Origin of the sequence: Streptomyces sp. NBC_00158 (assembly GCF_045160885.1) — a bacterium.
Lineage (GTDB): Bacteria > Actinomycetota > Actinomycetes > Streptomycetales > Streptomycetaceae > Streptomyces.
On sequence record NZ_CP108161.1, the window covers coordinates 7,022,583 to 7,078,845 of the forward strand.

49 protein-coding genes and 2 pseudogenes (2 of these 51 only partly in view) are annotated in these 56,263 nt (G+C 72.8%); 21 read left to right on the forward strand and 30 right to left on the reverse strand.

Annotated features, from left to right (window positions below; translation table 11 throughout):
- Both OG553_RS32130 and OG553_RS32135 read right to left on the reverse strand, forming a co-directional pair.
- Positions 1–310, reverse strand: partial view of an MFS transporter gene (locus tag OG553_RS32130; RefSeq protein WP_405982351.1) — the 5' portion only. It extends 1,031 nt beyond the left edge of the window; 310 of the gene's 1,341 nt are visible here — the first part of the coding sequence; it begins with the start codon at positions 308–310; its stop codon lies beyond the left edge, outside the window.
- Positions 307–921 (reverse strand): TetR/AcrR family transcriptional regulator, encoded by a 615-nt coding sequence (locus OG553_RS32135; RefSeq protein WP_405982352.1) that lies wholly within the window; start codon positions 919–921, stop codon positions 307–309. The genes OG553_RS32130 and OG553_RS32135 overlap by 4 nt, the downstream gene beginning before the upstream one ends.
- Positions 922–1,041: 120 nt before the next feature.
- Here OG553_RS32135 and OG553_RS32140 point away from each other — a divergent pair, with 120 nt between their 5' ends.
- The 4 genes from OG553_RS32140 to OG553_RS32155 all read left to right on the forward strand — a co-directional run bounded on the left by OG553_RS32140 (position 1,042) and on the right by OG553_RS32155 (position 5,699).
- Complete coding sequence (locus tag OG553_RS32140; protein ID WP_405982353.1) at positions 1,042–1,395, forward strand: PRC-barrel domain-containing protein; 354 nt, start codon at positions 1,042–1,044, stop codon at positions 1,393–1,395.
- Positions 1,396–1,405: 10 nt separating this feature from the next.
- The gene (locus tag OG553_RS32145) at positions 1,406–2,320 is read left to right on the forward strand and encodes an oxidoreductase (RefSeq protein ID WP_405982354.1); all 915 of its coding nucleotides are present in this window, start codon (positions 1,406–1,408) and stop codon (positions 2,318–2,320) included.
- A 55-nt stretch (positions 2,321–2,375) separates the two neighbouring features.
- A complete protein-coding gene (locus tag OG553_RS32150; protein WP_405982355.1) occupies positions 2,376–4,433 on the forward strand; it encodes a prolyl oligopeptidase family protein in 2,058 nt (685 codons plus the stop codon).
- Between the two features lie 96 nt (positions 4,434–4,529).
- Positions 4,530–5,699: a PP2C family protein-serine/threonine phosphatase gene (locus OG553_RS32155; RefSeq protein WP_405982356.1), complete on the forward strand. Its 1,170-nt coding sequence runs from the start codon at positions 4,530–4,532 to the stop codon at positions 5,697–5,699.
- A 16-nt stretch (positions 5,700–5,715) separates the two neighbouring features.
- Here OG553_RS32155 and OG553_RS32160 read toward each other — a convergent pair whose 3' ends face one another.
- The 3 genes from OG553_RS32160 to OG553_RS32170 all read right to left on the reverse strand — a co-directional run bounded on the left by OG553_RS32160 (position 5,716) and on the right by OG553_RS32170 (position 8,861).
- Positions 5,716–7,785 carry a SpoIIE family protein phosphatase gene (locus tag OG553_RS32160; protein ID WP_405982357.1) on the reverse strand — a complete coding sequence of 690 codons (2,070 nt, stop codon included), beginning with the start codon at positions 7,783–7,785 and terminating at the stop codon, positions 5,716–5,718.
- Between the two features lie 161 nt (positions 7,786–7,946).
- Positions 7,947–8,447, reverse strand: a complete 501-nt coding sequence (locus OG553_RS32165) for a hypothetical protein (RefSeq protein ID WP_405982358.1) — start codon at positions 8,445–8,447, stop codon at positions 7,947–7,949.
- 162 nt (positions 8,448–8,609) lie between these two features.
- Positions 8,610–8,861 carry a hypothetical protein gene (locus tag OG553_RS32170; RefSeq protein WP_405982359.1) on the reverse strand — a complete coding sequence of 84 codons (252 nt, stop codon included), beginning with the start codon at positions 8,859–8,861 and terminating at the stop codon, positions 8,610–8,612.
- 175 nt (positions 8,862–9,036) lie between these two features.
- On the opposite strand from OG553_RS32170, the gene OG553_RS32175 reads away from it, so the two are divergent.
- The 3 genes from OG553_RS32175 (at position 9,037) to OG553_RS32185 (ending at position 10,959) form a co-directional block, all read left to right on the forward strand.
- Positions 9,037–9,678, forward strand: coding sequence for a pyridoxamine 5'-phosphate oxidase family protein (locus tag OG553_RS32175; RefSeq protein ID WP_405982360.1), 642 nt, complete (start codon positions 9,037–9,039; stop codon positions 9,676–9,678).
- A 74-nt stretch (positions 9,679–9,752) separates the two neighbouring features.
- A complete protein-coding gene (locus OG553_RS32180) occupies positions 9,753–10,490 on the forward strand; it encodes an SOS response-associated peptidase (RefSeq protein WP_405982361.1) in 738 nt (245 codons plus the stop codon).
- Positions 10,491–10,533: 43 nt separating this feature from the next.
- On the forward strand, positions 10,534–10,959 hold the full coding sequence (locus tag OG553_RS32185) for a GNAT family N-acetyltransferase (protein WP_405982362.1): 426 nt from the start codon (positions 10,534–10,536) through the stop codon (positions 10,957–10,959).
- 3 nt (positions 10,960–10,962) lie between these two features.
- Here the strand turns inward: OG553_RS32185 and OG553_RS32190 are convergent, their stop codons facing one another.
- From OG553_RS32190 to OG553_RS32200, 3 genes are read right to left on the reverse strand one after another with little or no spacing between them, the layout of a single operon-like run.
- On the reverse strand, positions 10,963–12,108 hold the full coding sequence (locus OG553_RS32190; protein ID WP_405982363.1) for a sulfite oxidase: 1,146 nt from the start codon (positions 12,106–12,108) through the stop codon (positions 10,963–10,965).
- A 4-nt stretch (positions 12,109–12,112) separates the two neighbouring features.
- Entirely contained in the window at positions 12,113–12,742 is a 630-nt protein-coding gene (locus OG553_RS32195; protein WP_405982364.1) for an HAD family hydrolase, read from the reverse strand.
- 4 nt (positions 12,743–12,746) lie between these two features.
- On the reverse strand, positions 12,747–13,502 hold the full coding sequence (locus OG553_RS32200; RefSeq protein ID WP_405982365.1) for a DeoR/GlpR family DNA-binding transcription regulator: 756 nt from the start codon (positions 13,500–13,502) through the stop codon (positions 12,747–12,749).
- 72 nt (positions 13,503–13,574) lie between these two features.
- On the opposite strand from OG553_RS32200, the gene OG553_RS32205 reads away from it, so the two are divergent.
- Positions 13,575–14,831 carry an MFS transporter gene (locus tag OG553_RS32205; protein WP_405982366.1) on the forward strand — a complete coding sequence of 419 codons (1,257 nt, stop codon included), beginning with the start codon at positions 13,575–13,577 and terminating at the stop codon, positions 14,829–14,831.
- Here OG553_RS32205 and OG553_RS32210 read toward each other — a convergent pair.
- Positions 14,807–15,481, reverse strand: a complete 675-nt coding sequence (locus tag OG553_RS32210; RefSeq protein WP_405982367.1) for a TetR/AcrR family transcriptional regulator — start codon at positions 15,479–15,481, stop codon at positions 14,807–14,809. The two genes, OG553_RS32205 and OG553_RS32210, sit on opposite strands and share 25 nt — an antisense overlap.
- Before the next feature lie 124 nt (positions 15,482–15,605).
- Between OG553_RS32210 and OG553_RS32215 the strand changes: the two genes are divergently transcribed.
- The 3 genes from OG553_RS32215 to OG553_RS32225 all read left to right on the forward strand — a co-directional run bounded on the left by OG553_RS32215 (position 15,606) and on the right by OG553_RS32225 (position 19,144).
- Complete coding sequence (locus OG553_RS32215; RefSeq protein ID WP_405982368.1) at positions 15,606–17,753, forward strand: MMPL family transporter; 2,148 nt, start codon at positions 15,606–15,608, stop codon at positions 17,751–17,753.
- Between the two features lie 60 nt (positions 17,754–17,813).
- Positions 17,814–18,608 (forward strand): class I SAM-dependent methyltransferase, encoded by a 795-nt coding sequence (locus tag OG553_RS32220; protein ID WP_405982369.1) that lies wholly within the window; start codon positions 17,814–17,816, stop codon positions 18,606–18,608.
- Between the two features lie 158 nt (positions 18,609–18,766).
- Positions 18,767–19,144, forward strand: a complete 378-nt coding sequence (locus OG553_RS32225; RefSeq protein ID WP_405982370.1) for a hypothetical protein — start codon at positions 18,767–18,769, stop codon at positions 19,142–19,144.
- Positions 19,145–19,204: 60 nt separating this feature from the next.
- Here the strand turns inward: OG553_RS32225 and OG553_RS32230 are convergent, their stop codons facing one another.
- The 5 genes from OG553_RS32230 to OG553_RS32250 form a co-directional block, all read right to left on the reverse strand.
- The gene (locus tag OG553_RS32230) at positions 19,205–19,867 is read right to left on the reverse strand and encodes a methionine ABC transporter permease (RefSeq protein ID WP_405982371.1); all 663 of its coding nucleotides are present in this window, start codon (positions 19,865–19,867) and stop codon (positions 19,205–19,207) included.
- Entirely contained in the window at positions 19,864–20,931 is a 1,068-nt protein-coding gene (locus OG553_RS32235; RefSeq protein ID WP_405982372.1) for a methionine ABC transporter ATP-binding protein, read from the reverse strand. Before OG553_RS32235 ends, OG553_RS32230 begins: the two co-directional genes overlap by 4 nt.
- Complete coding sequence (locus tag OG553_RS32240) at positions 20,928–21,812, reverse strand: MetQ/NlpA family ABC transporter substrate-binding protein (protein ID WP_405982373.1); 885 nt, start codon at positions 21,810–21,812, stop codon at positions 20,928–20,930. Before OG553_RS32240 ends, OG553_RS32235 begins: the two co-directional genes overlap by 4 nt.
- Before the next feature lie 118 nt (positions 21,813–21,930).
- The gene (locus tag OG553_RS32245; RefSeq protein WP_405982374.1) at positions 21,931–22,323 is read right to left on the reverse strand and encodes a GntR family transcriptional regulator; all 393 of its coding nucleotides are present in this window, start codon (positions 22,321–22,323) and stop codon (positions 21,931–21,933) included.
- 79 nt (positions 22,324–22,402) lie between these two features.
- Entirely contained in the window at positions 22,403–22,645 is a 243-nt protein-coding gene (locus tag OG553_RS32250; protein WP_405982375.1) for a hypothetical protein, read from the reverse strand.
- A gap of 236 nt (positions 22,646–22,881) precedes the next feature.
- On the opposite strand from OG553_RS32250, the gene OG553_RS32255 reads away from it, so the two are divergent.
- Positions 22,882–23,241, forward strand: a complete 360-nt coding sequence (locus OG553_RS32255; protein WP_405982376.1) for a hypothetical protein — start codon at positions 22,882–22,884, stop codon at positions 23,239–23,241.
- A gap of 145 nt (positions 23,242–23,386) precedes the next feature.
- On the opposite strand, the gene OG553_RS32260 is transcribed toward OG553_RS32255, so the two are convergent.
- The 4 genes from OG553_RS32260 to OG553_RS32275 all read right to left on the reverse strand — a co-directional run bounded on the left by OG553_RS32260 (position 23,387) and on the right by OG553_RS32275 (position 30,472).
- Positions 23,387–24,316 carry an ABC transporter ATP-binding protein gene (locus OG553_RS32260; protein ID WP_405982377.1) on the reverse strand — a complete coding sequence of 310 codons (930 nt, stop codon included), beginning with the start codon at positions 24,314–24,316 and terminating at the stop codon, positions 23,387–23,389.
- Positions 24,317–24,401: 85 nt separating this feature from the next.
- On the reverse strand, positions 24,402–26,312 hold the full coding sequence (locus tag OG553_RS32265) for a helix-turn-helix domain-containing protein (RefSeq protein WP_405982378.1): 1,911 nt from the start codon (positions 26,310–26,312) through the stop codon (positions 24,402–24,404).
- A gap of 16 nt (positions 26,313–26,328) precedes the next feature.
- Complete coding sequence (locus OG553_RS32270; protein WP_405982379.1) at positions 26,329–27,684, reverse strand: MFS transporter; 1,356 nt, start codon at positions 27,682–27,684, stop codon at positions 26,329–26,331.
- Positions 27,685–28,351: 667 nt separating this feature from the next.
- Positions 28,352–30,472 (reverse strand): SpoIIE family protein phosphatase, encoded by a 2,121-nt coding sequence (locus OG553_RS32275; RefSeq protein ID WP_405982380.1) that lies wholly within the window; start codon positions 30,470–30,472, stop codon positions 28,352–28,354.
- Between the two features lie 311 nt (positions 30,473–30,783).
- Here OG553_RS32275 and OG553_RS32280 point away from each other — a divergent pair, with 311 nt between their 5' ends.
- The 4 genes from OG553_RS32280 to OG553_RS32295 all read left to right on the forward strand — a co-directional run bounded on the left by OG553_RS32280 (position 30,784) and on the right by OG553_RS32295 (position 37,636).
- Positions 30,784–31,458 carry a pyridoxal 5'-phosphate synthase gene (locus OG553_RS32280; RefSeq protein WP_405982381.1) on the forward strand — a complete coding sequence of 225 codons (675 nt, stop codon included), beginning with the start codon at positions 30,784–30,786 and terminating at the stop codon, positions 31,456–31,458.
- 91 nt (positions 31,459–31,549) lie between these two features.
- On the forward strand, positions 31,550–32,185 hold the full coding sequence (locus tag OG553_RS32285) for an SAM-dependent methyltransferase (RefSeq protein WP_405982382.1): 636 nt from the start codon (positions 31,550–31,552) through the stop codon (positions 32,183–32,185).
- A gap of 650 nt (positions 32,186–32,835) precedes the next feature.
- Positions 32,836–34,992 carry a potassium-transporting ATPase subunit KdpB gene (gene kdpB / locus OG553_RS32290; RefSeq protein WP_405982383.1) on the forward strand — a complete coding sequence of 719 codons (2,157 nt, stop codon included), beginning with the start codon at positions 32,836–32,838 and terminating at the stop codon, positions 34,990–34,992.
- Between the two features lie 154 nt (positions 34,993–35,146).
- Positions 35,147–37,636, forward strand: a complete 2,490-nt coding sequence (locus OG553_RS32295) for an ATP-binding protein (RefSeq protein ID WP_405982384.1) — start codon at positions 35,147–35,149, stop codon at positions 37,634–37,636.
- Positions 37,637–37,653: 17 nt separating this feature from the next.
- Here the strand turns inward: OG553_RS32295 and OG553_RS32300 are convergent, their stop codons facing one another.
- The 9 genes from OG553_RS32300 to kdpF (OG553_RS32340) form a co-directional block, all read right to left on the reverse strand.
- The gene (locus OG553_RS32300; RefSeq protein ID WP_405982385.1) at positions 37,654–40,197 is read right to left on the reverse strand and encodes an ATP-binding protein; all 2,544 of its coding nucleotides are present in this window, start codon (positions 40,195–40,197) and stop codon (positions 37,654–37,656) included.
- A gap of 8 nt (positions 40,198–40,205) precedes the next feature.
- Positions 40,206–40,889, reverse strand: coding sequence for a response regulator (locus tag OG553_RS32305; RefSeq protein ID WP_405982386.1), 684 nt, complete (start codon positions 40,887–40,889; stop codon positions 40,206–40,208).
- A 122-nt stretch (positions 40,890–41,011) separates the two neighbouring features.
- The gene (locus OG553_RS32310) at positions 41,012–41,728 is read right to left on the reverse strand and encodes a potassium-transporting ATPase subunit C (RefSeq protein ID WP_405982387.1); all 717 of its coding nucleotides are present in this window, start codon (positions 41,726–41,728) and stop codon (positions 41,012–41,014) included.
- Positions 41,729–41,733: 5 nt separating this feature from the next.
- A complete protein-coding gene (kdpB, locus tag OG553_RS32315; protein WP_405982388.1) occupies positions 41,734–43,836 on the reverse strand; it encodes a potassium-transporting ATPase subunit KdpB in 2,103 nt (700 codons plus the stop codon).
- Positions 43,833–45,497 carry a potassium-transporting ATPase subunit KdpA gene (gene kdpA / locus OG553_RS32320; RefSeq protein ID WP_405982389.1) on the reverse strand — a complete coding sequence of 555 codons (1,665 nt, stop codon included), beginning with the start codon at positions 45,495–45,497 and terminating at the stop codon, positions 43,833–43,835. Before kdpA ends, kdpB (OG553_RS32315) begins: the two co-directional genes overlap by 4 nt.
- A gap of 8 nt (positions 45,498–45,505) precedes the next feature.
- Positions 45,506–45,595: a K(+)-transporting ATPase subunit F gene (kdpF, locus tag OG553_RS32325; protein WP_042817481.1), complete on the reverse strand. Its 90-nt coding sequence runs from the start codon at positions 45,593–45,595 to the stop codon at positions 45,506–45,508.
- Between the two features lie 242 nt (positions 45,596–45,837).
- On the reverse strand, positions 45,838–46,170 hold the full coding sequence (locus tag OG553_RS32330; protein WP_405982390.1) for a hypothetical protein: 333 nt from the start codon (positions 46,168–46,170) through the stop codon (positions 45,838–45,840).
- On the reverse strand, positions 46,140–46,361 hold the full coding sequence (locus OG553_RS32335; RefSeq protein WP_405982391.1) for a hypothetical protein: 222 nt from the start codon (positions 46,359–46,361) through the stop codon (positions 46,140–46,142). Before OG553_RS32335 ends, OG553_RS32330 begins: the two co-directional genes overlap by 31 nt.
- Before the next feature lie 46 nt (positions 46,362–46,407).
- Positions 46,408–46,497, reverse strand: a complete 90-nt coding sequence (gene kdpF, locus OG553_RS32340; RefSeq protein ID WP_405982392.1) for a K(+)-transporting ATPase subunit F — start codon at positions 46,495–46,497, stop codon at positions 46,408–46,410.
- 242 nt (positions 46,498–46,739) lie between these two features.
- On the opposite strand from kdpF (OG553_RS32340), the gene OG553_RS32345 reads away from it, so the two are divergent.
- From OG553_RS32345 to OG553_RS32355, 3 genes and pseudogenes are all read left to right on the forward strand, one after another.
- Positions 46,740–48,650 carry an APC family permease gene (locus OG553_RS32345; RefSeq protein WP_405982393.1) on the forward strand — a complete coding sequence of 637 codons (1,911 nt, stop codon included), beginning with the start codon at positions 46,740–46,742 and terminating at the stop codon, positions 48,648–48,650.
- A gap of 152 nt (positions 48,651–48,802) precedes the next feature.
- Positions 48,803–49,057 (forward strand): annotated as a pseudogene (locus tag OG553_RS32350) (short-chain dehydrogenase); the annotation flags it as partial.
- A gap of 91 nt (positions 49,058–49,148) precedes the next feature.
- Positions 49,149–49,733 (forward strand): GNAT family N-acetyltransferase, encoded by a 585-nt coding sequence (locus OG553_RS32355; protein ID WP_405982394.1) that lies wholly within the window; start codon positions 49,149–49,151, stop codon positions 49,731–49,733.
- A 117-nt stretch (positions 49,734–49,850) separates the two neighbouring features.
- On the opposite strand, the gene OG553_RS32360 is transcribed toward OG553_RS32355, so the two are convergent.
- Positions 49,851–50,411 (reverse strand): hypothetical protein, encoded by a 561-nt coding sequence (locus OG553_RS32360; protein WP_405982395.1) that lies wholly within the window; start codon positions 50,409–50,411, stop codon positions 49,851–49,853.
- Positions 50,412–50,636: 225 nt separating this feature from the next.
- Between OG553_RS32360 and OG553_RS32365 the strand changes: the two genes are divergently transcribed.
- The gene (locus OG553_RS32365) at positions 50,637–50,873 is read left to right on the forward strand and encodes a hypothetical protein (RefSeq protein WP_405982396.1); all 237 of its coding nucleotides are present in this window, start codon (positions 50,637–50,639) and stop codon (positions 50,871–50,873) included.
- 1,204 nt (positions 50,874–52,077) lie between these two features.
- Here the strand turns inward: OG553_RS32365 and OG553_RS32370 are convergent.
- Entirely contained in the window at positions 52,078–52,884 is an 807-nt protein-coding gene (locus OG553_RS32370) for an SDR family NAD(P)-dependent oxidoreductase (RefSeq protein WP_405982397.1), read from the reverse strand.
- Between the two features lie 768 nt (positions 52,885–53,652).
- Positions 53,653–54,318 (reverse strand): annotated as a pseudogene (locus OG553_RS32375) (magnesium and cobalt transport protein CorA); the annotation flags it as partial.
- A 559-nt stretch (positions 54,319–54,877) separates the two neighbouring features.
- Here OG553_RS32375 and OG553_RS32380 point away from each other — a divergent pair.
- Positions 54,878–56,263, forward strand: the 5' portion of a protein-coding gene (locus OG553_RS32380; protein WP_405982398.1) for an amino acid transporter. The gene runs 552 nt beyond the window's last position; 1,386 of the gene's 1,938 nt are visible here — the first part of the coding sequence; it begins with the start codon at positions 54,878–54,880; its stop codon lies beyond the right edge, outside the window.

The window sequence follows — 56,263 nt, forward strand, 5'->3', positions numbered from 1 at the left end:
CCTGCACGGCACGCAGCGCGATCACCCAGCCGACCCCGGGCGCCAGCGCGATCCCCGCCGACGCGGCGGCGAATCCGAGCACGCCCGTCAGCAGCAGCCGGGTGTGCCCGTAGCGGTCCCCGAGGCGCCCGGCGACGACCAGGAACGCGGCGACGGCGAGCAGGTAGGCGGTGGACGTCCACTGCACCTGCGCGACTCCGGCCCCCAGGTCGCGGCGCAGGGCCGGCTGCACCACGACCAGCACCGTGCCGTCGAGGGCGACGAGCATCGCCCCGGCCGCGCTGACCAGCAGCGCGAGTCGCTCCCTCATGCGGGCCCAGCCCCCAGGTGCGCGTCCAGCACGGCGTCCACCAGCGCGTCCAGACGCCGGGCGCCCCCGTCCTCCGCGCCGGTGCCGAGGACCAGGGGCAGGCTGCCGTAGGCCCACAGCTGCGCCACCCCGTGCAGCCCCGCCCACAGCGCGGCCGCCGTCACCTCCGGCTCCGCCGCCCCGCACGCCCCGACGAGCCCGGTCAGCAGGGCGAACAGGGGCAGGGTCTGCTCCCGCAGCCGGGGGCCGCCCGAGGACTCCTGTCCGGTGCTGTCCAGCAGGTCGTGCCGGAACATCAGCTCGAACATGCCGGGCTGCTCCAGCGCGTAGCCCACGTACGCCCGTCCCAGTGCCCGCACGTGCTCCCGCGGCGCGGGCCGCTCGGCACCCGCCGCGAGGAAGCGGGCGCCGAGGTCGCCGAAGCCGCGCCGGGCGATGGCAGACAGGAGCGAGTGGTGGGTGGGGAAGTAGCGGCGGGGCGCCCCGTGGGAGACGCCGGCCCGGCGGGCGATCTCCCGAAGGCCGAGGGAGCCGGTCCCCCCGGCCGTGACCAGCTCCACCCCGACGTCGATCAGCCGCTCGCGCAGCGGCGCATCCGGTTCCGTAGACATAGACAGTGTCTACCATGCCGCGTAGACACTGTCTATCTCTGCCTGTCACTGTCCGAACCTCCGGGTTCCGGCGTCGGCCCGCGGGTAGGCGCCGCCCGGGGGCAACAGGAGGAGGCCGTCATGGGAACCGGAATCTGGGGCTACGGACACCGGGCGGGGTACGCACCCGGCACCGACCTCGTCGGGTACGAGGTCGAGGCCGCCGACGGCTCGATCGGCAAGGTCGACCGGCACACGGACGACGTCTCCCGCTCCTACCTCGTCGTCGACACCGGCCCCTGGATCTTCGGCCGCAAGGTCGTCATCCCCGCCGGCGTGGTCTCCCGCGTCGACACCGGGACCGGGACCGTGCACCTCGGCTGCACCCGCGACCAGGTCAAGGACTCGCCCGACTACGAGAAGAACGGCCGCCACGAGGACGAGCCCACCTTCGTGCGGCTGATCGAGACCCACTACGCCAACCCGCACATGTGATCATCTCCGGATGACAACGGAAACGACCACCGCAGCCGCGTCCGGAACATGGACCCTCGGCGACCTGAAGGTCAACCGCATCGGCTTCGGGGCCATGCGCCTGCCGCAGAACGGCGCGGCGCTCCAGGCGGCCGCCGCCTCCGGCGACCGCGACCGGGCGATAGCGGTCCTGCGCCGCGCAGTGGAACTCGGCGTGAACCACATCGACACCGCCGCCTTCTACTTCTCCCCGCTCCGCTCCGCCAACGAGCTCATCAACAGCGCCCTCGGCGGCCCCTACCCCGACGACCTCGTCATCGCCACCAAGGTCGGCCCCGCCCGGGACGCCTCCGGGGAGTGGGTCCCCCACGCCGGCCCCGGACAGCTGCGCGGCCAGGTCGAGGAGAACCTGCGCCAGCTCGACCGCGACCACCTCGACGTCGTCAACCTCCGCGTCCTCGGCACCGACTCCCTCGCCGAGCGCTTCGGCGTCCTCGCCGAACTGCGCGAGGCCGGCCTCATCCGTCACCTCGGCGTCTCCAACGTCACCCCCGAACAGCTCGCCGAGGCCCGCTCCATCGCACCGGTCGTCTGCGTGCAGAACATGTACGGCATCGGAGTGCGGCCCGAGCACGACGCGTTCGTACGCTCCTGCGGGGAGCAGGGCATCGCCTTCGTGCCCTTCTACGCCATCGCCGCCGCCGGCCGCGAGGGCGGCGCGACCGGCGGGGAGAGCGGGGAACTGCTCACGGTCGCCCGCGCCCACGGCGCCAGCCCCGCGCAGGTCCGCCTCGCCTGGACGCTGCACCGCGGCCCCCACGTCCTGGCCATCCCCGGCACCGGCAACCCCGGCCACCTCGCCGACAACGTCGCCGCGGGCGACCTGCGCCTCACCGAGGAGGACCTGGCCCTGCTGGAGCGCGTCCACCACGCGCCCGCGGAGTAGGGCGGCACCGGCGGGCGGGCGGCCCCCGCCCGCCCGCGTCCGGCACAATCGGCGGATGAGCGAACAGACCCCCGCCGGCGCCGCCGGCCCGCACGACCACGACCCCTACCTGTGGCTGGAGGACGTGGAAGGAGAGGACGCGCTCTCCTGGGTCCGTGAGCGCAACGCCGAGACCGTCGCCGCGCTGACCACGGACCCCGGCTTCAAGGTGCTGGAGCGCGAGGTGCGCGAGGTCCTCGACGACGACCGCCGCATCCCGTACGTGACCCGGCGCGGCCGCCACCTCTACAACTTCTGGCAGGACGCCGCCCGGCTGCGCGGCGTCTGGCGGCGCACCACCCTGGAGGAGTACCGCACCGGGAACCCGGCCTGGGAGACCCTCCTCGACCTCGACGCCCTCGCCGACGCCGAGGGCGAGAAGTGGGCCTGGGCCGGCAGCGCCGTACTCGGCCCCGAGTACCGCCACGCCCTGGTCATGCTCTCCCGCGACGGCGCCGACGCCTGCGTGGTCCGCGAGTTCGACCTGCACACCCTGGAGTTCGTCCAGGACGGTTTCGCCGTCGACGAGGCCAAGACCCGGGTCGACTGGATCGACGCCGACCACCTCTGGATCGGCACCGACTTCGGCCCCGGCTCCATGTCCTCCTCCGGCTACCCCCTCCAGGTCCGCCGCTGGCGCCGCGGCACCCCCCTCGCCGAAGCCGAGAAGGTCTACGAAGCCGGTCCCGGGGACCTGTCCGCCAGCGGCTGGCACGACGACAGCCCCGGCTTCGAACGGGACTTCGTGACCCGGCAGATCGACTTCTGGAACGGCGAGCTGTACCTGCTCCCCGAGGAGCCCGCCGCCGCCCCCGAGAAGATCGACGTACCGGACGACGCCGGCGCCGGGATCCACCGCCGCTGGCTGACCGTCCAGCCGCGCACCCCCTGGCTCGGCCACCCCGCCGGCAGCCTGCTCGTCTTCGACTTCGAGGACTTCCGCGCGGGCGGCCGCGAGGCGGAGGTCCTGTTCACCCCCGACGAGCACACCTCCCTCGCCGGCTACAGCTGGACCCGCAACCACCTCCTGCTGAGCACCCGCGTCGACGTCTCCTCCCGCCTGGAACTCCTCACCCCCGGTCCGGACGGCTGGACCCGCGCACCCCTGGACGGCGTACCCCCGCTGTCCACGGCCTCGGCCTGGGGCACCGACCCCGACGAGAGCGACGAGTACTTCCTCGACGTCACCGGCTTCCTCCAGCCCTCCACCCTCTCCCGCGGCGAGGCCGGAACCACCGGGACCGAGGTGCTGGGGCAGGCCCCCGCCCTCTTCGACACCGCCGGGCTCCGCGTGAGCCAGCACTTCGCCGCCTCCGCCGACGGCACCCGGATCCCGTACTTCGTCGTCGGCCCCGAGGACCGGCCCGGCCCCGGCCCCACCCTGCTCTACGGCTACGGCGGCTTCGAGGTCTCCATGGTCCCGTACTACAGCGCCGTCAACGGCCGGACCTGGCTCGCGCGCGGGGGCACGTACGTCGTCGCCGGCATCCGAGGCGGCCGCGAGTACGGGCCCGCCTGGCACCAGGCCGCCCTGGGCGCGGGCCGGGTCCGCGCATTCGAGGACTTCGCCGCCGTCGCCCGCGACCTCACCGAGCGCGGCATCACCACCCCCGCCCAGCTCGGCATCGAGGGCGGCAGCAACGGCGGCCTGCTGATGGGCGCCATGCTCACCCGCGACCCCGGACTGTTCGGCGCCGTCGTCTCGCACGTGCCCCTGCTGGACATGCTCCGCTTCCACAAGCTCCTCGCCGGAGCCAGCTGGACCGCCGAGTACGGCAACCCCGACGACCCCGCCGACCGGCCCCACCTCGAACGGATCTCCCCGTACCACCGGATGACCGCCGACGGGCCCGCCTACCCGCCCCTGTTGCTGCTCACCTCCACCCGCGACGACCGCGTCCACCCCGGCCACGCCCGCAAGGCCGCCGCCCGGCTGCGCGAACTGGGCCACCCCGTCCTCTTCCACGAGCACATCGGCGGCGGCCACGCCGGCGCCACCGACCACCAGCAGACGGCCTTCAACGAGGCCCTCGTCGCCACCTTCCTCTGGGAGCGCCTCACCCCCGCCAGGTGACCGTCCGGCGTGCTCCACCGGCCCCGCCGCGCCCGGGCTGGTGCAATGGGGGGACCGGCGGCCCGCAGGGGGCCGCCCGCCGGCCGGAGGAGACGTTTGTCGGACCGCGACGCCCACGCACCGGACCCGGACGGGGCGCTGGAGGCCATCGGCACCACCGACGACGAGCGCACCACCTGCCGGGAACTGGCCGCCTTCCTCTTCCGCACCCTGTGCGACGCGGCGGCCGTCGACCTGACCGCCGACGGCCGTACCGAGCGGGTGGCCGCCGCCGGGGCCACCGGGCTGCTGCGCGCCCCGGGCCCCGCGGTCCGGCCCGCCGTCCTCGCCCTGGACGGCGGCCATCCGCTGCGCAGCTGGACGCTGCGCCCGGGCGGCCCCCCGGTGCACGGCCTCTCCGTCGAGCTGGCCCGGCACGGGACCTCGTACGGCACCCTCCTCGCGGCCCGCACCGGCACCGCCTTCACCGACCGCGAGGCCGCCGCCCTGCACTTCGCGGCGCGCGTCGCCGCCCTGCACATCCGGCACGCCCGGCGGCTCGCCGCCACCGAGTCCGTCGCGCTCGACCTCCAGCGGGCCCTCGTCGCCGACCCCGGCCGGCCGCACCCGAACCTGCTGGTCGCCGGCCGCTACCTGCCGGTCGGCCCGAGCGCACTGGTCGGCGGCGACTGGTTCGAGACGGTCCGGCTGCACTTCGGACGGACCCTCCTGGTGGTCGGCGACGTCATGGGGCACGGCCTGCACGCCGCAGTGGACATGAACGCCTACCGCTCCAGCCTGCGCGAGGTCGCCTCCACCGAGCTCGCCCCGCACCGGGTGCTGCGCCAGCTCGACGCCCTCGTCGCGGAGGACTCCGCCCGCCGCGCCGCCACCTGCCTGCTCGTACGCGTCGACCCGGCGCGCGGCACCGCCCTGTACGCCAGCGCCGGCCACCTGCCGCCCGCCGTGTTCGCGGCGGACGGCACCGGCCGGCTGCTCGACGTGCCGGTGGGGCCGCCGCTGGGCACGGGACTGGGCGGGTACGAGTCGGCGGCCCACCCCCTCGGCCCCGGCGACACCCTGGTCCTCTACACCGACGGGCTGGTCGAGCGGCGCGGCGAGGACATCGACCGCTCCCTCGCCCGGCTCACCGGCCTGCGGCTGCCGGTCTGCGGGACGGCCGAGGAGGCGGTGGACGCCGTGGTGGCGGGCCTCGACGCCCGCCACGCCGAGGACGACGTCGCCGTGCTCGCCGCCCGGATCCGCTCGCGGGGCGTGCCGGGCTGAGGGCCCGGCAGGGGGTTCAGCCGAGGGCGCGGGCGACGAGGAGGGCCACGTCGTCGTGCGTGTCGGGACGGCGCAGCGCCGACAGGAGCAGGTCGCAGGTCTCCTCGATGGGCCGGTGGGGGCCGGCGAGCAGGTCGGTCAGGGTCAGCAGGCGGGTGTCGATGTCCTGGTCGCGCGTCTCGATCAGCCCGTCGGTGTAGAGCACCAGCTCGTCGCCCTCGCCGAGGGTCACGGCGGTGTTCCCGAAGGGGACCCCGCCGACGCCCAGAGGTACCGCCGTCGGCAGCCGCAGCAGCCGGGGCGGGCGGCCGCCGCGCAGGTGCACGGGCGGCAGGTGGCCGGCGCTGGAGATGTGGCACAGCCGGGTGTGGGGGTCGTAGACGGCGTAGACGCAGGTGGCCATGGCCTCGCCGAGGTCGCCGGTCGCCGCGTCGAGGTGGGTGAGCACCGTGGCCGGGTCGAGGCCGAGGCGGCCCAGCGCGCGGGCGGTGGCCCGCAGCTGGCCCATGGTCGCCGCCGCGTTGATGCCGCTGCCCATCACGTCGCCGACGACCAGCGCGGTGCGGTCACCGGTGAGCGGGATGACGTCGAACCAGTCGCCGCCGGTCTCGTCGGCCGCGCCGGCGGGCTGGTAGCGGTAGGCGATGTCCAGGCCGGGGGCCGCGGGCGGGTGCTGGGGCAGCAGGTGGCGCTGGAGGGCGAGGGCCGCGTGGCGCTGGCGCTGGTACCAGCGGGCGTTGTCGATGGACACGGCCGCGTGGGCGGCGAGTTCGGAGGCGAGGAGCACGTCGTCGGGTCCGAAGGGCACCGGGTTGCGGGCCCGCTTGAGGTCGAGGGTGCCCAGGACCTGCCCGCGGGCGATCAGCGGCACCGCCAGGTACGAGTGCACCCCCGCCTCGCCCAGCAGCCGGGCGGCGGCCTCGTCGCGGGCGATGCGGGGCAGGTCCTCGGGCCGCACGTGCGGGACGAGTTCCGGCCGCGCGGTACGGGCGCAGCGGGCCACCAGCCGTTCGGGGCCGTACGAGGCCACGTCGCCGACGGGGTCCGCCGCCGCCTCGGCGGGCGTCCGGTACGCCGATTTCACCGCGAGCGCGCGGAAGCGTACGCCCTGCTCGTCGCCGGCCTCGCCCGGCCGGGGGCCCGTCAGCATGGTGTCGAGGACGTCCACGGCCGCGATGTCGGCGATCTCCGGGACGGCGACGTCGGCCAGCTCCCGGGCGGTGATGTCCAGGTCCAGGGTGGTGCCGATGCGTACGGAGGCGTCGGCGATCAGGGCGAGGCGGCGGCGGGCGTGGGCGGCCGACACGGCCGCGCGGTGCTGCTCGGTCACGTCCACGACCGACACGGCGACGCCGATCACCCGGGCGGACTGGTCCTCCAGCCGGTAGATCGACACCAGCCAGGCCCGCTCACCGGAGTCCTCGGAGATCACGCCGGTGGTGAAGTGGTCCAGCAGGGGCAGGCCGGTCGCCAGCACCTCCCGCATGCCGGCCTCGACCGCCGCCGCGTCCAGGAAGGGCAGGATGTCGGCGATCCGGTGCCCGATGTGGCGTTCGGACGGCACTCCGTTGATGCGTTCCAGGGCCGGGTTGACCAGGACGTACCGCAGGTCGGTGTCGAGGACGGCGAGCCCGATGGGGGACTGGTCGACCATGCGCAGGGACAGGGCCAGGTCCCGTTCGACCCGGCGCAGGGTGGCCTGCTCGGAGGCCAGTCCCAGGGCGTAGAGCCCGCCGTTGGCCGCCTGGAGGCGCATGTTGCGGAACTCCACGAGGACCATGTGGCCGTCCCGGTGGCGCACGGGGAAGGAGCCCGCCCACGCGCCCTGGCCCCACATCACGCGGGCGAACAGCTCCAGGACCTCCTCGCGGTCCCGTTCGTCGACCAGCAGCGTCGCCGCGTACTGTCCGAGGGCCTCCTCGGCGGAGTAGCCGAAGAGGGTCTCGGCCTGGGGGCTCCACAGGCTGATGCGGCCCTCGGCGTCCAGGACCACGGCGGCCACCCCGAGCACGTCGAGCAGGCCGCCGGCTGCCGGAGATCCTGCTCCGGGGCCGCCGGACGGCGGTTCGGGCTGCGCATCGGCCATCACCGGCGCCTCCTCACCCGGGCGGACTCCCACCATGCTGCTGCCCCGGCGCGGCCCCGGCGACCCGGTAGCGGCCATCGGGTGGTGGTGCGTCCCCCGCGCGCGGCACGCCACCGCCGTCCGGAGCGGGCGTCGGTGGCGTGCCGGCGGGCGCGGGCCGGTCAGTGGAAGAGCATGGACGCGCCGCCGGCCGCCGTGGTGACGGATCCCGGGCACAGGAAGCTGCCCGAGCTCTTGGTGGCGGTGAACGCGCGGTTGACGTACTTCCCGGTGGCCGCGTCGCGGTCCCACAGGATGTTGGTGGCCTTGTAGCGGCAGGAGACGAAGCTCTGCTGGCCGGTGATGTCGATCAGGTCGGTGCGGGCGGAGGCGCCGGTGGCGTCGAAGGTGAACGCCGGGTTGTTGTTGAGGGTGGCGGTGATGCCGCCGTCGCAGGCCAGGTTCCCGCCCGGCTTGTTGATGCTGGTGCGGTCGACGGTGAGGGCGCTGGGGGGATTGGCGCTGGTGCGGGCGTTGGTCCAGGTGCAGGTGTTGCCCGCGACGACGATGACGCCGTCGACCTTCTGGTCGGCGGCGGTGGCGAAGGCGGCGGCGCTCGTGACACTGCCGGCCGTGGCCGCGAGGGCCAGTGCGGCGACGGCGAGTTTCGCACGGTGCATCATGTCGCTCCTCTGTGACACGTCCTTGTGGGGGTGTGGTGCGAGGGCGGTGCGGAGTGCGCCACGGAATGTGTCACAGCGGTCTTGAAATGTCATGCACGCGTCATGCATTGGCCGGAATGAGGCCCTGGGGGGAGGGGCGGGGGCGGGGGTGGGGCGGTGGGGTCAGGGGACGTCGGTGTCCGTCGGCTCGGCCTCGTAGACGTGCGGGGCGTCCCCCTGCCACTCGATGAGCGCCTGCCCGCCGCCGAGCACCACCTCGTCGGGGTCCGGGACCTCCGCGCGGCGCAGGAACTCGATCACGTCCGCGTCGGCGTGCGCCGTGCCGAGGGCCGCGTCGCGGTCCTGGACGCGCAGGGTGACCCGGCGGCCGCCCGAGGGGGAGATGCGGTGGACGACGATCGGCGCGTGCTCCATCCCTCCACCCTGGAGCCGGTCCGCCGCCCGCGCATCCGGGCGCGGGCCGCCCCGGTGGTCCACCGGGATGCCGCCCGGGGGCGGCGCCGCCCCCGGACCGAGCCGGAACGATCATGAGATAGTCGCAGCGGGGGCCGGGCCGTCGGCCCACCGAAACGATCAGGGGGACCAGAGCGTGGAGCCGACCGAAGCCGTGCCCGTCGTCGAGATCACCTCCGAGGCCGAACTGCGCGAACTCCTCGGCCCGGTGGCCCCCGTGGCCGCCCGCAAGGAGCGCCGCTCCCTGCACGAGCACCACCGGCAGTGGATCGCCCGTTCCCCGCTCTGCCTGATCGGCACCTCCGCCGCCGACGGCAGCTGCGACGTCTCCCCGAAGGGCGACCCGCCCGGCTTCGTCAAGGTCCTCGACGACACCACCCTCGTCATCCCCGACCGCCCCGGCAACCGCCGCGCGGACGGCTACCGCAACGTCCTGGCCAACCCGCACGTCGGACTGCTCTTCCTGGTCCCCGGCCGCGGCGACACCCTCCGCGTCAACGGCCGGGCCCGGCTGCTGCGGGACGCCCCGTTCTTCGACACGATGACCGTCCAGGGCCACCGGCCCGCGCTCGCCCTGCTCGTGGAGACGGAGGAGGTCTACTTCCACTGCTCCCGCGCATTCCTGCGCTCCGGACTGTGGCGGACGGACACCTGGGACCCGGAGGCGGCGCCCTCCCGGGCGGTCATCTCCAAGGCACTGGAGAAGCCCGAGCAGTCGCTGGAGTACCTGGAGCGCTACTACGGCCCCGACTACGGCCGCGACGACCTGTACGGCTGACACAGCTGACACAGCTGACACACCGGGCCCCGGGCCGCGCCCCCGGGCGCGGGCCGCGTGGCAGGCTGGGGGACATGTGCGGCCGATACGTCTCCACCCGGAGCCCCGAGGACCTGTCGGGCCTCTTCCAGGTCCCCGCTCCCGCCCCCGACCTCGTGCTCCCGCCCAGCTGGAACGTCGCCCCGACGGATCCGGTGTGGGCGGTCCTGGAGCGCGCCGACCGGGAGAGCGGGGTCCTGGAACGGCGGCTGAGGGCGCTGCGGTGGGGCCTCGTGCCGTCCTGGTCGAAGGGGCCGGGCGGCGCGGCCAGGATGATCAACGCCCGGGTCGAGACGGTGGGGGAGAAGCCCGCCTACCGCCGGGCCTTCGCCAAACGCCGCTGCCTGCTGCCCGCCGACGGCTTCTACGAATGGGAGGCCGTCCCCGCCTCCGGGGCCGCGAAGGCGTACAAGCAGCCGTACTTCATCAGCCCCGAGGACGGCACGGTGATGGCGATGGCGGGCCTGTACGAGTTCTGGCGCGACCCCGCCGTCACCGACGCGGACGACCCGGCCGCCTGGTGGGCGACCTGCACCGTCATCACCACCGAGGCCACCGACGCCGCCGGCCGCGTCCACCCCCGGATGCCGCTGGCCCTCGCCCCCGCCGACTACGACGCCTGGCTCGACCCCGCGCACGAGGACGCCGACGCCCTGCGCGCCCTCCTCGCCGCCCCGGCCGGGGGCCGCCTGACGGCCCGCGCGGTGAACACGGCGGTCAACAACGTCCGCAACAACGGCCCCGAGCTCCTCGAAGACGCCCGGCCCTCCTGAACCACCGCCAGCCCACCCCCGACCCCTCACGGACAGGACCCACATGACCCCCGGCACCGCGAACACCGCCTACGAGATCGGCTCCGGCGTCCCCGACGTGCCCACCTACCGCCGGCTGCGCGGCGAGAGCGGGCTCGGCGCCAAGAGCGTGGAGGGCGCCGCGCTCGGACTGCCGAACTCCTGGTACTGCGTCACGGTCCGGCACGGCGCCGAGACCGTCGGCATGGGCCGGATCATCGGCGACGGAGGCTGCTTCCTGCAGATAGTCGACATCTGCGTGCTCCCCGAGCACCAGGGCCGGGGCCTCGGCAAGCAGATCATGGCGGAACTCACCGCCGAGCTGGAACGGCGCGCCCCGCAGGGGACGTACGTGTCCCTGATCGCCGACGGCGACGCCCGGCACCTCTACGCGAAGTACGGCTTCGCCGAGACCGCACCCGCGTCCGTGGGCATGGCCCGCCTGTTCTAGGCGCTATCGGGGGTCCGCGCCGTGGGGCAGCACCACCACCGGCACCCGCTGGACCAGGTTGTTGCCGAAGCCCCCGCGGTTCCAGGGCTGTTCGAGGGGCTGGGTGCGGCCCGCCGCGTCCGTGGCGCGGACCACGAGGGCGTGGCGGCCTGGCACGGCCGTCCACGGGGCGCTCCAGGCCTGCCACGCCCAGCTGCCCGGCTCCCGAGCCGCCACCTCGGCGTCAGCCCACGTACGGCCCCCGTCGCCGCTCACCTCGACCCGGGTCACCGGCCCGTACCCCGACCAGGCGCGTCCCTCCAGCCGTACGGGCCCCGGGCGCACCACCCGGACGCGGGACATGAAGTCGGGGAACCCCGGCGGGACCATCAGGGCCCTCGGCGCGATCCGGGTCACCGGCTCGCCGGGGTCCTCGGCGGTGGCCCGGTACCGGTAGGCCACGGCCTGCTGGAAGCCGGTGAAGGGCTCCTCGGCCAGGGTGACGTCCCGCAGCCACTTCACGTGGGCCATGCCGTACCAGCCCGGTACCACCAGCCGCAGCGGGAAGCCGTGCTGCGGCGGCAGGGGCGCGCCGTTCATCGCGTACGCGAGCAGCACCTCGGGGTCCGAGCCGGTGGCGACCGGCAGGGGCAGGCTGCGCCGGTAGTCCTGCTCCACGCCGCGCTCCACCCCGTGGTCGGCGCCGGTGAACACCGCCTCCACCGCGCCCGGCAGCACCCCCGCCTCCCCGAGCACGGTCCGCAGCGGCACCCCCGTCCAGTCGGCGGTGCCCACCGCCTCGACCAGCCACGGCTGGCTCACCGGCCGGGGCGTCAGCCGGGCCCGCCCGTTGCCCGCGCACTCCATCGTGACCCGCCGGGTGACGGCCGGCAGCGCCCGCAGGGCGGCCAGGTCCAGCGACAGCGGCGTCCGCACCCGGCCGCCGACGCCGAGCCGCCAGCCGCCGGCGCCGGGGTCCGGGCCGGCGTAGGGGATGTCGTAGTGGACCAGCACGTAGTGCAGTCCGGGCGGCGTGACCTCGTACCGCAGCGCCTCCAGCGGCAGCCCGTGGTTGCGCGCGGCGAGGGCCAGTTCCTCGGCGCTGATGCCCTCGCCCTCGCCCGCCACCCGCCCGGGGGCGCTGACGCCGTTCAGGGGCGCTTCGTCCATCCCCTCATGGTCGCGCCCCGGGACGGCCGCCGCCCGCCGTGCGGGCGAGCTCCTCGCGCAGCGCGGCCGCCGAGGTGAAGAGGTGGCCCCGGATGCCGAGCGCGCGGGCGGCGTCGACGTTCTCCTGCCGGTCGTCGACGAACAGGACCCGGCCGGGTTCGGCGTCCAGCGCCCGCAGGCACCACGTGTACGCGCCGGGCGCCGGTTTGGCGTGGCCGATCCGGCAGGACAGGCCCCGCACCTCGAAGTGCCCGAGCCAGGGGTGGTGGCGCTCGTAGTGGGCGGCGAGCTCCTCGGGGATGTTCGACAGCAGCGCGATCCGCCGTCCCGACGCGGCCAGTTCCCCGACCAGGTCCACCATCTCCGGGTCCACGGCGCTCCAGCTCGCGATGTCGGCCGCCACGAGCACGGCGATCCGCTCCGGTCCGAAGGCGGTCCCGAGCGCTTCGGCCACCAGGCGCCAGTACTCCGGTCCGTCCACCGCCCCGCTGTCGTAGGGCGGCCGCAGCGCCCAGTACGCCTCCCAGAACGGGCCCTCGGGCGCCCCGGCCGCCTCGACCAGGCGCGCCCTGCCCCGCGGCGACTGGTGGCGGGCGATGACGCCGAACATGTCGAAGAGCAGGATCGCGTCCATCGCCTCACACCTTCCGTACGGTGACGCCGGCGGCGGCCAGGGCGTCGGACTCGTCCTGCGGCGCCCCCTCGTCGGTGACCACGGCGTGCAGCGCGGAGGCGGGCAGCACGTGCGCGAGGGCGGTGCGCGAGAGCTTCGCGGACTCGGTGACGGCGATGACACGGCGCGCGGAGGCGATCGCGGCGCGCTTGACGGCGGCGTCGGCGAGGTCGTAGGCGGTCAGGCCGTGCTCCGCGCTGAGGCCGCAGCAGCCGATGACGGCGGTGTCGAAGCGCAGGGCGGCGAGGGAGGCCTCGGTCAGCGGCCCGGTGAGGGCGAGCTCGCCCTTGCGGGGCGCCCCGCCCGGCAGCAGCAGCGTCAGCCGGGGCGCGTCGGCGAGGGCGTTGGCGGCGTGCAGGGACAGCGGCATCACGGTGAGCCTGCGGTGGTGCAGGGCGCGGGCCACCTCCAGGCAGGTGGTCCCGCTGTCCAGGACCACCGATTCCCCGTCCGCCAGCAGGTCCGCGACCTCGGCGGCGATGCGCCGCTTGGCCTCCAGCCCGTCGCGGGCGCGCAGCGGGAAGGGCGTCTCCTCCCCGCGCAGGAGCAGGCTCCGGGCCCCGCCCCGGTAGCGCTCCAGCACCCCCTGCTCGGCGAGGGCCTCCAGGTCGCGGCGGACGGTCATCTCCGAGGCGCCGGTGAGCTCCGCGAGCTCCGTGACGCTGCGGCTGCCGCTCGCGCGGACGGCGTCGGTGATCTGCCTCAGGCGGTCTGCACTCATACCCGAATTGAACATTACCGATGTTCGAAAGGCAAGTTTCGAACATCAAGCATGTTTGTTATGTTCGATCGCATGGAGCGAATCGCACACGGAACCGGACCCCAGGGGCCTCCCCCTTCCACTCGCCTGCGGAAGGGACGGCGGGCCACCTTCGCCTGCTTCGCCCTCAACGGCTTCCTCATGGGCATGTGGATCGTGCACATCCCGGTGGTGCGGCACCACGCCGGTGCCGACCACGCCCTCCTCGGCTGGCTCCTGCTCCTCCTCGGCGCCGGGGCCTTCGCCGGCATGCGGCTGGCCGGACCGCTCACCGACCGCTTCGGCGCGCAGGTGACCGTCCCCGCCGGAGCCGCCCTGTGCGCGCTCGCGCTGGTGCCGCCCGCCTGGGCGGCCGACGCGCCCGCGCTCGGCGCCGCGCTGCTGCTGCTCGGCTTCGGCAACGGCTGCCTCGACGTCGGCATGAACGCGCACGCCGTCCAGGTGGAACGCGACTACGGGCGCCCCGTCATGTCCGCCTTCCACGCCGTCTTCTCCGTCGGCGGCGCCCTCGCCGCCCTGACCGGGTCCGCCGCCCTGGGCCTCGGCCTCCCGGCCGCCGCCACCCTCGGGGCCACCGCCCTCGGCGGCCTCCTCCTCGCGCTCCTCGCCGCCCCCGGCCTGCTGGACCCGGACCCTGCGCCGGACCCCGCGGCCGGTCCCGAGCCGCTGCCCGGGCCGACCGGCCCCCGGGCCGGGCGCCCCGCCCGCCGGGCCGCGCCGCGCGTGCGGATGCTCGCCGCACTCGCCTTCCTGCTGATGCTCTGCGAGGGCGTCGCGGCCGACTGGAGCGCGCTCCACCTGGAGGACTCCCTCGGCGCGCCCGCCGCCACCGCTGCCCTCGCCTACGGGGCCTTCGCCACCGCCATGACCGCCGGCCGGTTCCTCGCCGACCGGGTGGCGGCCCGCAGCGGACCGGTCGCCGTCCTGCGCCACGGAGCCTCCCTCGCGGCGGCCGGCCTGGCCCTGGCCGTGGCCGCGCCGGGCGTCCCCGCGGCCCTCGCCGGCTGGACCCTCTTCGGAGCCGGCCTCTCCGGCTGCGTACCGCAGCTCTTCAGCGCGGCGGGCCGCGCGGACCCGGCGGCCGCCGGGTCCAACGTCGCCCGGGTCGCGGGCCTGGGCTACCTCGGCATGCTCGCCGGCCCCGCCCTGATCGGCCCGCTGACCCGCCTCGTGCCGCTCGGCCCGGCCCTCCTGCTGCCGGTGGCCTGCTGCGCCTTCGCGGCCCTCGCCGCCGGCGCGCTGCGGCCGCGGGGTCCGGCCCGGCCTCAGCCGATGGTGTCCGAGAGGTAGCCGCGCAGCGCGCGCTTGAGCTCGCGCGTCATCGCCGCCCGCTCCGCGCCCTCGGCGGCGACCACCAGGGGCACCACGGCCTGGAAGATCCGGATCCCCACGAGGGCCGTGCGCGAGCGCTCCGCCGCGGGCAGCCGCGGCGCGCGGGCGGCGATCACGGCCTCGACCCGGGCCAGCAGCGCCGACTGCACCGGCAGCGCCGCGTCGGCGAGTCCGGCGGGCATGTCCGTACGGGCGAACAGCGCCTTGAAGCCGGGGTTGGCGACGTTGAAGGCGAGGATCGGGTCCACCATCCGGTCCAGCAGCTCCTCCAGGGGCAGCGAGGTGAACCGGGCCTCGTCGAAGGCCTCCTGGTGGGCCGCCCGCAGCTGGGTGACGAAGCGGTCGGCGAGCGCCCGGGCGAGGGCCTCCTTGTTGGAGAAGAACTGGTAGAGCGAGCCGGGCGAGATGCCCGCCTCCGCCGCGATGGCGATCGTGGTCGCCTTCTCGTAGCCGGCGCGGGCGAAGACCACCGCCGAGGCGTCCAGGATCTGCGCCATCCGCTGCTCGCCGCGGGCCTGCCGCCGCCGGGCCGCCGGCCGCGCCTCCGGGGTGGCGGCCGCCTCCTGCGCGGTGTCCGGAGTGCCCGTCGTGCGCGCCTCTCCCGCCATGTGGTCCTCCGTCAGATCTCAGCCCGTGGGCACCGGTTGAAAACACGAATGATCATTCGTAATCTCGCCGCCATCGCGAAAGAACGCGAATCATCATTCGTAAATCTTACCGGTAGGGGGAACCGTGCTCGGCAGGTTCATCGCGGAGCGGGCGAGGTGGATCGTCGTCGCCGGCATCGCCGTCGCGCTCCTCGCCGGCGCCATCGGCGCAGGCACGCTCAATGCGCTCTCGCTCAACCGCTTCGAGGCCCCGGGCTCGGAGTCCATGCGGGTGCGCGACGTACTGGCCCGGGACCACCACACCGGCAGCCCCAACCTGGCGCTGCTGGTGACGGCCCGGCAGGGCACCGTCGACGACGCCCCCGCCGCCCGGGCCGGACGGGAACTCGCCCGGGAACTCGCCGCCCGCCCCGGAGTCGGCCGGGCCTGGTCGTACTGGACCGCCGGCGGCCCCGAGACCCTGCGCGGCACCGACGGCCGCCAGGCCCTCGTCCTGGCCTGGATCCCCGGCGACGCCGACCGCGTGCGCCGCGAGGTCCTGCCCGCACTGGCACCGGAGTTCACCCGCACCACCGACGTCGTCGAGGTCGAGGTCGGCGGCGGGGACGAGGTCTTCCGCCAGGTCATGCAGCAGGCCCGCCAGGACTTCCTGCGCGCCGAACTCGTCATCCTCCCCCTGGTCCTGCTCCTGCTCTGGGTGGTCTACCGCCGGATCTCGGCCGCGCTGCTCACCGTCGGCATCGGACTCTTCGCCGTGCTCGGCTCGCTCGCGCTGCTGCGCGCCGTGGTCGCCTTCACCGACGTGTCCGCCTTCGCCTCCAACATCGCCCTCGTGATGGGCATCGGACTCGGCGTCGACTACGGCCTGTTCGTCGTCTTCCGCCACCGCGAGGAACTGCGGCGCGGCCTCGGCGTCGCGGAGGCCGTGGCCCGCACGGTGCGGGGCGCGGGCCGGACCGTGCTCTTCAGCGGGGCGACGGTCGCCGCCTCCCTGTCGGTGCTCCTTGCCTTCCCCTTCCCCTTCCTGAGCTCCTTCGCCTACGCGGGGGTCGCGGTCGTCCTGGCCGCCGTCGTCGGTGCGACCGTACTGCTGCCCGCCTCCCTGGCCCTCCTCGGACACCGGGTGGAACGGCCCGGACCCGTACGCCCCGAGACCGAGGGCTTCTGGTTCAGGACCGCGACCCGGGTGATGCGCCGCCCGCTGGCCTACGGCGGCGCCGCCCTCGCCCTCCTGCTGCTGCTCGGCGCGCCCTTCCTCGGCGTACGGTTCGGGCTGCCCGACGACCGGGTCCTGCCCGCGTCGGCGCCCGCCCGGCAGACGCACGACCAGGTCCGCGCCGGCTTCACGGCCGAGGAGGCGGACGCCGTCCAGCTCGTCACGGCCGCCGCGGACCCCGCAGCCGTCGCCGGATACGCGGCCGCGCTCTCCCGGATCGACGGCGTCGCCCGCGTCGACTCGTCCGCCGGGTCCTTCCGCGCGGGGAGCCCCGGGGGCCCGGCGCGGGCCGGGGAGTTCACCGCCGCCCGGGGCGGCGGACAGCGGATCAGCGTCGTGCCCGCCTCCGCCCGGCTGGAGTCCGACCCCACGGGCCTGGTGCGCGAGATACGCGCCCTGCCCGCACCCTTCGCCGTGGAGGCCGGCGGTTACCCCGCCGAACTGACCGACTACCGGGACGGGGTGACGGACCGGCTGCCGCTGGTCGCCGCGCTGATCGTGGCGGTGAGCTTCGCCCTCCTCTTCCTGATGACCGGAAGCGTGGTCGCCCCGCTCAAGGCCACCCTGCTCAACCTCCTCAGCCTGTCGGTGATGTTCGGCGTCCTCGTCGCGGTCTTCCAGGAGGGGTTCCTCTCGGACCTGCTCGGCTTCACGCCCACCGGGACGATCGAGCCCAGCGTCCCCATCCTGATGTTCTGCATCGCGTACGGGCTCTCCATGGACTACGAGGTCTTCCTCCTCGCCCGCATCAAGGAGGAGTACGACCGCACCGGTGACGCCCGCGCCTCCGTACCCCTCGGGATCGCCCGCAGCGCACCCCTGGTCACCGCGGCCGCCCTCGTCCTCGCGGCCTCCTTCGCCGCCTACGCCACCGGCCAGGTCGTCTTCCTCAAGCAGCTTGGCGTCGGCACGGCCCTGGCCGTGGCGGTGGACGCGACCCTGATCAGGGGCGTGCTCGTACCCGCCCTGATGCGCCTGGCCGGCCCGGCCAACTGGTGGGCCCCGGCCCCCCTGCGCAGGCTGCACGAACGCATCGGCCTCTCCGAGCACGGGTAGCGGGTCCGCCGGCCGTGTCGCGCCGCCGCGGTGGGGTGGCCGCGGGTCGATAGTGGGGCTGTGAGCGACTCGGTGCGGGAATCCGGGGACCAGGGCGGCGCCGAGGCGGCCGCCTGGTCCGGGAGTGAGGGAGCGCGGGCCTTCGCCGCGCTGGAGGCGGCCACGGACTGGCTGCTCGGCTACCCGTTCGTCTTCCGGGCCCTGGCCCGGGCGCGGATCGGCGCCGGGAAGGTCCTCGTGGACTACGGATGCGGCCCCGGCAAGGTCGCCGGGCACGCCGCCCGGCTGCTGGGGGCGCGGGTGGTCGGGGTCGACACCTCGCCCGAGATGCTGGCCCTGGCCCGCGCCTCGGACACCGGGGCCGCCGAGTACCACCTGGTCGAAGGCGGCCGCGTGACCGCCCTCGCGGACGGCGGCGCGGACGCGGTCATGTGCAGTCACGTGCTGGCCTCGCTGCCGGACGAGGAGGCGGTGCTGGCCGTGTTCCGGGAGGTGCGCCGACTGCTGCGCCCCGGCGGCCCGTTCGTCCTGCTGGCCACCGACCCGGCCTGCACGGGCACGGAGTACGCCTCCCTGCGGATCGGGGAACCGGGCACGGTGTACGCACCGGGCCGGGAGCTGACCGTACGGCTGAGGCGCACCGACGGCTCCTGGCAGGAGGTGCGCAACCACGCCTGGCCCGTCGGCCTCCTTCCCGGACTGCTGGAGCGGGCCGGGTTCCGGGACGTGGCCCAGCACCGGCCGACGGTGGCGGAGGCGGGCGAGGTGTCCGGCGCGGAACTGGTGGGCAGCCGCCCCTGGTCGGCGGAACGGGCGGCCCCGCCGCTGGTGGTCACCACGGCCGTGGCCGCCTGAGGCATCCTGCGGACCCCCGAACCGAGCATACTTACATCAGGCAATAGTTCGACTTTTCGCTTATCAAGCTGAAAGTCAGACAATCCTGTGACTCATATGGCAGCCTGCTGCGCACGGCAGGGGGTGCGAAGGCGCCCGGCCGTGACCGGGGAGGTCACATGCGTGGATCACTGCTGCACAAGTCCCGTGCGGTGCTCGCGGGTTCCCTGATGGCGCTCGGCGTCGTCGGCCTGAGCGCCGCTCCGGCCAGCGCCTGGTCGGGAGGGAACGTCTGGGTCAACTTCGGCAGCTGGAACTGCCCGGCCGGCGGCTCTGTCGTCGGCGTGTACTGGGGGGTGGACGCCTACTCCAGCGGCCCCGCCTCCGGGGACTGGGGCGACAACGTCATCTACCCGGGCGTCCGGGTGGGATCGGGGGCGTACAACACCCTGAGCTACCAGACGATGTGCAAGAAGTGGGGCTGGTACACGTACCGCGGTGTGGTGGGCCAGCGGACGCTGACCCCGTACAAGTCGGGCCTGAGCTACACCTACTGACCGACGGCGGCGCCCCCTCCCGGGGGAGGGGGCGCCGCCGTTCGCCGCGACCGGGCCCGGTCAGCGCCTGAGGATCCGGCGCGAGACGCGGTCGCCCAGGAACTGGGCCGACTGCACCAGCACGATCAGCACCAGTACGGTCACCACCATCACGGACGTGTCGAAGCGCAGGTACCCGTACGTCATGGCCAGGTTGCCCACCCCGCCGCCGCCGACCGTGCCCGCCACCGCGGAGAAGTCGATCAGCGCGACGAGCATGAACGTCAGGCCGAGCACCAGCGGCCCGAGGGCCTCCGGCACCAGCACCGTGAGCAGGATCCGCAGCGGTCCGGCCCCCATCGAACGGGCCGCCTCGACCACGCCCGGTTCCACGGCCAGCAGGTTGGACTCCACGATCCGGGCGATCCCGAAGGTGGCCACGACCGTCATCGGGAAGATCGCGGCATCCGTGCCGATCATCGTGCCGACCACCGCCCGGGTGACGGGAGCGAGGGCCACGATCGCGATGATGAAGGGGATGGGCCGGATGACGTTGATGAACGCGCCGAGCGCGGCGTGCACGACCCGGTTCGGCAGGACGCCGCCCTTGCGCGTGGCGTAGAGGGCGAGCCCGACGGCGAGTCCGCCGACGCTGGAGAGCGCGAGGGTGATCAGCACCATGTAGACGGTCTCGCCGGTGGCGTCGAGGACCTTCGGCCAGAACGTGCTCCAGTCGGCCTTCACCGCACACCCGCCTTCCGGCGGCCGGACGCGGCCAGGCCCGCTTCGACGGCCTCCACCGCCGCCCGGCCGCCCCGCAGCTCGATGGTCACGCTGCCCAGCGGGCGCCCGCGGACCTCGCCGACCCCGCCGTGGACGAAGGAGAAGTCGACGCCGTGCTCGCGCAGCAGCGGCGAGAGCCCCTCCATGGCCGGTACGCCGTCGACGACCGGTACGGTCACGAGCCGCCCCGGATGGCGCACCCGCAGCCGCTCCAGCAGCTCGCCCTCCGGTTCGGCGTGCAGCGCCGAGCGGACGAAGGCGGCCGTGGTGGGGTGCCGCGGGCGCGCGAAGACCTCGTACACCTCGCCGCTCTCCACCACGCGGCCGTCCTCCATCACCGCCACCCGGTCGCAGAGGCTCCGTACGACCTCCATCTCGTGGGTGATCAGCACGATGGTGACGCCCAGTTCGCGGTTGACCCGGCGGAGCAGGGCCAGCACCTCGCCGGTCGTCTGCGGGTCGAGGGCTGACGTGGCCTCGTCGCACAGCAGCACCTTCGGGCGGGTGGCGAGGGCGCGGGCGATGCCGACCCGCTGCCGCTGCCCGCCGGACAGCTGCTCGGGGTAGCGCTTGCCGTGTCCGGAGAGTCCGACGAACTCCAGCGTCTCCTCGGCGCGGGCCCGGGCGGCGGCGCGGTCCAGGCCGGCCAGGCGCAGCGGGTAGAGGACGTTGCCGAGGACGGTGCGGGAGCGGAAGAGGTTGAACTGCTGGAAGATCATGCCGATCTCCCGGCGTACGGGCCGCAGTCCGCGCTCGCCGAGGGCGGCCAGGTCGTGGCCGTCCACCAGGATGCTGCCCGAGGTGGGCTCTTCCAGGCCGTTGAGCAGGCGCAGCAGGGTGGACTTGCCGGCCCCGCTGTGTCCGACGACCCCGAAGACGGTCCCCGGGTCGACGGTCAGGCTGACGTCGTCCACGGCGACGGCCCCGCCGGGGAACTCCTTGCGCGCGGAGCGGAGTTCGACCGCCGGGTGGTGGCCGCCCGCAGGGTTGCCGGCCGGCGGCCGGCCGGAGGCTGCGGCGGTCACTTCGCCAGCTGCTTCGTGATGCGGGCCAGCTCGGCCTGGAGCTCGGCGGCGGGCAGGTCGATGTGGTGGGCGGTGCCGTTGCTGGTGCGGCGGACCTCGTCCTGGACGGCCTGGGAGGCGTACAGCTTCACGATCTTCGCGTAGTCGGGGTCGTCCTTGTGGTCCGCGCGGGCGGCGATGACGTTGAGGTAGGGGACGGACTGCGGGCTCGCCGGGTCGTCCTTGAACAGGGCGGTCTTGGCGTCGATGCCTGCGAGTTCGGCGACCCCGTCGTTGATGATCGCGGCGTCCGCGTCCTTGAGGGTGCGCGGGGTCTGCTGCGCGTTCACCGGGGTGATCTTGATGTGCTTGGGGTTGGCCGTGATGTCGTCGGGGGTGGCGAACAGCCCGGCGTCCTTCTTCAGCTCGATCACCTTGGCCTGTTCCAGGACGCGCAGTCCGCGGCCCTGGTTGGCGGGATCGTTGGGCAGGGTGACCGAGGCGCCGTCGGGGAGGTCGGCCAGCTGCTTGTGCTTGCCGGAGTAGAGGCCGAGCGGTACGACCGTGGTCGCGGCGACCGGGGCGATGTCGGTCTTGTTCTCGGTGTTGGACTGGGCGAGGAAGACCAGGTGCTGGAAGGCGTTGAGCTCGATGTCCCCGGCGCTGAGCGCCTTGTTGGGCAGCGAGTAGTCGTCGAAGACCACCGTCTCGACGGTGAGGCCCTCCTTCTTGGCCTCCTTGGCGAGGACGTCCCACTCGGGGGAGTCCCCCGAGACGCCGACGCGGATGCGCTTGCCCTCCGAGCCGCCGAACCCGCAGCCGGAGACGAGCAGCGCGAGGGCGGTCGCGGTGGTGGTGAGGGCGAGGGCGGTGCGGCGGCGGCGCAGTGGAACAGCAGACATCACGGGATCCAGAGGTAGAAGAACGCGTCAAGCGAGATACCTCTGAACAGTAGGCACGGATCTGGGTTTTCTCTTGATATGAAAGATCGTATTCACGATCCTGCAACGAATGAAAGGTTCAAGGGGTGGGTGGCGGGTAATGCTCGCCGAGCACCGCGCCGAAGAGCGTCGAGACGTCGCGTGCGCTCAGACCCTGCTCGCGGGCCTCGCGCATCCATTCCCCGAGGCCCGTGCGCAGCGGGGACTCCGGTGCCGTCTGCGGGGTGGCCAGCGAGCGGGTGATGAACGTGCCGGAACCCTGGCGCACCTCGACGAGCCCGGACCGCTCCAGCTCGCGGTAGGCCTTGAGCGTGGTGTTCGGGTTGACCTTCGTGGTCGCGGCGACCTGCGCCGCCGTCGGCAGCTTGTCGCCCTCGGCCAGCGCCCCCATCCGCAGGGCCTGCTCCACCTGCTGCACGATCTGGAGGTAGGCGGGCAGGCCGCTGCGGCGTTCGATGCGAAACACGACCACCGTGCCCGCCTCCTTGCTGCTGGTTCCTTGGGTTCCGGGGTGACGTTCCAGCCTAGGCCGTCCACGGGGGTGGTGCGGCTCAGAGCGCCGACTGCCGCGCCCACCGCAGGAACGCACCCACCAGGAGCGCGGTCAGTCCCAGGAACATCCCGGCGGCGGTCCACTGCATGCCCGCCATCTGGTCGGGTCCGAAGTACGCCCAGACCGAGTTGACGATGCCGAGCGAGGCCCGGCAGGCCTCGGGCGAGCTGTCGTGCACGCAGGTGCTCCAGCCGTAGAGCCTGCCGGAGGCCGTCCCGATCCACTGGTCGACCTGCACCACGTGGGTCGAGCGCGGCGGGCTGGGTGGAACCCAGCGGATAGGCGAGGGTCCGGGGCGTGGCGAGCCGCTTCCTGAGCAACCTCCGCGGCGAGGAGGGCGACGTACGAGGCGAAGAACGTGGCCACCATGGCCGGCAGCGGCCGCCGGGCCACCGCCCCGATCCCGATGCCGAAGCGCGGTGCAGAACAGGGCCGAGGCCACCAGGACCGGCCCCGTGCCCCCGAACGCCGGGCCCGGTGAGCCAGTCCCGGGGTGCCACGGGGCCGACGGAGTCCAGCCACCAGGAGTGGAGCAGGCTCAGGACCGTCGTAGGCACCGCCGTCAGCGCCACGGCGAAGCACAGCTTCCACCGCAGCCAGCGGCCGCGCGGGACGGACTGGGTGGCGATCAGCCGGGCCGTCCCCTGCTCCCGGTCGGCGGAGAACAGCGGAGCGCCGAGCAGGACGCCGAACAGCACCGGCAGGAAGACGAGCGTGCTGCCGAAGGACTCCAGGTCGCGGGTGGCCCGGTCCCGGGCGGCCTGGTCGACCTCGCGCGGGGAGGCGGCGGGCCAGCCGGTGGCGTGCAGGGCGTCGAGCATCGCGCCGCGCTGGTAGACGATCCAGGCCGCTCCGACCATCGTCAGGGCGGCGCAGGTGATCAGGGCGGTGCGGTGCCGGCGCGCCAGGAGCCAGGCGAGCCCGCGCAGCCTGCGCGGGCGGGCGGTGGTCGCGGGGGCGGAGGCGGTCGCGGTCGGTGCGCTCATGCCGCGCACTCCTCTCGGTGCAGCGGGGCGGCGGTGGGGGAGAGCAGCGCGGGGGCCCCGGGTGAGCGGAGGTAGGCGAGCAGCACCTCCTCCATGCTCGGCTCCGTCTGCTGCCAGGCCTCGTCCAGCGGGCCCTGACGCCGTACCAGCGCGCTGAAGTGGCGTCCGGAAGTGCGTACTTCGATGACGGTGTGGTCGTTCAGGGCAGCGGGCGGCCCGGTCTCCGTGCCCACCCCGCTGACCAGGGTGTGCATGGGGACCAGCTCGTCCGCCTCCCCGGCCATCCGGACCCGGCCGTCGGAGAGCACGAGTACGTAGTCGCACATCGGCTCGATCTCGCTCAGCAGGTGGGAGGACATCACGACGGTGGTCCCGTGCTCGGCCGCCTCGGACAGCAGCAGGGCGCCCATCTCGTCCCGGGCGACCGGGTCCAGATCGGCCATCGGCTCGTCCAGCAGCAGCAGTTCGGGGCGCTTGCCGAAGGCCAGCGCGAAGGCCACGCGGGTGCGCTGGCCGCCCGACAGGTCGCCCACGCGGGCATCCTGCGGGACCATCCCCGCGCGGACGATCCGCTCGGCCACCGCCTGGTCCCAGCCCGGGTTGAGCTCCTGGCCCAGCCGCAGGGTCTGCGCCACCGTGAACCGCTTGAACAGCGGCTTGTCCTGCGCGAGATAGGCCCACAGCGGCATCGAGGCCCGGGAGCCCGCGGGGGTGCCGAAGATCCTCAGGTCGCCGGCCGAGGGCTGCGCGAGTCCCGCCGCCAGGCTCAGGAGGGTGCTCTTGCCCGCCCCGTTCGGCCCCACCAGTGCGGTGACGCGGCCGGCGGGTATCCGGAAGGAGCAGTCCCGCAGCGCCCAGCCCCGGCGGTACTTCTTGCCCAGCCCGCGCGCCTCCAGGGCCCATCGGCCGTCGGTCGTGCTTCGCACCGGCTTCCTCTTTTCAGTGAATCCACTAGGTGAGTAATGGAATCATGAGGTGAGGGTGCGACCCTGTCAAACGGAGGTGGCGCGCTCAGGAGGAAACCGGCCCCGGGGCGGTCGGAGCCGACACCTGGTGCAGGCGCAGGGCGAGTTGGAGCTCCAGGCAGCGGTCCGGGGACTGCCAGTCGGGGCCGAGGAGACGGCCGATGCGGTCCAGTCGCTGCACCACGGTGTTCACGTGGACGTGCAGGGCCTCCCTCGCCCTCGCCTGGCTCATGCCCGTCGCGAAGTAGACCCGCAGCGTCCCCACGAGGTCGCTGCCGCGCCGGGCGTCGTAGTCCAGCACCGGCCCCAGCACGGTCCGTACGAAGCCCGACAGGTCGGCCCGGTCGCCCAGCAGCACCCCGAGGAACCCGAGGTCCGCCAGGGTGCTCCCGTCACCGGCCCGGCCCAGCGCCCGCAGCGTCGACAGGCAGCGCAGCGCCTCCGCGTGCGCGGAGTGCAGCCCGCCCGGACCCTCGCCGGCCCGCGCCGCACCCACCGTGACGGGCACGCCCACGCTCCGCCCGACCGCCGCGGCCAGCCGGGCCGCGTCGGCACCGGCCGCCTCCGAGGGGGCCAGCAGCACGGCGTGGTCGTGGTGCACCCCCGCCAGCCCCCGGCGCTCGCGGGCGTGGTGCGCGGCGGCCGTGAGCAGGCGCGGCCGCGGCGCGGCGTCGCTGTGCAGGACGAACAGGGCGTGCGGGCGGTCCAGGTCCACGCCCAGCCGGCGGGCCCGCACGGCCAGGCTCCCCGGATCGGCGGACGGGCTCAGCAGGTCCCCGAGCAGCTCCCCGCGGATCCGGTCCTCGGTCTGCGCCACCGAACGGCCCAGGAGCAGCAGCAGGGCCGTGACCGTCGCCGCACGCTCGAACAGGCGCCGCCCGGCCTCGTCCAGGCCGGGACGGCCGGTGAGCGTGATGCTGCCCAGCAGTTCGGGACCCGCCAGCACGGCGCACACCCAGGTGCCGCCCTCCGCGACGGCCCGGCCGCCGGACCGGGAGGCCGCCACGGCCCCGGCCGGCGGCGGGCACGGCCCGGCCTGCGCACGGGCCAGCTCCCTGCCGTCCGGGTCGTGGACCAGGGTGCCGCCCTCCAGCAGCGCGCCGATCGCGGCCGCCACCTCGGCCACGTCACCGCCGCGCAGCACGAGACCGGTCAGCCGGTCGTGCGCCCGCTCGGCCCGGCGCAGCGCGTCGCTGTTCTCCTGGATGGTCCGGGACGCGGCGCCCAGTTCGGCCAGTGCCCGGCGGGTCTCCTCCAGCAGCCGGGCCCCGTCGATGGCGATGGCGGCGTGGTCGGCCAGCGAGGACAGCAGCGCCACCTCGCGCGGGCCGAACCCGCGCGGGCTGCGGTCGGCGGCGAACAGCACCCCGATCACCTTCGGCCCCAGCCGCAGCGGCACGCCCAGGATGGCGTGCAGGTCCTCCTCGCCGACGGCGCTGTCGATGGGGCCGGTGTGCCGGAAGCGCGGGTCGCGCTGGTAGTCCCCGGTGGCGTACGGGCGGGCCGTCTGGGCGACGAGCCCGCCGAGCCCCTCGCCCATCCCCAGCCGCAGCTGCTGGAACGCCGCCGACACCGAACCGTCGGTCACCCGCATGTAGGTGTCGCCCGCCGCCTCGTCGATCAGCGACAGGTACGTGACGTCCGTGTGCAGCAGCTGCTTCGCGCGGTGCGTGATGGCCCGCAGCACCGAGTCCAGGTCGCGGAGCGCGGCCAGGTCCCCGGCGGTGTCGAACAGCGCGGTCAGCTCCGCCTCGCGGGTGCGGTGCCGGCCCAGCGTCCGGTGGACCTCCAGGGCCACCCCCGCCGCCTCGTCCAGGGCGGCCAGTTCGGCCTCGGAGGCCCCGGCGGCACGCGCGGCCGCCGCGGGCCGCGCGAACTCCTCCGCCGGAGCCCCCCGGGCCAGCAGTCCGAGCAGCTCCCGTATGCCTTCCGTCACGGTGGTCACGCCGGTGAGCATACGGGCGCGGCCCCGGTCAGCCCTTGACGGGGACCGGCGCTGCCGTGGGGGAGGAGCGGTCGAGGCTGCGGCCCCGGGTCTCCCGGGCGACGAGCGCGGTCACCGTCGTGATCAGCGCGGCCGCGCAGAGGTAGGCGGAGACCGGCACGGAGGACCCGTACTCCTTCAGCAGCTCCACCGCGATGATCGGGGCCAGGGCGCCGCCGATGATGGAGGCGACCTGCGAGCCCATCGAGGCCCCCGAGTAGCGGACGCGGGTGTCGAACATCTCGGAGATGAACGCCGCCTGGGGTCCGTACATCGCCCCGTGCAGCAGCAGCCCGGCGGTCACCGCGGCGGCGATCACGGGGAAGGAACGCGTGTCCAGCAGCGCGAAGAAGGCGAACGCCCAGCCCGCCATCCCGACCGAGCCCACCAGCGTCACCGCGCGCCGCCCGATCCGGTCCGACAGCGCGCCCCAGAGCGGGATCGTCACGAAGTGCACCGCCGACCCGATCAGCACGGCGTTCAGCGCGTCCCCCTTGGGCAGGTGCAGGTGCACGGTCACGTAGACCAGCAGGAAGGCCGTCAGCACGTAGTAGGAGACGTTCTCCCCGAGCCGCACCCCGATCGCGGTGAGCACCCCGCGCCGGCCCGACCGCAGCACCTCCACCACCGGAGGCCGCTGCCGCACCCCCGCCGCCTCCTCGGCCTCGGCCCGGGCCCGCGCCTCCAGGAAGGCCGGCGACTCCGACACCGAGACCCGTATCCACAGCCCGACCACCACCAGCACCCCCGACAGCAGGAACGGCACGCGCCACCCCCACGCGAGGAACGCCTCGTCGGACTGGACGGCGGCCAGCAGCGCCAGCACCCCGGTCGCCAGCAGGTTCCCGCCGGGCGCACCGGCCTGCGGCCACGACGCCCAGAACCCCCGGCTCCGGTCGTCCCCGTGCTCGGCGACCAGCAGTACCGCCCCGCCCCACTCGCCCCCGAGCGCGAACCCCTGCACCAGCCGCAGCACGGTCAACAACACGGGCGCGGCCCCGCCGACGGCGGCGTGCGTGGGCAGCAACCCGATGGCGAAGGTGGCCCCGCCCATCATCAAGAGGCTCACCACGAGCAGCCGCTTCCGCCCGATCCGGTCCCCGTAGTGCCCGAACACCACCCCGCCGAGCGGCCGCGCGGCGAACCCGACGGCGTAGGTGAGGAACGCGAGGAGGGTCCCGACGAGGGGATCGCTGGAGGGGAAGAACAACGTGTTGAACACGAGGGCGGCGGCGGACCCGTAGAGGAAGAAGTCGTACCACTCGATGGTGGTCCCGACGAGACTGGCGGCGACGATCCTGCGTATGCCGGACGGACTCGTTCTGCTCGCTGCGGGGGAGACCATGTGCACCACTTCCAGGGGGCTTCGGGAACGTCGGGGTGTCGCCACAACGTAGAAGTCCCCAGGTCAGCGGCATATGTGGCAGGCCATCACAATCAGCCGCCAGCTTGTGTGCCGGATCACCACACAACCACCGCTGGCTCATTCCCACCCCCGGAGGAAACCCCTCCGCATCGCGCCGGACTCGCAGGGTTCCGCCCGTTTTGAAGGGGTGGTGCCGGTTACGGAGCGTTGAGCGCCACCCCTTCACCACCTCCGTCATCACGCCGCTTCCCTCCCGCACGTGCGGGGTACCCCCAGGGGTACGGCCCGCGGGGGTGGTCGTCCGTGCAGCAGCGGCGGGAGGGGCTCGTGATGGCTGAAGTGGCCTATCCGGAAGAACCCGAGCTTCTTCGGGGAGTAGCTGACCAGGAGGTTCTTCGTCTGCTGCTGGTACTGCAGTTGCACTCACTCTGACCAGCGCGCACGGCAGTGCGTACCGCTCCTTGGAGGGGGCTGGTCCGGAAATGGTCCGGATCTTGGTCCGTGTGGCCTTCTGGCGGAGGGGCAGGCGCCGCGCGGCGGATTGTGACGACGGCCGCGTCGTCGTCGAGGTGTGCGTGGACGTGGGGCAGCGCGGATCACCCCCCCCAGCCGATGCGCTGCCAGGTGACCACCCCCGGGGCGCCGTTCAGTACGGGCGAGCCTCGTCGGTGGGCTCGTGGTGGGGCAGTACGTGGGCGATGACGAGGGCGACGTCGTCGGCCGCGTCGTGGTGCCGTAGTGCGGTCAGGAGTCGGTCGCAGGTCGCCTCCAGGGGGAGGCCGGGGTCGGTGAGGAGGCTGAGGAGCAGGTCGAGGCGGTCGTCCAGGGCGTCGTCGCGGGTTTCGACGAGGCCGTCGGTGTACAGGACCAGCCGGTCGCCGGGGGCCAGGTCGAGCTCGGTGTTCTCGAAGTCGGTATCGCCGAGGCCGCCCGTGCCGAGCGGCACGCCGGCGGGAAGGTCGACCAGTTCGGGCGCCTGTCCCGACCGTATGACGACGGGTGGCGGGTGGCCGGCGAGGGCGACGCGGCAGCGGGAGAGGTGCGGGTCCCAGGTGGCGTAGACGCAGGTCGCCATCGTTCCGTCCAGTTCGGCGGTGATGTGGTCGAGGTGCCGCAGGACCCGGGCCGGGTCGAGACCGAGGTCCGTCAAGGTGCGGCTGGCCATGCGTAGTTGCCCCATGGTGGCGGCGGCGTGGATGCCGTGTCCCATGACGTCGCCGACCACGAGGGCGGTCTTGTCCCCCGGTTGGGGGATCGCGTCGAACCAGTCGCCGCCGATCCCGCTGGCCGCCGCCGCGGGCTGGTACCGGTAGGCGATCCGGAGGCCGGCGGCCCGGGGCGGCGGGTGCGGCAGGAGGTGGCGTTGCAGGGTCAGGGCGGTGTCGGTGGCGTGCTGGTACCAGCGGGCGTTGTCGACGGCGATGGCGGCGCGGGTGGCCAGTTCGCCGGCCAGGGTGACGTCGTCCTGGTCGAAGGGGAGCGGATTGCGGGTGCGCAGGAGGCCGAGGGCGCCCAGGACCTGGCCGCGGGCGGTCAGCGGTACGGCCAGGTAGGAGTGGGTGCCCTCCTGGGCGAGGAGGTCCGCGGCGGCCCGGTCGCGCGCGATGTGCGCCAGGTCCGGGCCGGTGACGTGCGGCACCAGGACGGGACGCCCGGTGCTCACGCAGCGTGCGACCAGGCGCTCGGCCGGGTACGTGGTGCGCTCGCCCACCGGGTCCGCGGCGCGGACGGCGGCCGTCTCGTAGGACGCCGCCACCGCCAGGGCCATGAAGAGGGCATGTCCGGTCCGGGGGCCGGGCTCCGAGGCCACGCTGCCTTCGAGGACGGAGTCGAGGACGTCGACCGAGGCGATGTCGGCCAGGTCGGCGACGACCAGGTCGGCGAGTTCGCGGGCCGTGCGCTCCAGGTCCAGCGTGGTCCCCACCGTCATCGACGCCTGTGCGACGAGATCGAGACGCCTACGGGATTCGGCGGCCCGTCTGGCCGCGCGGTAGCTGTCGGTGACGTCCACCACCATGAGGGCGACACCGATCACCCGCCCGCCCGGGTCCTCCAGCCGGTAGTACGAGCCCGACCAGGCGTGCTCCTGGTGCGGATCGGCGGGCGTGCGCCCGATGCCGTACTGGTCCAGCAGCGGTACGCCGGTGTCCAGGACCTGGCGCATGGAGGCTTCGATCACGTCCGTGTCCAGGAACGGCAAGGCCTCGCGGGGTGTACGGCCCAGGTGCTCCTCGGCGGGAACGCCGTTGATCCGCTCCAGCGTCGGGTTGACCAGGACGTAGCGCAGGTCGTTGTCCAGCACCGCCAGCCCGAGCGGGGACTGCGCCACCAGCGGCACCGACAGTGCCAGGTCGCGCTCCACGCCCCGCAGCACGGCCTCGTCGCAGGCGATGCCGAGGGCGTACGCGCCGCCGTGTTCGTCCTGCAGCCGCATGTTGCGGAACTCCGCCAGTCGTGTGGAGCCGTCCTTGTGTCGCACGGGGAAGACGCCGGCCCAGGTGCCCCCGCCGGCCATGACCTTGGCGAACAGGTCGAGGACCAGGCCGGCGTACTCGTCGGCGACCAGCAGTTCGGCGGCGTAGCGGCCCAGCGCCTCCTCGGCCGGCCAGCCGAACAGCTCCTGTGCCTGCGGGCTCCACAGGGTGATCCGCCCCTTGGCGTCCAGGACCACCGCGGCCACGCTCAGAACGTCCAGCAGACCGCCCGGCTCGGAGGGGGCGACCCTCACAGGGCCGGGCTCGGCCCGCAATGTCTCGGACGCCGCCATGACCGGACCTCCTTCGCCCACTGCGGCGGACCCGGACCGGATGGTCCGGCCCGACTTGCCTGTCGGCCCCCTCTCATCCTCCTCCCCGTCCACCCCGGGGGCACCCTCCGTCAGTGGCTGCCCGAAGGGCAGGAATGCGTCTTCTCGACGGGTGCGAGGAGCAGTCGTGACTCGGATGAGCGCGTACTGACCGGAATTGCATCTGTGGCTCATTAGGGCGATTCAACAAGCATTTGCAAGGCAAATTACCAATTAGCCCTAGTGGATGCAAGATGCTGATGTGAGGTTGTCGGAATCCGGAGGAGCAGAGGATGACCGCGGGTTCGGAGCACGTGGGCGGCACCCGGCAGTGGCTGCGCGGCCTTGAGGTCTTCGCCGGGCCGCTGCCGGAGTTCGATCCGGAGCGGGCCCCGGCCGATCCGGTGCGCCTGTTCCTGTCCTGGCTGGTCGAGGCCGTGGCGGACGGTGTGCGTGATCCGCATGCGATGACGCTGTCCACGGTCGACTCGGCCGGTGATCCGGACGCGCGCGTGCTGATCCTCAAGGGGGTGGACGGCTCGGGATGGCAGTTCGCCGGGCATGCCTTCAGCCCCAAGGGCGGCCGGCTGAGCTGCCACCCGCGCGCGGCCCTCACCTTCTGCTGGCCGCAGCAGGGGCGGCAGGTCAGGGTCCGGGGCAGCGTGACGCCCGGCTCGGCCGAGGAGAACGCCGCCGACCTCCTGGCCCGCTCCCTCACCGCCCGGGCGGAGTCGCTGCTCGGCCGCCAGAGCCGGCACCTGACCGATACCGCCGACCGGGACCAGGCCCTGGCGAAGGCGCTGACCCTGATCGAGCAGGAACCCTCGCTCGTCGACTCCGCCCGGACCCTCTACACCCTGGCCCCCACCGAGGTGGAGTCCTGGCAGGCCGCGAAGAGCCGCGTCCACACCCGGCTGCGCTACGAACGCGGCGGCGACGGCTGGGAACGGTTCCAGCTCTGGTCATGACCGCGGCAGTCCCGCACCCGCGACGCCGACGCCTCCGGTGAAGGGCGGGCGCATCCCCCTGTTCCTGCTCACGAAGCAAGGTAAGGACCCCATGAACGCACGCACCCAGGACGGCAGTGCCGGAGACGTCGACTACGGCGCCGTCGGCACCGGATACTCCTCCTACCGCAAGCCGGACACCCGCATCGCGCAGTTCATCGCCGAGGCCCTCGACGGCGCGCGGACCGTCCTCAACGTCGGCGCCGGCGCCGGATCGTACGAGAGTGCCGCAGGGGCGGTGACGCCCGTCGAGCCCTCCGAGTCCATGCGCGCCCGGCCCGCCCGAGGCCCGGTCGTCGTGCTGACCTGCGACCCGGAACTCGTGAAGGACTTCTGGCTGTACGAGTACGCCCCGGAGGTACTCGACACCGAAGCCCGCCGGTACCCGCCGATCGAGGAGATGGCGGGCGCCCTCGGCGGCACCGGGACCATCCAGGCCGTCCCTGTCCCGCTCGACTGCACGGACGGCTTCAACGAGGCCTACTACGGGCGCCCGGAGATGCTCCTCGCCCCAGCGGCCCGACAGGCCTGCTCGGCATGGAGCTTCATCGACGACGGTGCTCGTGCGCGCTTCGACGAGGGGCTCCGCCGCGATCTGGAGTCCGGGGCCCGGGACGAACGTTCCGGACACCTGCGCACGCAGGCGACGTACGAAGGGGCGCTCGTCATCGTGCGCGCGACCATCTGAACGGTGGAGGGGGACGACACCATGGCCGTACCCGGCCGCGAGGACGAACAGGGCCGGGGCTCGTCGACGCACAGGGCAAAGCCGAACGACTCTTCGGCCGAGGCGGCGTGACCGGAGAAGGCCGAGGCACGGCCTGTGCCCGGTCGCCGTCGCATCCGCATCCGTTCGACGCCCGTCTTGCGGTGACCCCATGGCTGAGAGGGCGAACACCCCGCCGGTGCGGCACTTGGCGCCGTCGGCCCCAGCGCTCGGCGAACCCACCTCGCAGCCGAGCGGCCGGTGAGTACTGCTGCCACGAGTGGGAGCGACGCCGCCCGCTTCGAGGGTCCGTCGGCTCCGTTCTCGCGCCCACGAGGCCAGTCACCCGCCGCGCCGTCACCGGTCCGACAGGGGTTTCCTGACGGGATTCTGACGGTCCGTTGACGCGATTCCCCGCACCGGCGTCAAGGCGGCGGCAATTCCTCTTCTCGGACTGCGCCGGCAGTAGGACGGTCGGGTAGCTTCCTCCCGTTCCCGCTGCCGGGGGCCCTGATCACCGCATGACGACGGCTGAGGGGCCCATGCCATCCGGCCCCCGGCAGCGGCGCCTTCCGTACGGCCGGCCCGACCAGTCGGCCTCCTCCTGCTTCACGTCAGAAGGTTCGCCTCTCATGTCTTCCGCCGCCACCGCGCAGCACACCCCTCCGGGCCCGGGGAGCCCGCCCCCGTCCCCCGTCTACCGGCCACCGCACCGGCGGCCCGGGCGACGGGCGCGACTGCTGGAGCCGGGGCAGCTGGCGGACGCGGCACGCGAGGCGGTGCGCAAGCTGCACCCGCGCGCTCTGGCGCGCAAACCCGTACTGCTGGTCGTCGCGGTCGGCTCGGTCCTGACCACGCTGTCGGCGGTGATCCACCCCTCGGTGTTCACCTGGGTGATCAGCGGCTGGCTGTGGCTGACCGTGCTGTTCGCCAACCTCGCCGAAGCCGTCGCCGAGGGGCGGGGCCGGGCGCAGGCGGCGTCGCTGCGCAAGGCCCGCACCGACACCGTCGCCCTGCGGATCAAGCACTGGTCCTACGGGACGAACCTGCGCACGGCCGAGACCGAGGCCGTCACCCCGGCCGAACTCCAGCCCATGGACTTCGTCCTGGTCGAGGCGGGCGAGCTGATTCCGGCCGACGGTGACGTGGTCGACGGGGCCGCGATGGTCGACGAGTCCGCCGTCACCGGCGAATCGGCCCCCGTGCTGCGCGAGTCGGGCGGAGACAAGTCCGGTGTGACCGGCGGCACGACGGTCCTGTCGGACTCGATCGTCGTCCGCGTCTCCTCGCGCCCGGGCAACAGCTTCCTCGACCGAATGATCGCCCTGGTCGAGGGCGCCGCCCGGCAGCGGACCCCGAACGAGATCGCCCTCAACATCCTCCTCGCCGCCCTCACGATCATCTTCGTCCTGGTGGTGATCAGCCTGCAGCCGATGGCCGACTACGCGAAGGCGGCCCAGAGCACCGCCGTCCTCGTAGCCCTGCTGGTCACCCTCATCCCCACCACCATCGGCGCGCTGCTCTCCGCGATCGGCATCGCCGGCATGGACCGCCTGGTCCAGCGCAACGTCCTGGCCATGTCCGGCCGGGCGGTCGAGGCGGCCGGCGACGTGGGCACGCTGCTGCTGGACAAGACGGGCACCATCACCCTCGGGAACCGGGAGGCCGCCGCCTTCGTCCCGTTGCCCGGTCAGGACCTGGGCAAGCTCGCGGAAGCCGCCCAGCTGTCCTCGCTCGCCGACGAGACGCCCGAGGGCCGTTCCGTCGTGGCCCTGGCGCGGCAGTACGGCATCCGGCCGCCGGCGGAGGGGGAGTTGAGCAACCCGCGGTTCATGGAGTTCAGCGCGAAGACCCGGATGAGCGGACTCAACCTGAGCTGGCCGAACGGCGCGGGCGTCGCCATCCGCAAGGGCGCGGCGGCCGAGGTCGCGGACTGGGTCGCGCTGCGCGGCGGCACCGTGCGGGGCGAAGCCGTCGCCTGGGCGGACTCGGTGTCCGCCTCCGGCGGCACGCCGCTGCTGGTGGCCGTCCACGACTGGGACGGACCACGGGTGCTGGGCATCATCCACCTGAAGGACGTGGTCAAGGACGGCATCCGCGAACGCTTCGCCGAACTGCGCCGCATGGGCATCCGCACCGTCATGGTGACCGGAGACAACCCGCTGACCGCCCGGGCGATCGCGGCGGAGGCGGGCGTCGACGAGTACCTCGCCCAGGCCACACCGGAGGACAAGCTCGCCCTCATCAAGCGGGAGCAGGAGGGCGGCAAGCTCGTCGCGATGACCGGCGACGGCACCAACGACGCCCCCGCCCTGGCCCAGGCCGACGTGGGCGTCGCGATGAACTCGGGCACCTCGGCCGCCAAGGAGGCCGGGAACATGGTCGACCTGGACTCCAACCCGACCAAGCTGATCGAGATCGTCGAGATCGGCAAGCAGCTCCTGATCACCCGGGGAGCCCTGACCACCTTCTCGATCACGAACGACGTCGCGAAGTACTTCGCGATCATTCCGGCGATGTTCGCCTCGGCCTACCCGGGCCTGGTCGCCCTCAACGTCATGGGCCTGCACAGCCCGCAGTCCGCCATCACCTCGGCGATCATCTTCAACGCGCTGATCATCATCGCCCTGATCCCGCTCGCCCTGCGAGGCGTCCGCTACCGGCCCGCCTCCGCGCACGACCTGCTCCGCCGCAACTTGGCCGTCTACGGCCTCGGCGGGCTGGTCGCCCCCTTCGTCGGCATCAAGCTCATCGACCTCGTGGTGTCCCTGATCCCCGGCATCGGATGAACTCCGTCAGAGCGGCGTCAATGTCTTCGTGCTCTGCCCTGATCCGGCCGTCTTCCACCCGATGATGATCGTCAGCAGCACTCGTGTGCCTCTGCCGGCCGGGGAAGCCCTCCGTGCGGATCGGGGCCGATCTCGGCGTCAGGAGGCGCGTGTCGTGGCGGAGGCGGATACCCGACCCGGAAGGCTGAAGGTCTTTCTCGGGGCGGCCCCCGGTGTGGGCAAGACGTACCGGATGCTCGACGAAGGGCGGCGCCGGGCCGACCGGGGTACCGACGTCGTCGTCGCCTTCGTGGAGTGCCACGGCCGCCGCCACACCGAGGAGAAGCTCGCCGGGCTGGAGGTCCTGCCGCGTACGGAACGCACGTACCGGGGGAGCCGGTTCCCGGAGATGGACCTGGCGGCGGTACTGGAACGGCGGCCCCGGGTCGCGCTCGTCGACGAGCTGGCCCACTCCGTCGTGCCCGGAGGAAGCCCGGCCAAGCGCTGGCAGGAGGTGGAGGCGCTGCTCGCGGCCGGGATCGACGTGGTGACCACCGTGAACGTGCAGCACCTGGAGTCCCTCAACGACGTCGTCGAGAAGATCACCAGGGTGCCGCAGCACGAGACCGTGCCGGACGAAGTCGTGCGCCGGGCCCACGAGATCGAGCTGGTCGACCTGCCGCCCGAGGCGCTGCGGCGGCGGATGGCGCACGGGAACGTCTACGCCCCGGAGAAGGTCGACGCGGCGCTGTCCAACTACTTCCGGGTCGGCAACCTCACCGCCCTGCGCGAGCTGGCCCTGCTGTGGCTGGCCGGGCGGGTGGACGAGGCACTCCAGAAGTACCGCGCCGAGCACGGCATAGGGGGAGTGTGGGAGACCCGGGAACGGGTGGTCGTGGCCATCACCGGCGGTCCCGAGGGCGACACCCTCATCCGGCGCGCCGCCAGGATCGCGGCCCGCTCCGCCGGCGGCGACCTCCTCGCCGTCCACATGGCGCGCAGCGACGGCCTGGCCGCCGGTGCCTCGGCGACCGCACTGGTCCGCCAGAGGGCCCTCGTCGAAAGCCTCGGCGGCAGCTACCACTCCCTGGTCGGGGACGACGTGGCCACGGCGCTCACCGAGTTCGCCCGCTCGCAGAACGCCACGCAGCTGGTCCTCGGCACGAGCCGCCGCGGGCGCGTCGAGCGCTTCCTCACCGGCCGGGGTACTGGCGAGACGATCGTCGGGCTGTCCGAGGACATCGACGTCCACATGGTCACGCACGAACGGGCCGGCGGCGGAAGGCTGTTGCCGTCGACACGGCGGACCCTGCCGACGTCCAGGCTCATCGCCGGACCGGTCCTGGGGCTCGTCCTCCCGCTCGCGCTCACCTTCCTCCTCGACCGCACCAGGGGCAGCCTCAACCTCACCAGTGAGGCCCTCCTGTTCCTCGTGACGGTGGTCGGGGTGGCGTGCGTGGGCGGCGTGCTGTCGGCCCTGGTCGCCTCACTGACGGCCTCCCTGCTGCTGAACTACTGGTTCATCCCGCCGGTCGGCGAGTTCACCATCGCCGAGCCCAACAACATCCTCGCGCTGGTGGTGTTCGCGGTGGTCGCCGGAACCGTCGCCGCGGCCGTCGACCGGTCGCTGCGCCTGTCGCGCCGGGCGGCCCGTGCCACGGCGGAGGCGGAGACGCTCTCCTCCCTCGCCGGCTCCATCGTGCGGGGGGACCAGGCCGTACCCGCACTCCTCGAACGCACGCGGGAGACCTTCGGGATGGACTCGGTCGAGCTCACCGGCGAAGCGGTCGCGGACGACGCCTCCGCCGTACGGGTCCCGGTGGGGCAGGACACGCACCTGGTCCTGCGCGGGCGGCCACTGCCCAGCTCCGACCGCCGGGTCCTGTCCGCCTTCGCCGCGCACGTCACCGTCGCGGTCGAGCGGGCCCGGCTGGCCGAGGCGGCCGCCGAGATCGAACCCGTCAAGGCGGCCGACCGGATGCGCACCGCACTGCTGGCCGCCGTCAGCCACGACCTGCGGACCCCGCTCGCCGCCGGATGGGCCGCCATCGAATCGCTGCGCGCCAGCGACGTGGAGTTCAGCGAGGAGGACCGCGACGCCCTCCTCGCCACCGCGGACGAGTCGATGGCCCGGCTCAACCGACTCGTCGAGAACCTCCTGGACATGAGCCGGCTCCAGGCCGGAGCCCTGAAGCTGGAGCTGCGGCCCACCGACCTGATGGAGGTGGTGCCCGCCGCGCTGGACGGCCTGCCCGCCGACGCTCCCGCCGTGGACACCCGGAGCATCGAGCGGGCCCCGGCCGTCCTGGCCGATCCGCCGCTGCTCGAACGCGTGGTCGCCAACCTGCTGGGCAACGCGGTCCGGCACACCCCGCCCGGACGGCAGGTCCTGCTGACGGCGAGCGCGCTCGACGACCGTGTCGAGATCCGGGTCGCCGACCGCGGGCCGGGAATCCCGGAGGCGGACCGGGAGAACGCCTTCGTACCCTTCCAGCGGCTGGGCGACACCGACAACAGCACGGGCGTCGGCCTCGGGCTCGCCCTCTCCCGCGGCCTCGCCGAGGCGATGGGCGGCACCCTGACCCCGGAGGACACCCCGGGCGGCGGCCTGACCATGACCCTGTCGCTCCCGGCCGCGACCGCCACGGAGCGTGGCGGTCGCTGAGCGGGACCGGCGCGGGGTCAGGTCGTGGCGTCGGCCGGGAGCTCTGCGGTGACCGGGCGGCCGCCGCCGGCGATGGGCAGGGTGATGACCATCGTCAGGCCGCCGCCGGGGGTGTCCTCGGCGGTCAGGGTGCCTTCCATGGCCTCCAGGAAGCCCCTGGCGACGGCCAGTCCGAGGCCCACGCCGGCGCCCGCGGGGGCGTCGCCGTACCGCTGGAAGGGTTCGAATATGCGGTTCTTGGCCTCGTCGGGGACGCCCGGTCCCCGGTCGACGACGCGCAGTTCGAGACGGTCGGCGAGGGAGCTGGCGGAGACGTGGACGGGCTGGCCGCCGGGGCTGTACTTGACGGCGTTCTCGACGATGTTCGCGACGGCCCGCTCCAGGAGGCCCCGGTCCACGGCGACCATGGGCAGGGTCTCGGGGATGTCGAGTTCGACGCTGTCGTCGGGAACCCCGGCCAGGGCCATGGGGACGACCTCGTCGAGGTCGGTCTCGCGGATGAGCGGGACGACGGTGCCCGTCTGGAGGCGGGACATGTCGAGGAGGTTGCCGATCAGGTGGTCGAGACGGTCGGCGCCGTCCTCGATGCCCTCCAGGAGGTCGGCCCGGTCCTCCTCGGACCATTCCACGTCGGTGGAGCGCAGGGAGGTGACGGAGACCTTGATGCCGGCGAGCGGGGTGCGCAGGTCATGGCTGACGGCGGCCAGCAGCGCGGTCCGGATCTGATTGCCCTCGATCAGGCGGCGGGCTTCCTCGGCCTCGTCGACCAGGCGCTGCCGGTCGAGGACGACGGCGGCCTGGGCGGCGAAGGCGCCGAGCACGCGCCGGTCCTCGGCGGGCAGGACCCGGCCGGTCAGGGCCAGGGCCATGTTCTCGCCGATGGGCATGTCCACGTCTGCGTCCTCGGGACGGGTCACCGGGTTGGGGCCGATGCTGCCCGCCGTGGTCCACGGCTCGACCTCGGTGCCCCGTTCCAGCAGGGCGACGGATTCCATGGCGAAGGTTTCGCGGACGCGCTCCAGGAGTGCGTCGAGGGCGGTTTCGCCGCGCAGGATGCTGCCTGCGAGGAAGGAGAGGATCTCGGACTCGGCGCGCAGGCGGGCGGCCTGGTGGGTGCGCCGGGCGGCCAGGTCGACCACGGACGCCACCGACACGGCGACCCCGACGAAGATCGCGATGGCGACGATGTTCTTGGGGTCGGAGACGGTGAACTCGTGCAGCGGCGGGGTGAAGAAGTAGTTCAGGAGCAGGGATCCGAAGGCCGCCGAGGCCAGGGCGGGGAGGAGCCCGCCGAGGAGTGCCGCCGCCACGGTGAAGGTGAGGAAGAGGAGCATGTCGTTGGCCAGGCCGAGGCCGGGTACGACCTGGCTCAGCAGCACGCTGAGCAGGGCGGGGCCGGCGATGCCGGTGAGCCAGCCCCAGATGACGCGCGAGCGGCTGAGCCGCGCGCCGCGGGCGACGGGCAGGCCGCGGCCCTTGGCGGCCTCGTCGTGGGTGACGATGTGGACGTCGAGGTCGGGTCCGGACTCGCGGGCCACGGTGGCGCTGACGCCGGGGCTGAAGACGGACTGCCAGGAGCGGCGGCGGCTGACACCGAGGACGATCTGGGTGGCGTTGCAGCCGCGGGCGAACTCCAGCAGGGAGTCGGAGACGTCGTCGCCTATGACGTGGTGGAAGGTGCCGCCGAGGTCCTCGACCAGAGTCCGCTGGACGGCCAGTTCCTTGGGCGAGGCGGCGGTCAGGCCGTCGCTGCGGGCGATGTAGACGGCGAGGACCTCGCCGCCCGAGCCCTTCTCGGCGAGGCGGGCGGCACGCCGGATGAGGGTACGGCCCTCGGGTCCGCCGGTGATGCCGACGACGATGCGTTCGCGGGCCTGCCAGGTGGTGCGGATGTTGTGCTCGCCGCGGTACTCCCGAAGGTATTCGTCGACCCGGTCGGCGACCCAGAGCAGCGCGAGTTCGCGCAGGGCGGTGAGGTTGCCGGGGCGGAAGTAGTTCGACAGGGCGGCGTCGACCTTGTCGCTCTTGTAGATGTTGCCGTGGGCCATGCGGCGGCGCAGGGCCTGCGGGGACATGTCGACGAGCTCGATCTGGTCGGCGCGCCGGACGACCTCGTCGGGGACGGTCTCGCGCTGCCGCACGCCGGTGATGGTCTCGACGACGTCGCCGAGGGATTCCAGGTGCTGGATGTTGACGGTGGAGACGACGTCGATGCCGGCCTGGAGCAGTTCCTCGACGTCCTGCCAGCGCTTGGCGTTGCGCGAGCCGGGGACGTTGGTGTGCGCGAGCTCGTCCACGAGCGCGACGGCGGGACGCCGGGCGAGGATCGCGTCGACGTCCATCTCGGTGAACGTGGAGTCCCGGTACTCCAGCTCACGCCGTGGGATCTGCTCCAGCCCGTGCAGCATCACCTCGGTGCGCGGCCGGCTGTGGTGCTCGACGAAGGCGACGACGACGTCCGTGCCGCGTTCCACCCGGCGGTGGCCCTCGGAGAGCATGGCGTACGTCTTGCCGACGCCGGGGGCGGAGCCCAGATAGATGCGAAACTTGCCGCGTCCCATGTTGTACGTCATCCCTCGAAGCGGTAGCCCATGCCGGGCTCGGTGATCAGGTACCTCGGGTGTGAGGGGTCCGCTTCCAGTTTGCGGCGCAGCTGGGCCATGTAGACCCGCAGGTAGTTGGTGTGCTCGGAGTACGTCGGCCCCCAGACGTCGAGCAGCAGCTTGCGCTGGCTGACGAGTCGCCCGGGGTTGGTGATGAGGATCTCCAGCAGGTGCCACTCGGTGGGCGTCAGCCGCACGGTCCGGTCCTCGCGCCTGACCTTCTTCGCGATCAGGTCCACGGTGAAGTCGTCGGTCGTGACCACGGAGGTCTTCGCGGACGGCGCCGGAGTCTCACCCCGGCGGGCGGCTGCCCGCAGCCGGGCCAGGAGCTCGTCCATGCTGAACGGTTTCGTCACGTAGTCGTCGGCGCCGGCGTCCAGGGCCCGGATCTTCTCCTCGGACGTATGTCGGGCGGAGAGCACCAGGATCGGCACGCCGCTCGTCTTCCGCACCTCTGTGATCACGTCGATACCGTCGATGTCCGGCAGTCCGAGATCCAGCACGATGACGTCGGGCTTGCGGGCGAACGCGAGCCTCAGGGCGGCCTTTCCGTCGGAAGCCGTCTCCACCTCGAACTTCCTCGCCTCCAGGTTGATCCTGAGCGCGCGGACGAGCTGGGCGTCGTCTTCCACCACCAGCACCTTGATCATCGGTGTGGGGCCTTCCTCTTTCGGTGGATACGGGTCGGAGCCGGCGGGACGCGGGGTGCCTCCCAGCCGTGGCTGGGGGACCTTCGCGTCCCGTCGGCTCCAGACCCTCGTCGTGTGGACCGTCAGCCCTTGGCCAGTGCCTTGAGCGCGGTGTTGAGTTCGAGCACGTTGACGCGCGGTTCGCCCATGAAGCCGAGGGTGCGGCCGGTGGTGTGGTCGGCGACGAGCTTCTCGACCCGCTTGACGTCGAGCCCGTTCTTCTCGGCGACCCGGTGGACCTGGAGCTTGGCGTACTCCGGGGAGATGTTCGGGTCCAGGCCGGAGCCGGAGGAGGTGACCGCGTCTGCGGGAACGTCTGCGGGCTTGACCTTGTAGGTGGCGGTGGAGTTGTCGCTGATCACGGCGTCCTTGGCGGCGAGGACCTGGGCGCAGAGGCTGCCCTCCTCCGCCTTGTCGGTGCACTTGCCGTCGACGGCGCCGTTGTCGGCGGAGCGGTTGGTGGCTCCGGAGAGGATCAGCGAGTACCGGGTGTTGACGCTGTTGGTGCCGAGGCCGCCAGAGGGGCGGGGCTGGAACCACTTGAGGTCCGGCTTCGCGGCCTCTTCGGCGTCGCTGGGGTCCTTCTTGGGCAGGTCGTAGCGCTGCCCGATGAGGGAGGAGCCGACGACCTGCCCGCTTTTGTCCTTGATCTCGGAGCCGTTGGCCTTGTCGTTGAAGAGGGCCTGGGCGATCCCGGTGACGGCGAGCGGGTAGAGGACCCCGCACACGATCGTGAGGACCAGCAGGGCGCGCAGGCCGGCACCGATCAACCGTGCTGTGTTTCCTACCGAGTTGTTCATGGGAGTCAGCCGATTCCGGGGATGAGGGTGATGAGCATGTCGATGAGCTTGATGCCGATGAACGGGGCGATCAGACCGCCCACGCCGTAGAGCCCCAGATTGCGGCGGAGCATCTTGTCGGCGCTGGTCGGCTTGTACTGGACGCCCTTGAGGGCGAGCGGGACGAGGGCGATGATGATCAGTGCGTTGAAGATGACGGCGGAGAGGATCGCGGACTCGGGGGAGGCCAGGCCCATGATGTTGAGCTTGTCCAGGCCCGGGTAGACCACCGCGAACATGGCGGGGATGATCGCGAAGTACTTGGCGACGTCGTTGGCGATGGAGAAGGTGGTCAGCGCTCCCCGGGTGATCAGGAGCTGCTTGCCGATCTCGACGATCTCGATGAGCTTGGTGGGGTTGGAGTCCAGGTCGACCATGTTCCCGGCCTCCTTGGCGGCCGAGGTGCCGGTGTTCATCGCGACGCCCACGTCGGCCTGGGCCAGGGCGGGGGCGTCGTTGGTGCCGTCGCCGGTCATCGCGACGAGCTTGCCGCCCGCCTGTTCCCGCTTGATGAGGGCCATCTTGTCCTCGGGGGTGGCCTCGGCGAGGAAGTCGTCCACGCCGGCCTCCTGCGCGATCGCCTTCGCGGTCAGCGGGTTGTCGCCGGTGATCATGACGGTTTTGATGCCCATGCGGCGCAGCTCGTCGAACCGCTCGCGCATGCCCTCCTTGACCACGTCCTTGAGGTGGATGACACCCAGGACGCGGGCGCCCTCCTCGTCCTCCACGGCGACCAGCAGTGGCGTACCGCCCGCCTCGGAGATCCGGTTGGCGAGGAGGTCGGCGTCGTCGGAGACCTGGCCGCCCTGCTCCTTGACCCAGGTCATGACCGAACCGGCCGCGCCCTTGCGGGTCTTCTTGCCGTCGACGTCGACACCGGACATGCGGGTCTGGGCGGTGAAGGCGATCCACTCCGCGTGGCTGAGCTCGCCCTGGTGGCGCTCGCGCAGCCCGTACTTCTCCTTCGCGAGGACGACGATGGAGCGGCCCTCGGGGGTCTCGTCGGCGAGGGAGGACAGCTGGGCGGCGTCCGCGAGTTCGGCCTCGGTGGTGCCCTTGACCGGGACGAACTCGGCGGCCTGGCGGTTGCCGAGGGTGATGGTGCCGGTCTTGTCGAGCAGCAGCGTGGACACGTCGCCGGCGGCCTCGACCGCCCGGCCGGACATGGCCAGGACGTTGCGCTGGACCAGGCGGTCCATGCCGGCGATGCCGATGGCGGACAGCAGCGCGCCGATGGTGGTCGGGATCAGGCAGACCAGGAGAGCGGTGAGCACGATCATGGACTGTTTGGCGCCCGCGTAGATGGCGAAGGGCTGGAGGGTGACGACGGCCAGCAGGAAGACGATCGTGAGCGAGGCGAGGAGGATGTTCAGCGCGATCTCGTTCGGCGTCTTCTGCCGGGCCGCGCCCTCGACCAGGGCGATCATGCGGTCGATGAAGGTCTCACCGGGCTTGGTGGTGATTTTGATGACGACCCGGTCGGAGAGCACCTTCGTACCGCCGGTCACGGCCGAGCGGTCGCCGCCGGACTCCCGGATGACGGGAGCGGACTCGCCGGTGATGGCGGACTCGTCGACCGAGGCGACGCCTTCGACGACGTCACCGTCGCCGGGGATGGTGTCGCCGGCCTCGCAGACCACCAGGTCGCCGATCTTGAGGTCGGTACCCGGGACGGACTCCTCCGTGCCGTCCGCCTTCAGACGGCGGGCGACGGAGTCGGTCTTGGCCTTGCGCAGGGTGTCGGCCTGCGCCTTGCCCCGGCCTTCCGCCACGGCCTCGGCGAGGTTGGCGAAGACAGTGGTGAGCCAGAGCCAGGCGGTGATGGCCCAGCCGAACCAGTCGGTCGGGTCCATGACCGCCAGCACGGTGGTGACGACCGAGCCGATCAGGACGACGAACATGACCGGGGACTTGACCATGACGCGCGGGTCGAGCTTGCGGACGGCGTCCGGGAAGGACTTCAGCAGTGCCTTGGGGTCGAAGAGGCCCCCGCCGACGCGGCCGGCGGGCGGCTTGTGGCCGGTGGGCAGGTCGTCGTGCGGAGCACGGGTCGGTGTGGCGGTGCTCATGATGCGAGCCCTTCGGCGAGCGGCCCCAGCGCCAGCGCCGGGAAGTAGGTCAGACCGGTGATGATGAGGATGGTGCCGACGAGCAGGCCCGCGTAGAGCGGCTTGTCGGTACGGAGGGTGCCCGCGGTCTCGGGGACGGGCTTCTGCTCGGCGAGCGAGCCGGCGAGCGCGAGGACGAACACCATGGGCAGGAACCGGCCGAGCAGCATGGCGATGCCGATGGTCGAGTTGAACCACTGCGTGTCGGCGTTCAGGCCCGCGAAGGCGGAGCCGTTGTTGTTGGCGCCCGAGGTGTAGGCGTACAGGATCTCCGAGAACCCGTGTGCACCGCTGTTCGTCATCGAGTTCGCCGGGGTGGGCAGGGCCATCGCGGCGGCGGTGAAGCACAGCACGAGGGCGGGCGTGATGAGGATGTAGCAGGCGGCGAACTTGATCTCGCGGGTGCTGATCTTCTTGCCCAGGTACTCGGGCGTGCGGCCGACCATCAGGCCGGCGATGAACACCGCGATGACCGCCATGACGAGCATGCCGTAGAGGCCGGAGCCGACACCGCCGGGAGCGATCTCGCCGAGCTGCATGCCCAGCAGCTGGATGCCGCCGCCCAGGCCGGTGTAGGAGGAGTGGAAGGAGTTGACCGCGCCGGTGGAGGTCAGCGTGGTGGCGACCGAGAAGATCGCCGAGGCGCCGATGCCGAAGCGGGTCTCCTTGCCCTCCATCGCCCCGCCCGCCGCCTGGAGCGCCGGGCCGTGGTGGGCGAATTCGGTCCACATCATCAGCGCGGTGAACCCGATCCAGATGGTCGCCATCGTCGCCAGGATCGCGTAGCCCTGGCGCAGGCTTCCGACCATCCGGCCGAAGGTCCGCGTGAGGGCGAAGGGGATGACGAGGATCAGGAAGATCTCGAACAGGTTGGAGAACGGGGTGGGGTTCTCGAAGGGGTGGGCGGAGTTGGCGTTGAAGTAGCCGCCGCCGTTCGTTCCGAGTTCCTTGATGACTTCCTGGGAGGCGACCGCGCCGCCGTTCCACTGCTGGGTGCCGCCCGCGAACTGGCCGACCTCGTGGATCCCGGAGAAGTTCTGGATGGCACCGCACGCGACCAGGACCAGGGCCCCGATCACGGAGATCGGGATCAGGATGCGGACGGTGCCGCGCACCAGGTCGGCCCAGAAGTTGCCGAGTTCACCTGTACGGGACCGTGCGAAGCCTCGTACGAGGGCGACGGCGACGGCCATGCCGACGGCGGCGGAGACGAAGTTCTGCACCGCCAGGCCGCCGGTCTGCACGACGTGCCCCATGGCCTGCTCGCCCGCGTACGACTGCCAGTTGGTGTTCGCGACGAAGGACGCGGCGGTGTTGAAGGCCTGGTCGGGGTCGATCGCCTGGAAGCCGAGCGAGCCGGGCAGGACGCCCTGGAGCCGCTGGAGGGCGTAGAGGAACAGGACGCTCACGGCGGAGAAGGCGAGGACGGCGCGCAGGTATGCGGGCCAGCGCATCTCGGCGTTCGGATCGGCGCCGATCGCCTTGTAGATCCACTTCTCCGGCCTGTAGTGCCTCTCGGAGGAGTAGACGCGGGCCATGTAGTCGCCGAGCGGACGGTAGGCCAGCGCGAGCGCGGCCATCAGTGCGAGGAGCTGGAGCACACCAGCGGTTACGGGGCTCATATCGGTGCTCAGAACCTCTCCGGGTACACGAGGGCGAGGACGAGGTATCCGAGCAGGGAGACGGCCACCACCAGGCCGACGATGTTTTCGACGGTCACAGCTTGGTCACCCCCCGGGCGATGAGGGCCACCAGCGCGAACACCGCGACCGTGGTGACGACGAAGGCCAGATCGGCCATCGCGAGCTCCTGAGTGAAGTGGGAAGAAATGAATCAGCCAGATGGCCGATGACGAGATAACCGTGTCTTCAGTCGGGTGTTAAGACACTTTGACGGGCTCCATACGGGCGCGGGGGAACTCCTAACGCCACTCATACGCGGAGCGCCGCCCGCGCGCCCCTGTCAGTCCTGGTGGGACAGCCCGGCCGAGTCCAGTGCGGCTCCCGCCTGGGCGGCCAGGGCGACGGCGACCAGGCGGGATTCCTCGGGCGGCAGGGGCCGGCCCGGGTGCCCCTCGAGGAGGTATCGGCCGTAGTAGTGCCCGCCGCCGGCGACCCGGAGCTCTGCTTCACCGTCCGGCCAGTCGGCGTACTCGGTGATCCGGCCCGGGCGGCGCAGCCACAGGCCGCCGCCGTGCTCCAGCCGGGGCAGGTGCCCGATCAGGGTCCCGTACTCGAAGCGGCAGCCGCGCAGCCCCAGCAGGCTCACGAGCTCCCGGCGCACGTGTTCGACCACCGCCTCCGGGGAAGCCCCGTCCTCGCCCGCGTGCCGAGGACGGCGGCCGCGACCACCACGACGACCATGATCAGTGCCTCGTTCGCCGCGGTGAGACCCGTGCGGAAGGGCACGAGGAGGAGCGCGACGAGGAAGGGGGCCAGGAGGGCCGCGAGCAGGGCGGCCCGGTCGTGAAGCCGGTACCCGGACATGTGGTGCCTCCTGCCCGGAGGGGTCGATCTCGGTTGGGTGCGCCCTTCAGAACTTCTCGGGCTTGATCAGTGCCGTCACGAGGTAGCCGAGCAGTGCCAGGGCGATGAGCAGTCCGACCACGTTCTCCGCGTCCATCGGCGTCTCCTCCTCGTGTCGTCCGGGCCGGCCGGTGCCGCCCGCATCGAGCGTGCCCCATCGCGGAGCCGGGGCCATGCGGGACAGCGCCTCTTGACGGTCCTCTTACGGCGCGACGGCCGGCCCGTATGGATCCGGTGAAAAGTGGCCGGGGCGGCGTATGGAGTTCGACAAGAGTGCTGGTGGTGCCCCCGTACGCCGTCGACGCTGTCCTGACTTTGCTCATTCGGAGGAACAGCGACATGACCCCACACGTAGAGAACCCGACCACGACCGCGCCGGCACCGGGCAGCGAGGAGCCCCCGGATACCGGCGCGGGCGCAGCCGGGGACCGGCACAGGCTGACCGCCCTCCAGGGGCTGGCCGCGCTGTCGCTCGACGCGATGGCCTCCGTCGCGTACGGCCCCGAGTCGATCGTGCTCGTCCTGGCCGCGGCCGGCGCGTACGGCCTCGGGTTCACCCTCCCCGTCACGCTCGCCATCGCCGCGCTGCTGGCTGTGCTGGTGGCCTCGTACCGGCAGGTCATCGCCGCGTTCCCGGACGGCGGAGGATCCTACGCAGTCGCCAAGCGCCACCTGGGCCGGCGTACGAGCCTGGTCGCCGCCGCCTCGCTGATCCTGGACTACGTCCTCAACGTCGCCGTCTCCGTCACCGCCGGAGTGGCCGCCCTGACCTCGGCCTTCCCGGGCCTGCACGGTGAGCGGGTGTGGATCTGCCTCGCCGTGCTGGTGCTGGTCACCGCCGTGAACCTGCGCGGGGTCGTCGACTCCGCCAAGGCCTTCCTCGTCCCGACCGCGCTCTTCGTCGGGTCCATCCTCGCGATGATCGCCGTCGGCCTCTTCCGCGACGGCCCGGTCAGCACCGCTTCCGCGGCCGGGCACGCCTCCGCCCTCGGCGAGGGCGCCACCACGGTCGGCGCCCTGCTGCTGCTCAAGGCCTTCGCCGCCGGCTGCTCCGCCCTCACGGGCGTGGAAGCCGTCGCCAACGCCGTACCCTCCTTCCGAGCCCCTGCCGCCCGGCGGGCCCAGCGCACCGAGGTCGCCCTCGGGGCCCTGCTCGGTGTGATGCTGATAGGCCTGTCCGTCCTGATCGGCCGCTTCCACCTCCAGCCGGTGGAGGGCGTGACCGTCCTCGCCCAGCTCGCGGACGCCTCCTTCGGGCACAACGCGGCCTTCTACGTGGTCCAGTTCGCGACGATGGTGCTGCTGGCGCTCGCCGCGAACACCTCCTTCGGCGGGCTGCCCGTCCTGATGAGCCTGCTGGCCCGCGACAACCACCTGCCGCACGTCTTCGCCCTCAAGGCCGACCGGCAGGTCCACCGCCACGGCGTGGTCTGGCTCGCGCTCGTCTCCGCCCTCCTGCTCGTCTTCTCGGGCGGTGACACCAACACCCTCGTCCCGCTCTTCGCCATCGGTGTCTTCGTCGGCTTCACCATCTGCCAGGTCGGCATGGTCCGGCACTGGTACGGCGAGCGCCCCAAGGGCTGGCAGACGAAGGCCGCCCTCAACGGCTTCGGCGCGCTCCTGACCGGCGTCTCCGCCGTCGTCGTCACCGCCACGAAGTTCACCGAGGGCGCCTGGCTGATCGTCCTGGCCCTGCCGCTGATCGTCCTCGCCTTCGAGAAGGTCCACCGCGCCTACACCGAGATCGGCGAACGCCTCGAACTCGGCCGCGTCCCGCAGGCCCCGCAGCGCTCCCGCTCCCTGGTCGTCGTCCCCGTGTCCGGGCTCTCGCTCCTGACCTGCCGGGCACTGACGGCGGCCCGCTCCCTCGGCGACGAGGTCCTCGCCGTCACCGTCACCCACCCCGCGCCCGAGGACCGGCACGCCGCCGAAGCCCTGCGTCGGGACTGGGAGTTGTGGAAGCCGGGGGTCGAGCTGGTCGAACTCCCCTCGGAGGCCCGCTCGCTGGGCCGCCCGGTGTCGGCCTACGTGCGCAAGCTCGCGCAGACCCACCCGGACGCCCAGGTCACCGTCCTCATCCCGGAGACCGAACCCGCGCACCTGTGGCAGCGGATGCTGCAGAACCAGCGCGGCTCCGTCGTCGCCCACGCGGTGCGCCGCGACACCGACGCCGTCATCTGCCGCCTCCGCTTCCGCATCGAGGCGGAGCCCGGACCGGTACTGCCCGGCGGAGCCTCCACGGCCTCCTGAGCCCTCCGTTCCGGTGGTGGTGTCCTGCCGAAGTCCGTCAGGACCGCATCAGAAGGTCGTAAGCGCCCTTGAGACCCGGTCCCCGGGGCAGTTGGATGGATGACGCGAACACCGGTCGGCGCTCCGGCGGCGTCGGCCGCACGACGCCCGTTGACCCCCGAGTCACCGCCGTATCGGTCGACCCGGGCATCTGCGAGACCGCCCTGAGGCCGCTGTACGGCCCCGGGGGCGTGACGCCCGCCGAAGGCGCCGCATACGTCGCACGGCTCTGCGACCCGGCGTTCGAGATCGTCAACGGCGCCTACCACGACCGCGGTGAGCGGATGGAGCCCGCCGCGGGCGCGACCGCGGAGCGTACGGTCAAGCGCCTGAACGAGCTCGCCGACCAACTCGTGGGCCGCTTCGCCCGACAGGGCCCGCGCGCGTTCCCCGCGGGGGCGGCCCGCTTCCCCGGCCGCCCCCGCTCTCCCTTCCTACCCTGATGTGGCGGTATCCGTCGTGATCGAGCTCGCTTCCACCGGTCTTCCCGCCTCGGCCCGCTGGTTCCCCGGCGGGGCTCCCGGAGTGGCCGCTCTCCCCGAGCACGTCATCGCCACCGGTGGCGGCCGCTGGTGGGCGGACCGTGCTGTGGACCCGAAGGCGGTCGCGGTCTCCAGCGGCGGCCACGTACTGCCGGCCGAGGACGCTCCGGCGGTCGCCGCCCTCGGCCACGGGGTGGCCTGGATCCACCGGTCCTGGGGCGGCCCCGAGCAGCTCGCGTCCTCCGGCCACTGCTGGGGTGCCTTCCACCGGGGCCGCGCCCTGTCGCTGGCCTGCACCTACTTCCTCGGCAGCCGGTACGAGGACGTCGCGGCCCTCGCCGACCCCGGCCACCGCCGTCAGCACCTCGCCCTGGCCTGCGTCACCGCCCTCTGCCGGGACATCGCCGCCCGCGGACGCACACCGAGCTGGACCTGCTCCCGGGACAACCGGCCCAGCCGCCTCCTGGCCTGGTCGGCGGGGTTCCGCCTGGCCCGGGAGTACGTCCACTACGCGACGGGACCCGCCCGGAGCCCCGAGTTCCGCAGGGCGGCAGCGGCCTGAGCCCGTACGCGAACCCGCGGGCCCTCCCACGGGAAGCGAGTACCGAACACGAATGGGGGGTGTCCGGCAGTGATCGGCCGGACACCCCCCGGGGCTCCTGGTGGCTTCGGGCCCAGGTCAGTCCAGACCGGACACCTTGAAGACGGTACGGGCGGTCTCGCCGTCGATGCGCTTGGCCAGCTGGCGCATGGCGGTCGCCCCGCACAGGAGGGTGCCGCGCTGGATGGAGGTCTGGGCGTCGGCGTCGAGGTGCCGCCACATCGCGGGGTTGCGCACGAGGACCCTCGGGTCGATCTCGACCCGGTTGCCGTCCGTGTCGCGGAGGATCATCCGCTGGGACACCCCGTCGGACCAGCGGACCGAGACGAGCGAGTCGGTGCGGACGCTGTGTTCCACCAGGAGGCCGCGGGCGCTCAGCAGACCGGGCCGGGTGGAGACCCGCAGCGGCACCAGGATCACGAAGACGAGGAAGGCGAGACCGGTCCAGAGGGCGCCGCGGGTCGTGTCGAGCCTGCCGGCTCCGGCGTCCAGCCCGAAGAGGGCGGTGAAGAGCAGGGCGGCCACGCCGACCGCCGACCGCCGTTCCCCGGCCCACTGCGAGTCCTGTGCGAGCGCTCCGGCAGCCCCCGCGTCCGCGGCTCCAGTGCCGGTCGAGGGGTGAGTGATACGTCGTCCCATGCGATCGACAGTAGGACGGGCGGGTCCTCCGGCCGAGCACCCTGACGGACTGCTGACGCCGTGCCGACGGCATCTTTACGGGGCCGCTCCGTCGTCGCTCCGAAGCCCCCGTATGAGGGCTGTCAAGGTCCTCCTCCTCGCCGTACGGACGCTGTCAACGCAGGCCGGGACGACCGCGCACCCGCTGTTTCATGGGAGGACGTACGACAGGAAGGCGGCACGCCAATGCCCCGGGCCCTGGGAGCGGGCGCCGACGACCACGTCACCAAGCCCTTCAGCATGCCCGAACTGCTGGCCCGGCTGGGAGCCGTCGCCCGCCGCAGCCTGCCGGAACGCGCGGCCGTCACCGGTGAAGAGGTGCTGGAGAGCGAGGAGTTCACCATCGGCCTGCTCGCCATGAAGGCACGGCGCGGAGGGAAGAGCATCAGGCTCACGGCACCACGAGGGTGCGGCCGCCGCTGAAGCCGTCGCCGGCCCGGCAGGTACTGGGCCACCTCCCCCGGCCGGCTGCGGCTGGCGCGCGCGACGTGCGTCCTGCTCGCCGTCCTGCTCGGGGTCGCGGCGACGGGCGCGTCCGCCACCTGGGACGAGACGGCCGGCCGTGACGCGCCCCGCGCCATCTCCGCGCCCCGGCTGAACCTGGAGCGCGACCGACATGCTCACCGACCGGCTGCTGCCGGAAGCCCGCAGGCTCGTCGACGCGAACGACGCGGTGTACGAGCGCCGGTACGAAGCCGCGCGGGGACCTCCGCGCACAGCGGGCCGCGGAGGCGGTTCTCGGGGTGCTGTTGGTCGGCGCGCTCCTCCTGCTCCAGGTCCAGCTCACCCGTCGTTTCCAGCGGGTCTTCAACCCGGGACTGATCGCCGCCACCCTGTGCGCCGCGGTCGCGGTGGTGTGGGGTGCGCACCAGCTGTACGGGATCGCGGGCGCCGGCCTCGACACCTACGACGCGAAGCTCGGCGAGACCTGGGCCGCGTACCGCGAGGACCACGACGACAAGCGGTTCACCGGCGAGTACCGCCGCGAGCTGGACGACATCACCTTCGCGGGAGAGCGGGAGGCCGCCGAGAGGACCGTCGAGGCGTACGCCGTCTACCAGCGTGACGACCGGACCTTCCGGCGCCTCGTGACCGAGGGGAAGATCCAGGAGGCCACGGTCTTCTGCATCGGCTGGGCCTCCGATGAGGCCGCGACGGCCCGTGGTCTCGGGGTGTCCCCTCACGCGAGGGCGGCCACCCGGGCGGGGTGTTCTTCGACCACGAGGTGGCCGGCGTCGGGAATGACGCGGAGCTCGGTGCCGAGGGCCGCGTGCACCACCGGATGGAGCCGTCGCGGCGGCAGGAAGGTGTCGTGGGCCCCGTGGCGACCAGCCGCGGAACCGCCCGTGCGGGGAGTTCGGCCGGCGGCGGGCGGCCATGGCGTGTTCGGTGAGGGTGGACGGGCCGGGGGTGGCCGTGGGGAACGAGCCGGCGAGGGGAGGGAGCCGGTGGGGAGGCGGGTTGATCATGGTTCTTCCTCGGGCCACGGATGCGGGGCGGCCCTGTTCGGAGGGCCGCCCCGCGGGGTGGTTCGTCGGTCAGCAGGAGGGCTTGCTGCCGTGGTTGGAGCCCTTCTTGCGGCGGGCCCTCTTCTTGCGTGCGCGCTTGGACATGTACTCGTTTCCCTTCAGGCGGTGTGGCCGACGAGGAGGTCGGCGAGCTTGTTGAGGCGCTTGACGGTGCGGTCCTCGGTGGCGGCGGGGGCCGGGGCGACGCGCTCGGAGCGGTCGTAGTAGGCGCCGTTGACGATCTCGGTGGCCGGGTCGCAGAGCCGTACGACGTGCTGGGCGCCTTCGGCGGCGGGTGCGCCCTCGTGCCCGTAGAGCGGGAGGAGGCCGGTCTCGCAGACACCGGGGTTGACGGAGACGGCGGTGACGCGCGGGTCGGCGGCGAAGACGGTCAGCGCGAGCTGTGACTGGGCGTAGGCGGCGAGGCGGGAGTAACGCCTCACTCGCTGCGGGTCGTTCCACTGGATCGCGCCGGAACGGTGGAGGGCGGAGGAGACGTTGACGACGCGCCCGCCGGGGTCGCTGGTGAGGGCGGATGCCAGGAGGTCGGTCAGGAGGTAGTGGGCGAGGAAGTTGACCTGGAAGGAGATCTCGTTGCCGTCGGCGGTGAGGGTGTGGCGCTCGGGTGCGGCGATGGCGGCGTTGTTGACGAGGACGTCCAGGCGCGGGTGCGCGCGCACGACGGCGTGGGCGAGGTTCTCGACCTCCTCCAGGCGGGTGAAGTCGGCTGCGAACGGGCGCACGGCGGCGGCGTTGATGCCGGCCGTGGCGATCAGCCGGTCGGTGGCGGCCTGCGCCTCCTCGGGGGTGCGGCCGTGGAGGAGGACGGTGGCGTCGTGTTCGGCGAGCTGGCGGGCGGTCTCGTAGCCGATGCCGGAGGTGGCGCCGGTGACGAGGACGGTGCGTCCGGACAGGGACGAAGGCATGTCGGATTCCTTGTTGCTTGAAGCGGCATGGCCGATGGGCTCGGAGCCGCGCGAAGGGCGGGCCGGGGTTCGGCTCGTGCGGGTGAAGGTGAAGACGCGTACGGAGCCGGAGGGCCGGAAGGGACGCCAGCGGGTACGCGGATGACGCGCGGCCGGTCTCAGACGGCCGGGCGGACGGCGGGCGCCATCGGCTGCACCGTATTCGGTGGCCGATCGTCGTGGCGCGGACCGCTGTTCATGACCACATCCCAGCGCATCCCGGGCGGGGGGACAAGATTCCGAACGCGTCCCTGACGTTCTTCTGATGCGCGCGGGGTGAAGCGCCTCTGCTTCATCCGTGCAGGTCATCACCACTACGTCAAAGCCCGGACGGTTCACGTGTGCCGCCGTCGACCGAGGATGTCCCGTCAGGACGGTGTCAATTGCCCGTACCGATCCTTGAACACCGCGAGGTCGGGCTGTTCCGATGGATCCGGGGAAACGGTCCGGTGCCCCGGCGGCAGGGTTGCCGCGCCGGTCCCCGAGAGCTTCGGCGCTTCAGATCCCTGCGGACCGGCCGCCTGAGGCATCGCGGCCACGATCAAGCCGGAGATCCGTGAGGCGGCCGGCTCTTCAGCCTGTCCCCACCCCTTCCGCGTGACGGACGAGCCCACGACGTCGTCCCGTGGGAGCGACGCTAGGGCTGTTCGGAGCCTCGGTGCCGGACCCCGATGGATCGCTCACGTCGTGGCGACGGCATCTTGACGGGAGTTCCGGTCTTCTGCCGGTTCAGAGCCACCCGTTGCGCCGGAAGGAGCGGTGGATGGCCACGCACGCGACGCTGATCAGGCTCAGGACGAGGGGATAGCCGTATCGCCATTTCAGCTCGGGCATGTGGTCGGAGTTCATGCCGTACACGCCGCAGACCATGGTCGGTACGGCGACGATCGCCGCCCATGCCGTGATCTTGCGGATGTCCTCGTTCTGGGCGACGGCGACCTGCGCGAGGTGGACCTGGAGGATGGAGTCGAGCAGTGCCCCGAAGGCGGCTATCCGGTCGGTGGCGCGGGCAAGACCGTCGGAAATGCCCCGGAATTAGGGCTGGACGTCCGAGGCGATCGCCGGTGACGGAACGTCGGCCAGGGCCGGCAGGGCCCGTTCCAGCGGGACGACGGCTCGCTTGAGTTCCATCAGCTCGCGCTTGAGCTGGTAGATGCGCCCGGCATCGCCGCGGCCGGCGTGTTCGGACACCACCGAGACCTCCACGGCGTCGACGTCGGCCTCCATGGCATCGGTCACGGCCAGGTAGTCGTCCACGACGTGCTGGGCTATGGCGTGCAGGACGGCCGACGGCCCCTTCGCGAGCTGCTCGGGCGCCGCCTCCAGGGCCTCGCGCAGGGGGCCCAGGGAACCGTGCCGACCTCGGCGGACCGTGACGACGAAGTCGGGTCCGACGAGCGCCGTTCCGTGCAGGTCATCAGGGCCGCGTCAAAGATCGACGGTCATGCGGAAGGAACGCGTCAGGAAGTGTGGCCGAGGCTGCCGGCCGGCCACAGGCTGGTGTTGCGACGGAGCCGGGGTGACGCTCCGGCGGCGCGCGGCTGGAGGGCGGTGACCTGAACTCCGCCGGGACAGCGCAGGGTTCGGCCCGTGGGGGGTCCGTTCCGATGCGACCGCGCGCCGGTCAGCCGTCGCACGACACATGAGCCGTCCGGCATCCGGTGTGGGGGCACCGGAGCCGGGCGGCTCGCGTGTTCCAGCCGTCCGGCGTCCCCGATGGCTGCGGCCACTCGCCTCCGCCGCGCCCCGTGGCCGAGCGACGGCTGACGGCTGACGGTCGAAGGTGTGCTGCAACGGGAGTACGTCCGCTACGCCAGTGGGAGGGTGTGCGTCAGGAGCCGTCGGAATTCGGTCACGAGCGGGCATGGATGATCCGGCTGCGTACCCTGGCCGGCCCGGCCCGGCCGTCGATGGCGGTGGCTGATTCTCTGCCGTACGACGGGAGCTCCTCACGATGGCCACCCCTGCCCGCACGTCGCGCCTGCGCGCGTGGCTGCTGGAAGGCCTGACCGCCCAGACGGGCTCACCGGCGGCCAAGGAGGCGGCGGCCCAGCCGCACGGCAGGCCGTGGTGGCGGGTCATGTGCCTGACGGGCCTGGACTACTTCTCCACCCTCGGCTACCAGCCCGGTATCGCGGCGCTCGCGGCCGGTCTGCTGTCGCCGCTGGCGACGATCGTGCTGGTGCTGCTGACCCTGTTCGGGGCCCTGCCCGTCTACCGGCGGGTGGCCGAGGAGAGTCCGCACGGCGAGGGCTCCATCGCCATGCTGGAGCGTCTGCTGACGTTCTGGAAGGGGAAGCTGTTCGTCCTGACCCTGCTCGGGTTCGCGGCGACGGACTTCCTCATCACCATCACGCTCTCCGCCGCCGACGCGACCGCGCACCTGGTGGAGAACCCGCACCTGACCTCCACCCTGCACGGGCACGAGGTGCTGCTCACCCTGATCATGATCGCGCTCCTGGGAGCCGTCTTCCTCAAGGGGTTCAGCGAGGCCATCGGCGTGGCGGTGATCCTGGTGGCGACCTACCTCGGGCTCAACGTCGTGGTCGTGGCGGTGGGCCTGTGGAAGGTGCTCGGCGAACCGCACGTCGTCACGGACTGGACGCAGGCTCTGACCACGGAGCACGGCAACCCGTTCATGATGATCGCCATCGCACTCGTCGTCTTCCCCAAGCTCGCCCTCGGCCTTTCAGGGTTCGAGACGGGCGTGGCGGTCATGCCGCACGTTCAGGGCGGTCCCGCGGACACCGACGAGAAGCCCGCCGGCCGGATCCGCGGCGCCAAGAAGCTGCTGACGACCGCGGCCGTCATCATGAGCGTCTTCCTGATCTGCTCCAGCTTCATCACCACGCTGCTGATCCCGGCTGACCAGTTCCAGCCGGGCGGCGAGGCCAACGGCCGCGCGCTCGCCTACCTCGCCCACGAGTACCTGGGCTCGGCCTTCGGCACGGTCTACGACGTCTCGACGATCCTGATCCTGTGGTTCGCAGGTTCCTCGGCGATGGCGGGCCTGCTCAACCTGATGCCGCGATACCTGCCCCGCTACGGCATGGCCCCGCAGTGGGCCCGGGCGCTGCGCCCGATGGTCATCGTGTTCACCTTGGTCGCGTTCCTGGTGACGTGGATCTTTGACGCAGACGTGGACGCGCAGGGTGGCGCGTACGCCACCGGTGTCCTGGTGCTGATCACCTCGGCGGCGGTCGCGGTGACCATCGCGGCCCGCCGGGCCGGGGAGCGCGGCTGGACCATCGGCTTCGGCATCATCTCGGCCGTCTTCATCTACACCACGGCCGTGAACGTGGTCGAGCGCCCCGACGGAGTGAAGATCGGTGCCTGCTTC

Bases quoted from the DNA above. Each gene is read 5' to 3' on its own strand.
- OG553_RS32135 (WP_405982352.1), bottom strand. From the start codon at position 921: ATGTCTACGGAACCGGATGCGCCGCTGCGCGAGCGGCTGATCGACGTC.
- OG553_RS32140 (WP_405982353.1), top strand. From the start codon at position 1,042: ATGGGAACCGGAATCTGGGGCTACGGACACCGGGCGGGGTACGCACCC.
- OG553_RS32145 (WP_405982354.1), top strand. From the start codon at position 1,406: ATGACAACGGAAACGACCACCGCAGCCGCGTCCGGAACATGGACCCTC.
- OG553_RS32150 (WP_405982355.1), top strand. From the start codon at position 2,376: ATGAGCGAACAGACCCCCGCCGGCGCCGCCGGCCCGCACGACCACGAC.
- OG553_RS32160 (WP_405982357.1), bottom strand. From the start codon at position 7,785: ATGGCCGATGCGCAGCCCGAACCGCCGTCCGGCGGCCCCGGAGCAGGA.
- OG553_RS32165 (WP_405982358.1), bottom strand. From the start codon at position 8,447: ATGATGCACCGTGCGAAACTCGCCGTCGCCGCACTGGCCCTCGCGGCC.
- OG553_RS32170 (WP_405982359.1), bottom strand. From the start codon at position 8,861: ATGGAGCACGCGCCGATCGTCGTCCACCGCATCTCCCCCTCGGGCGGC.
- OG553_RS32180 (WP_405982361.1), top strand. From the start codon at position 9,753: ATGTGCGGCCGATACGTCTCCACCCGGAGCCCCGAGGACCTGTCGGGC.
- OG553_RS32185 (WP_405982362.1), top strand. From the start codon at position 10,534: ATGACCCCCGGCACCGCGAACACCGCCTACGAGATCGGCTCCGGCGTC.
- OG553_RS32190 (WP_405982363.1), bottom strand. From the start codon at position 12,108: ATGGACGAAGCGCCCCTGAACGGCGTCAGCGCCCCCGGGCGGGTGGCG.
- OG553_RS32195 (WP_405982364.1), bottom strand. From the start codon at position 12,742: ATGGACGCGATCCTGCTCTTCGACATGTTCGGCGTCATCGCCCGCCAC.
- OG553_RS32200 (WP_405982365.1), bottom strand. From the start codon at position 13,502: ATGAGTGCAGACCGCCTGAGGCAGATCACCGACGCCGTCCGCGCGAGC.
- OG553_RS32205 (WP_405982366.1), top strand. From the start codon at position 13,575: ATGGAGCGAATCGCACACGGAACCGGACCCCAGGGGCCTCCCCCTTCC.
- OG553_RS32210 (WP_405982367.1), bottom strand. From the start codon at position 15,481: ATGGCGGGAGAGGCGCGCACGACGGGCACTCCGGACACCGCGCAGGAG.
- OG553_RS32225 (WP_405982370.1), top strand. From the start codon at position 18,767: ATGCGTGGATCACTGCTGCACAAGTCCCGTGCGGTGCTCGCGGGTTCC.
- OG553_RS32240 (WP_405982373.1), bottom strand. From the start codon at position 21,812: ATGTCTGCTGTTCCACTGCGCCGCCGCCGCACCGCCCTCGCCCTCACC.
- OG553_RS32265 (WP_405982378.1), bottom strand. From the start codon at position 26,312: ATGCTCACCGGCGTGACCACCGTGACGGAAGGCATACGGGAGCTGCTC.
- OG553_RS32270 (WP_405982379.1), bottom strand. From the start codon at position 27,684: ATGGTCTCCCCCGCAGCGAGCAGAACGAGTCCGTCCGGCATACGCAGG.
- OG553_RS32275 (WP_405982380.1), bottom strand. From the start codon at position 30,472: ATGGCGGCGTCCGAGACATTGCGGGCCGAGCCCGGCCCTGTGAGGGTC.
- OG553_RS32280 (WP_405982381.1), top strand. From the start codon at position 30,784: ATGACCGCGGGTTCGGAGCACGTGGGCGGCACCCGGCAGTGGCTGCGC.
- OG553_RS32285 (WP_405982382.1), top strand. From the start codon at position 31,550: ATGAACGCACGCACCCAGGACGGCAGTGCCGGAGACGTCGACTACGGC.
- kdpB (WP_405982383.1), top strand. From the start codon at position 32,836: ATGTCTTCCGCCGCCACCGCGCAGCACACCCCTCCGGGCCCGGGGAGC.
- OG553_RS32300 (WP_405982385.1), bottom strand. From the start codon at position 40,197: ATGGGACGCGGCAAGTTTCGCATCTATCTGGGCTCCGCCCCCGGCGTC.
- OG553_RS32305 (WP_405982386.1), bottom strand. From the start codon at position 40,889: ATGATCAAGGTGCTGGTGGTGGAAGACGACGCCCAGCTCGTCCGCGCG.
- OG553_RS32310 (WP_405982387.1), bottom strand. From the start codon at position 41,728: ATGAACAACTCGGTAGGAAACACAGCACGGTTGATCGGTGCCGGCCTG.
- kdpB (WP_405982388.1), bottom strand. From the start codon at position 43,836: ATGAGCACCGCCACACCGACCCGTGCTCCGCACGACGACCTGCCCACC.
- kdpA (WP_405982389.1), bottom strand. From the start codon at position 45,497: ATGAGCCCCGTAACCGCTGGTGTGCTCCAGCTCCTCGCACTGATGGCC.
- OG553_RS32335 (WP_405982391.1), bottom strand. From the start codon at position 46,361: ATGTCCGGGTACCGGCTTCACGACCGGGCCGCCCTGCTCGCGGCCCTC.
- kdpF (WP_405982392.1), bottom strand. From the start codon at position 46,497: ATGGACGCGGAGAACGTGGTCGGACTGCTCATCGCCCTGGCACTGCTC.
- OG553_RS32345 (WP_405982393.1), top strand. From the start codon at position 46,740: ATGACCCCACACGTAGAGAACCCGACCACGACCGCGCCGGCACCGGGC.
- OG553_RS32360 (WP_405982395.1), bottom strand. From the start codon at position 50,411: ATGGGACGACGTATCACTCACCCCTCGACCGGCACTGGAGCCGCGGAC.
- OG553_RS32365 (WP_405982396.1), top strand. From the start codon at position 50,637: ATGCCCCGGGCCCTGGGAGCGGGCGCCGACGACCACGTCACCAAGCCC.
- OG553_RS32370 (WP_405982397.1), bottom strand. From the start codon at position 52,884: ATGCCTTCGTCCCTGTCCGGACGCACCGTCCTCGTCACCGGCGCCACC.